At 65.1% G+C, this 47,143-nt stretch carries 44 protein-coding genes, 1 tRNA gene and 5 other RNA genes (1 of these 50 cut by a window edge); 29 read left to right on the top strand and 21 right to left on the bottom strand.

What is annotated here, in order from left to right; genetic code table 11:
* Positions 1-1,124: 1,124 nt before the first annotated feature.
* Complete coding sequence (gene speA / locus XdyCFBP7245_RS06235) at positions 1,125-3,011, bottom strand: arginine decarboxylase (RefSeq protein ID WP_104614853.1); 1,887 nt, start codon at positions 3,009-3,011, stop codon at positions 1,125-1,127.
* A 238-nt stretch (positions 3,012-3,249) separates the two neighbouring features.
* Here speA and speE point away from each other — a divergent pair, with 238 nt between their 5' ends.
* On the top strand, positions 3,250-4,107 hold the full coding sequence (gene speE / locus XdyCFBP7245_RS06230; protein WP_104614852.1) for a polyamine aminopropyltransferase: 858 nt from the start codon (positions 3,250-3,252) through the stop codon (positions 4,105-4,107).
* A 388-nt stretch (positions 4,108-4,495) separates the two neighbouring features.
* On the opposite strand, the gene XdyCFBP7245_RS06225 is transcribed toward speE, so the two are convergent.
* Positions 4,496-5,101, bottom strand: a complete 606-nt coding sequence (locus XdyCFBP7245_RS06225) for a PH domain-containing protein (RefSeq protein WP_104614851.1) — start codon at positions 5,099-5,101, stop codon at positions 4,496-4,498.
* Between the two features lie 190 nt (positions 5,102-5,291).
* Positions 5,292-6,110 carry a porin family protein gene (locus XdyCFBP7245_RS06220; protein ID WP_104614850.1) on the bottom strand — a complete coding sequence of 273 codons (819 nt, stop codon included), beginning with the start codon at positions 6,108-6,110 and terminating at the stop codon, positions 5,292-5,294.
* A 611-nt stretch (positions 6,111-6,721) separates the two neighbouring features.
* Here XdyCFBP7245_RS06220 and XdyCFBP7245_RS06215 point away from each other — a divergent pair.
* On the top strand, positions 6,722-7,378 hold the full coding sequence (locus tag XdyCFBP7245_RS06215) for a kinase (protein ID WP_170068547.1): 657 nt from the start codon (positions 6,722-6,724) through the stop codon (positions 7,376-7,378).
* Between the two features lie 166 nt (positions 7,379-7,544).
* Here the strand turns inward: XdyCFBP7245_RS06215 and XdyCFBP7245_RS06210 are convergent.
* The 3 genes from XdyCFBP7245_RS06210 to XdyCFBP7245_RS06200 form a co-directional block, all read right to left on the bottom strand.
* Positions 7,545-7,618: non-coding RNA, sX9 sRNA (locus XdyCFBP7245_RS06210), on the bottom strand.
* A 115-nt stretch (positions 7,619-7,733) separates the two neighbouring features.
* Positions 7,734-9,671: a glycoside hydrolase family 84 protein gene (locus XdyCFBP7245_RS06205; protein ID WP_104614849.1), complete on the bottom strand. Its 1,938-nt coding sequence runs from the start codon at positions 9,669-9,671 to the stop codon at positions 7,734-7,736.
* A 549-nt stretch (positions 9,672-10,220) separates the two neighbouring features.
* Entirely contained in the window at positions 10,221-10,595 is a 375-nt protein-coding gene (locus XdyCFBP7245_RS06200; RefSeq protein ID WP_280523185.1) for a P-II family nitrogen regulator, read from the bottom strand.
* A 152-nt stretch (positions 10,596-10,747) separates the two neighbouring features.
* Between XdyCFBP7245_RS06200 and ubiK the strand changes: the two genes are divergently transcribed.
* Together ubiK and XdyCFBP7245_RS06190 are read left to right on the top strand one after the other, a co-directional pair.
* Complete coding sequence (ubiK, locus tag XdyCFBP7245_RS06195) at positions 10,748-11,032, top strand: ubiquinone biosynthesis accessory factor UbiK (RefSeq protein ID WP_104614848.1); 285 nt, start codon at positions 10,748-10,750, stop codon at positions 11,030-11,032.
* A gap of 15 nt (positions 11,033-11,047) precedes the next feature.
* Positions 11,048-12,571 (top strand): YifB family Mg chelatase-like AAA ATPase, encoded by a 1,524-nt coding sequence (locus tag XdyCFBP7245_RS06190; RefSeq protein WP_104614847.1) that lies wholly within the window; start codon positions 11,048-11,050, stop codon positions 12,569-12,571.
* Here XdyCFBP7245_RS06190 and XdyCFBP7245_RS06185 read toward each other — a convergent pair.
* Positions 12,572-12,649: non-coding RNA, sX9 sRNA (locus tag XdyCFBP7245_RS06185), on the bottom strand.
* Positions 12,650-13,073: 424 nt separating this feature from the next.
* On the opposite strand from XdyCFBP7245_RS06185, the gene XdyCFBP7245_RS06180 reads away from it, so the two are divergent.
* Both XdyCFBP7245_RS06180 and XdyCFBP7245_RS06175 read left to right on the top strand, forming a co-directional pair.
* A complete protein-coding gene (locus XdyCFBP7245_RS06180) occupies positions 13,074-13,583 on the top strand; it encodes a lipocalin family protein (protein WP_170068546.1) in 510 nt (169 codons plus the stop codon).
* 288 nt (positions 13,584-13,871) lie between these two features.
* A non-coding RNA gene (locus XdyCFBP7245_RS06175) (sX9 sRNA) lies at positions 13,872-13,948 on the top strand.
* Between the two features lie 196 nt (positions 13,949-14,144).
* Here XdyCFBP7245_RS06175 and XdyCFBP7245_RS06170 read toward each other — a convergent pair.
* A complete protein-coding gene (locus tag XdyCFBP7245_RS06170) occupies positions 14,145-14,321 on the bottom strand; it encodes a hypothetical protein (RefSeq protein WP_005989247.1) in 177 nt (58 codons plus the stop codon).
* Between the two features lie 380 nt (positions 14,322-14,701).
* On the opposite strand from XdyCFBP7245_RS06170, the gene XdyCFBP7245_RS06165 reads away from it, so the two are divergent.
* Positions 14,702-16,288 carry an EAL domain-containing protein gene (locus XdyCFBP7245_RS06165; RefSeq protein ID WP_104614846.1) on the top strand — a complete coding sequence of 529 codons (1,587 nt, stop codon included), beginning with the start codon at positions 14,702-14,704 and terminating at the stop codon, positions 16,286-16,288.
* 584 nt (positions 16,289-16,872) lie between these two features.
* Here the strand turns inward: XdyCFBP7245_RS06165 and XdyCFBP7245_RS06160 are convergent.
* Together XdyCFBP7245_RS06160 and XdyCFBP7245_RS06155 are read right to left on the bottom strand one after the other, a co-directional pair.
* Positions 16,873-17,994, bottom strand: a complete 1,122-nt coding sequence (locus XdyCFBP7245_RS06160; RefSeq protein WP_104614845.1) for a fatty acid desaturase family protein — start codon at positions 17,992-17,994, stop codon at positions 16,873-16,875.
* Between the two features lie 9 nt (positions 17,995-18,003).
* Entirely contained in the window at positions 18,004-19,080 is a 1,077-nt protein-coding gene (locus XdyCFBP7245_RS06155) for a ferredoxin reductase (RefSeq protein WP_170068545.1), read from the bottom strand.
* Positions 19,081-19,173: 93 nt separating this feature from the next.
* On the opposite strand from XdyCFBP7245_RS06155, the gene fabR reads away from it, so the two are divergent.
* From fabR to XdyCFBP7245_RS06130, 5 genes are all read left to right on the top strand, one after another.
* On the top strand, positions 19,174-19,821 hold the full coding sequence (fabR, locus tag XdyCFBP7245_RS06150; protein ID WP_055847328.1) for an HTH-type transcriptional repressor FabR: 648 nt from the start codon (positions 19,174-19,176) through the stop codon (positions 19,819-19,821).
* 1,123 nt (positions 19,822-20,944) lie between these two features.
* Positions 20,945-21,011, top strand: a tRNA-Arg gene (locus XdyCFBP7245_RS06145).
* Positions 21,012-21,365: 354 nt separating this feature from the next.
* On the top strand, positions 21,366-22,487 hold the full coding sequence (locus tag XdyCFBP7245_RS06140) for a slipin family protein (RefSeq protein WP_104614843.1): 1,122 nt from the start codon (positions 21,366-21,368) through the stop codon (positions 22,485-22,487).
* Between the two features lie 57 nt (positions 22,488-22,544).
* Entirely contained in the window at positions 22,545-23,768 is a 1,224-nt protein-coding gene (locus XdyCFBP7245_RS06135) for an RtcB family protein (protein ID WP_104614873.1), read from the top strand.
* Positions 23,769-23,985: 217 nt separating this feature from the next.
* Positions 23,986-24,786, top strand: coding sequence for a hypothetical protein (locus XdyCFBP7245_RS06130; RefSeq protein WP_104614842.1), 801 nt, complete (start codon positions 23,986-23,988; stop codon positions 24,784-24,786).
* A 235-nt stretch (positions 24,787-25,021) separates the two neighbouring features.
* On the opposite strand, the gene XdyCFBP7245_RS06125 is transcribed toward XdyCFBP7245_RS06130, so the two are convergent.
* From XdyCFBP7245_RS06125 to XdyCFBP7245_RS24140, 3 genes are all read right to left on the bottom strand, one after another.
* Entirely contained in the window at positions 25,022-25,885 is an 864-nt protein-coding gene (locus XdyCFBP7245_RS06125) for an alpha/beta hydrolase family protein (RefSeq protein ID WP_104614841.1), read from the bottom strand.
* Positions 25,885-26,991: a DUF3182 family protein gene (locus tag XdyCFBP7245_RS06120; protein WP_104614840.1), complete on the bottom strand. Its 1,107-nt coding sequence runs from the start codon at positions 26,989-26,991 to the stop codon at positions 25,885-25,887. The genes XdyCFBP7245_RS06125 and XdyCFBP7245_RS06120 overlap by 1 nt, the downstream gene beginning before the upstream one ends.
* Positions 26,992-27,078: 87 nt before the next feature.
* On the bottom strand, positions 27,079-27,243 hold the full coding sequence (locus tag XdyCFBP7245_RS24140; protein ID WP_170068544.1) for a hypothetical protein: 165 nt from the start codon (positions 27,241-27,243) through the stop codon (positions 27,079-27,081).
* Between the two features lie 412 nt (positions 27,244-27,655).
* Here XdyCFBP7245_RS24140 and XdyCFBP7245_RS06115 point away from each other — a divergent pair, with 412 nt between their 5' ends.
* From XdyCFBP7245_RS06115 to XdyCFBP7245_RS06090, 6 genes are all read left to right on the top strand, one after another.
* On the top strand, positions 27,656-27,937 hold the full coding sequence (locus XdyCFBP7245_RS06115; protein ID WP_104614839.1) for a hypothetical protein: 282 nt from the start codon (positions 27,656-27,658) through the stop codon (positions 27,935-27,937).
* Between the two features lie 44 nt (positions 27,938-27,981).
* On the top strand, positions 27,982-28,248 hold the full coding sequence (locus XdyCFBP7245_RS06110) for a hypothetical protein (RefSeq protein ID WP_170068543.1): 267 nt from the start codon (positions 27,982-27,984) through the stop codon (positions 28,246-28,248).
* 86 nt (positions 28,249-28,334) lie between these two features.
* Positions 28,335-28,928, top strand: coding sequence for a DUF4142 domain-containing protein (locus tag XdyCFBP7245_RS06105; protein WP_104614837.1), 594 nt, complete (start codon positions 28,335-28,337; stop codon positions 28,926-28,928).
* Positions 28,929-29,207: 279 nt separating this feature from the next.
* Positions 29,208-30,095: a TIGR01777 family oxidoreductase gene (locus XdyCFBP7245_RS06100; protein ID WP_104614836.1), complete on the top strand. Its 888-nt coding sequence runs from the start codon at positions 29,208-29,210 to the stop codon at positions 30,093-30,095.
* Positions 30,096-30,242: 147 nt separating this feature from the next.
* Positions 30,243-30,908: a response regulator transcription factor gene (locus tag XdyCFBP7245_RS06095; RefSeq protein WP_104614835.1), complete on the top strand. Its 666-nt coding sequence runs from the start codon at positions 30,243-30,245 to the stop codon at positions 30,906-30,908.
* Positions 30,905-32,095, top strand: a complete 1,191-nt coding sequence (locus tag XdyCFBP7245_RS06090) for an ATP-binding protein (protein ID WP_104614834.1) — start codon at positions 30,905-30,907, stop codon at positions 32,093-32,095. The genes XdyCFBP7245_RS06095 and XdyCFBP7245_RS06090 overlap by 4 nt, the downstream gene beginning before the upstream one ends.
* 49 nt (positions 32,096-32,144) lie before the next feature.
* Here XdyCFBP7245_RS06090 and XdyCFBP7245_RS06085 read toward each other — a convergent pair.
* Positions 32,145-32,220, bottom strand: a non-coding RNA gene (locus XdyCFBP7245_RS06085) — sX9 sRNA.
* A gap of 324 nt (positions 32,221-32,544) precedes the next feature.
* On the opposite strand from XdyCFBP7245_RS06085, the gene XdyCFBP7245_RS06080 reads away from it, so the two are divergent.
* Both XdyCFBP7245_RS06080 and XdyCFBP7245_RS06075 read left to right on the top strand, forming a co-directional pair.
* Positions 32,545-32,835 carry a hypothetical protein gene (locus tag XdyCFBP7245_RS06080; protein ID WP_104614872.1) on the top strand — a complete coding sequence of 97 codons (291 nt, stop codon included), beginning with the start codon at positions 32,545-32,547 and terminating at the stop codon, positions 32,833-32,835.
* Positions 32,836-32,890: 55 nt separating this feature from the next.
* A complete protein-coding gene (locus XdyCFBP7245_RS06075) occupies positions 32,891-33,553 on the top strand; it encodes a DUF3313 domain-containing protein (RefSeq protein WP_104614833.1) in 663 nt (220 codons plus the stop codon).
* A 417-nt stretch (positions 33,554-33,970) separates the two neighbouring features.
* Here XdyCFBP7245_RS06075 and XdyCFBP7245_RS06070 read toward each other — a convergent pair whose 3' ends face one another.
* Positions 33,971-34,810 (bottom strand): histidine biosynthesis protein HisIE, encoded by an 840-nt coding sequence (locus tag XdyCFBP7245_RS06070; RefSeq protein ID WP_104614832.1) that lies wholly within the window; start codon positions 34,808-34,810, stop codon positions 33,971-33,973.
* Positions 34,811-35,052: 242 nt separating this feature from the next.
* Here XdyCFBP7245_RS06070 and XdyCFBP7245_RS06065 point away from each other — a divergent pair, with 242 nt between their 5' ends.
* The 7 genes from XdyCFBP7245_RS06065 to XdyCFBP7245_RS06035 all read left to right on the top strand — a co-directional run bounded on the left by XdyCFBP7245_RS06065 (position 35,053) and on the right by XdyCFBP7245_RS06035 (position 41,346).
* Positions 35,053-36,489 carry a Do family serine endopeptidase gene (locus XdyCFBP7245_RS06065; RefSeq protein ID WP_104614831.1) on the top strand — a complete coding sequence of 479 codons (1,437 nt, stop codon included), beginning with the start codon at positions 35,053-35,055 and terminating at the stop codon, positions 36,487-36,489.
* A 116-nt stretch (positions 36,490-36,605) separates the two neighbouring features.
* The gene (locus XdyCFBP7245_RS06060; protein ID WP_046965216.1) at positions 36,606-36,968 is read left to right on the top strand and encodes a hypothetical protein; all 363 of its coding nucleotides are present in this window, start codon (positions 36,606-36,608) and stop codon (positions 36,966-36,968) included.
* A 3-nt stretch (positions 36,969-36,971) separates the two neighbouring features.
* Complete coding sequence (locus tag XdyCFBP7245_RS06055) at positions 36,972-37,457, top strand: hypothetical protein (RefSeq protein ID WP_104614830.1); 486 nt, start codon at positions 36,972-36,974, stop codon at positions 37,455-37,457.
* The gene (locus tag XdyCFBP7245_RS06050) at positions 37,454-37,837 is read left to right on the top strand and encodes a hypothetical protein (protein ID WP_104614829.1); all 384 of its coding nucleotides are present in this window, start codon (positions 37,454-37,456) and stop codon (positions 37,835-37,837) included. Before XdyCFBP7245_RS06055 ends, XdyCFBP7245_RS06050 begins: the two co-directional genes overlap by 4 nt.
* A gap of 169 nt (positions 37,838-38,006) precedes the next feature.
* A complete protein-coding gene (locus XdyCFBP7245_RS06045; protein WP_104614828.1) occupies positions 38,007-39,113 on the top strand; it encodes an AI-2E family transporter in 1,107 nt (368 codons plus the stop codon).
* Positions 39,114-39,199: 86 nt separating this feature from the next.
* The gene (locus tag XdyCFBP7245_RS06040; RefSeq protein WP_104614827.1) at positions 39,200-39,937 is read left to right on the top strand and encodes an HAD family hydrolase; all 738 of its coding nucleotides are present in this window, start codon (positions 39,200-39,202) and stop codon (positions 39,935-39,937) included.
* Between the two features lie 38 nt (positions 39,938-39,975).
* The gene (locus XdyCFBP7245_RS06035) at positions 39,976-41,346 is read left to right on the top strand and encodes a leucyl aminopeptidase family protein (protein ID WP_104614871.1); all 1,371 of its coding nucleotides are present in this window, start codon (positions 39,976-39,978) and stop codon (positions 41,344-41,346) included.
* 56 nt (positions 41,347-41,402) lie between these two features.
* Here XdyCFBP7245_RS06035 and XdyCFBP7245_RS06030 read toward each other — a convergent pair whose 3' ends face one another.
* The gene (locus XdyCFBP7245_RS06030) at positions 41,403-42,158 is read right to left on the bottom strand and encodes an anti-sigma factor family protein (RefSeq protein ID WP_104614826.1); all 756 of its coding nucleotides are present in this window, start codon (positions 42,156-42,158) and stop codon (positions 41,403-41,405) included.
* The gene (locus XdyCFBP7245_RS06025; protein ID WP_104614825.1) at positions 42,155-42,670 is read right to left on the bottom strand and encodes an RNA polymerase sigma factor; all 516 of its coding nucleotides are present in this window, start codon (positions 42,668-42,670) and stop codon (positions 42,155-42,157) included. The genes XdyCFBP7245_RS06030 and XdyCFBP7245_RS06025 overlap by 4 nt, the downstream gene beginning before the upstream one ends.
* 163 nt (positions 42,671-42,833) lie before the next feature.
* Between XdyCFBP7245_RS06025 and XdyCFBP7245_RS06020 the strand changes: the two genes are divergently transcribed.
* Positions 42,834-43,931, top strand: a complete 1,098-nt coding sequence (locus XdyCFBP7245_RS06020) for a catalase family peroxidase (protein ID WP_104614824.1) — start codon at positions 42,834-42,836, stop codon at positions 43,929-43,931.
* Positions 43,928-44,470: a cytochrome b gene (locus XdyCFBP7245_RS06015; protein ID WP_104614823.1), complete on the top strand. Its 543-nt coding sequence runs from the start codon at positions 43,928-43,930 to the stop codon at positions 44,468-44,470. The genes XdyCFBP7245_RS06020 and XdyCFBP7245_RS06015 overlap by 4 nt, the downstream gene beginning before the upstream one ends.
* Before the next feature lie 234 nt (positions 44,471-44,704).
* Here the strand turns inward: XdyCFBP7245_RS06015 and XdyCFBP7245_RS06010 are convergent, their stop codons facing one another.
* From XdyCFBP7245_RS06010 to XdyCFBP7245_RS05995, 4 genes are all read right to left on the bottom strand, one after another.
* A complete protein-coding gene (locus XdyCFBP7245_RS06010) occupies positions 44,705-45,493 on the bottom strand; it encodes a ThuA domain-containing protein (protein ID WP_104614822.1) in 789 nt (262 codons plus the stop codon).
* A gap of 361 nt (positions 45,494-45,854) precedes the next feature.
* Positions 45,855-45,930, bottom strand: a non-coding RNA gene (locus XdyCFBP7245_RS06005) — sX9 sRNA.
* A gap of 61 nt (positions 45,931-45,991) precedes the next feature.
* On the bottom strand, positions 45,992-46,594 hold the full coding sequence (locus XdyCFBP7245_RS06000; protein WP_104614821.1) for a response regulator transcription factor: 603 nt from the start codon (positions 46,592-46,594) through the stop codon (positions 45,992-45,994).
* A gap of 88 nt (positions 46,595-46,682) precedes the next feature.
* Positions 46,683-47,143, bottom strand: partial view of a sensor histidine kinase gene (locus tag XdyCFBP7245_RS05995; RefSeq protein ID WP_104614820.1) — the final stretch only. Its footprint extends 739 nt past the window's final position; only the last 461 of its 1,200 coding nucleotides appear in the window; its start codon lies beyond the right edge, outside the window; the stop codon is at positions 46,683-46,685.

The following is a 47,143-nucleotide window of genomic DNA, read 5'->3' as shown; positions in this document are numbered from 1 at the left end:
GAAATGGCGAAACTCCGAAGATCCAAACGAGACTCTCCGGAACGATGCGGACATTCCGCACTCTCAGGCATCGTTATTCAGACCTTCCCTAACAATTCGTCTGCGGACAGAACCGTGCAAAAATCACGAAATGGGCGTGACGTTCAAAATTTTTGACCGAAGTGTGATTTCAACTAGTGTTCTATGTGCATAGCCGCAAGCAAATGCGATGCGGCACCGATGCGCGTTGCAAGAAAACGCTGCGAACACAGCACCTAATGCGCAAACGCGCAGCGCCCGGCAACGAACAGATGCTGCGCCTTTCGGGTTTACTCGAAACGAGCACCATGTATAAGACCAGTTCGCGCACTAGCGTTGATACGCCTGCATATCGTGCGAATCACTGCATAAAACAGCGGGTATTTGGAAGTACGCGCGCTCATGCAATGGTAGCGTATGAGATGTAGATTTTTCTGAAGGCGACGATAGACAGAATGCGGCGTTCGCGGCGCTTCAGCGATTGCAATACATAAGACCAGTGCGCCCACCAGCGTTGATAGGGCTGCGTATTGCGCAAATCACTGCATAAAACAGCGGGTATTTGGAAGTGCGCGCGCTCATGCAACGGTAGCGTATGAGATGTAGATTTTTCTGAAAGCGACGATAGACAGAATGCGGCGTTCGCGGTGCTTCAGCGATTGCAATACATAAGACCAGTGCGCGCACCAGCGTTGATAGGGCTGCGTATTGCGCAAATCACTGCATGAAACGCGGCGTTTTCTGCAGCAGCGTTGTCGGTGGTCGCACGATCACGCAAGCGTCGTCTGCGTGTCATCGGCATGACGCGTGACCGCGTTTAGCTGATGTGGCGCGGCGCAAACCGCAGCGTCTGTTGCAGCTGGCCTTGCCTGGCACTGGCTCACCCATCGCGCGCCATCAGGACGCCAATGACGGCTGCCTGGCGGCCAGCTATGCAGCGAGGATCGAGTGCGACGCAGCGAATGCCGGCCGCAGCAGCGCGCCGTTGGGCAATACCGCGAGCGAGTGCACTGCGCGGGCTTTCACGCCTGTAGTGCTTGAAGCCGTTGCTTGATTGACATCAGGATCAGCGCGCTGCGGTGCTGGCCCGCAGCGCGCGCCGTGCATCAGCCCAACGGTTCGTCGGACAGATAGGTATAGCCGGTCAAGCCGGCCTCCAGCGCGTCGTGCAGTTCCTGCGCACGCTCGGGTGGCAGTTGTGCTGCAGCGATGCGCTCGGCATAGGTCGCGCGCAGGGTGTCCAGCTGATACCCCACGTAATCCAGCATCACATCGGTGGTATCGCCGCGACGCTGCTGCACGATGCGATATCCGTCGCCGTCCACGGCCACTTCCACCGCATCGGTATCGCCGAATAGGTTATGGATATCGCCCAGGATTTCCTGGTAGGCACCCACCAGGAAGAAACCGATGCGATAGCTCTCACCCGCGTTCAAGGTGTGCAGCGGCATCGAGCTGTCCAGGCTTTCGTTCTCGACATAGGTCTTGACCATGCCGTCCGAATCGCAGGTCATGTCGGCGATGATGCCGCGCCGCTGCGGCGCTTCGTTCAGGCGTTCGATCGGCACGATCGGGAACACCTGATCGATCGCCCACACATCCGGGATCGACTCGAACACGCTGAAGTTGACGAAGTACTTGTCCACCAGACGCTCGTTGAGTTCATCCAGCACCGGGCGGTGGCTCTTCTCGTCGAAGCTCAGGCGTGCACGCACGCCATGAGCGATGGCATAGAACAGGTCGTCGATGCGGGCGCGGTGGGTCAGGTCGATCTGGCCTAGCGCATAGGCGCTCAAGCCTTCGGCATGAAAGTGCTGGGCTTCCTGGAACAGCTCCACCGCCGGGCGCACGTCGAGCTCGTCATGGATCTCGCGCAGGTGGCGGATCGCCGCCGGCTCGTCGTCGTGCGCATCCGGCACGCGGCCTTCCGGCGCCTGCTCCACTTCGGACACGTTGGCGATCAGCACCGCGTGGTGCGCGGTCATCGCGCGGCCGCATTCGGTGACGATGCGCGGCGGGGTCAGGCCGTGTTCTTCGCAGGCGCTGGCCAACGGCTGCACGATGTTGCTGGCGTACGAATGCAGGCCGTAGTTGATCGAGCAATAGCTGCGCGAGCGGGTGCCTTCATAGTCGATACCCAGACCACCGCCGACATCCACATGGCTGATCTTGGCGCCCAGCCGCGACAGTTCCACGAAATAACGCGTGGCCTCGCGCATGCCATTGGCGATGTCGCGCACGTTGGAGATCTGCGAGCCCATATGGAAGTGCAGCAACTTCAGGCTGTCGGCGTACTCGGTATCGCGCAGCGTCTTCCACAGATCCAGCACCTGGCGCGGCGACAGCCCGAACTTGGCCTTGTCGCCACCGCTGTTCTGCCACTTGCCAGCGCCCAGCGAGGCCAGCCGCATGCGCACGCCCAAGCCCGGCTTGACGTCCAGCGCGCGCGCTTCTTCCAGCACCAGGTTCAGCTCGGAAGGCTTTTCGATGACGATGAAGGTCTGCAGGCCGAGCTTGCGCCCGATCAGCGCCAGGCGGATGTATTCGCGGTCCTTGTAGCCGTTGCAGACGATCAGCCCACCCGGACGCGACAGCGCCAGCACCGCCATCAGCTCCGGCTTGCTGCCCGCTTCCAGGCCGAACCCGTCGCCGTGATGGCTGGCCAGGGTGCCGGCCACGCCACGGTGCTGGTTGACCTTGATGGGGTACACCGCGGTGTAGCCGCCGGCGTAGTCCCACTCCGATTGCGCCTGCGCAAAGGCCGCCTGCAGCTTGCCCAGCCGCTGGCCCAGGATGTCCGGGAAGCGCACCAGCAGCGGCAGCTTGGCGCCGGCCGCGCGGGCGGCGTCCACCACCTCGGGCAGCGACACCGACGGGCCGTCGATGGTGGGGGTGACCACCACGTGGCCGGCGGCGTTCACATCGAAATACCCATCGGCCCAATGCGGGATCGAGTAGGTCTTGCGGGCTTGGTCAAGGGACCAATCGCTCATTTCGTTGTCTCGGCTGGGGCAAAAAGGGCGTGAAGTGTAACGCCTGGCACGCGCAGGGTCCGTTACAATCCGCGCCGACTTCACGCCCCGCTCCTGATCGGATCGGGGCCGAGCAAGGGTCAGCCGCTGCGCAGTTTCCGCTGCACGAGGCGACGCCCGACCCTCATCCGGCGCGACGCGCCACCTTTTCCCGCCGGGAGAAGGAACAGCCCGCTTCTTTTAGAATTAGGACGTCCGCATGAGCGCCAACGACAACTGGTACATCGAACACTTCCAGCCGACCGGCTCGGCGATCGGTTTTCGCATCAGCGGCAAGCTGGACGAGGTGCAGTCCCCGTTCCAGAAGATCGAGATCTACCAGACCACCGATTGGGGCAAGCTGATGCTCATCGATGGCGCGGTGATGCTCACCACCCGCGACAATTTCTTCTATCACGAGATGATCAGCCACCCGGCGTTGTTCACCCACGCCGCGCCCAAGCGCGTGGTGATCATCGGCGGCGGCGACTGCGGCACGCTGCGCGAGGTGCTCAAGCACCCCGGCGTGGAAAGCGCCACCCAGTGCGACATCGATGAGCAGGTCACACGCATGTCGGAAAAGTATTTCCCCGAGTTGTGCGACTCCAACCACGACGCACGCGCCGAGCTGTTGTTCGACGATGGCGTGGCCTATATGGCCAATTGCCCGGCCGGCAGCGTGGATATCGTGATCGTCGATTCCACCGACCCGGTCGGCCCGGCCGAAGGCCTGTTCAACAAGGCGTTCTACGACAGCTGCTTCAAGGCGCTGAAGGACGACGGCATTCTGGTGCAGCAGTCCGAATCGCCGCTGGCGCTGCTGGACCTGATCAACGAAATGCGCACCGAAATGGGCAAGGCCGGCTTCCAGTCGTTCAAGACCCTGCCGTTCCCGCAGCCGTGCTACCCCACCGGCTGGTGGAGCGTGACCATGGCCAGCAAGCAGCCCAAGGCCGACTTCGCTTTCCGCCAGGCCGATGCGCAGGCCAAGGGCTTCGACACGCTGTATTACACCGCCCACCTGCATACCGGCGTGCTGGTTGCGCCGCCGTTCGTGGCCAAGGCGCTGGGCGAGTAAGGCAGTCCGACCACCACGAGCGCGGCACTGCGCTCGCGGTGGTCGTTGATCACACGATCCGCAGCCATCACTTCGATGACGGCGCTGTCACACCTGGCTGTTCTGGTTGGAAGATCGTTGCGATGAGGCAACTGCTGCGACCAAGGTTGCCCGCAATGCTTTGGCCTACCAGGTCAGCGAGGCTCACTAAGAGCAGCTAACAACACTGGAGGGCTCACTACCAGCCAGGCACGTTCGGCGCCCGGATCGGTCTCTGCCACGCGTCCACCCCGGTCCCAAGTGCGCCGCCGATCCGCATGACGACCGCTCGCTAGCTCCTGTCAGCCGCTTCGAGGCCTACGCGGGCGGCCTCGCGTATCCGCTCGAGCGTGCGCGCAGAGCACGCCACTCACAGCCGCGCCAATACCTCGGCCTTCTTGGCATCGAATTCCTGTTGGGTCACCAGCCCGGCGTCCAGCAATTGCTTCAACTTGCCCAGCACCTGCACCGGGTCGTCCATCGCCGGCGGTTGCGCTGCCGGGGACGCTTGCAGGTGCGCGGGCGGCGCATGCACCACCACACCACCGGCCGCCACGCGCAGTTTTTCGATTTCCAGCTGCTGACGTTTTTCGTAGGCAACCTCTTCCACCTGCTGCGCGTAGGCGTAGATGCGTCGCGCCTGCCGCTTGGGCAGGCTGTCGATCGCCGCGATACGGCCTTGCACGGTGCGGCAGGTGATGGTGGCGCCCAGCATCTGCTCGCTCAGGTGCACATCCTGGACATCGCGCCACGGGAAATCCTGGAACGTCATGCCGAACAGGGTTGGCCGCACCACGATGAATCGACGGTTGGTCAGCACCACCGCATCGGGCGACAGATTCATCACCATCTTTTTCTGGATCCCGAGATAGGCGACCTGCTCGTCTGCGGTCAGCAGCTCGGCCACCTTAGGCAGGATCTTGCCGGCGGCCACCGGGTCCTGTTGGTCTGTCAACAACTGCGCCACTGCGTTCATCTGCTCTCACCACCGGCTGATCACCGCGTTGCGCACGACACTACAGCAAGCTGCATGGACGCCTCTGCAACGCAGGCTGGCCAGGTGAGGCACGCATGCTACGCGTGTCCAGACAACGCGACTGGAATGCCGCATCTGAATGCAGAAGGGCGAATGTTGCCATCCGCCCTTCTGCGCGCATCCACTTCACTCAGAAGCGGACTTCGGCGCCGACGCTCAGTACTTCAGCGCGGTTGATCGTGATGTCTTCGTAGTCGTCGTAATACTCATCTGCGTAAAGGTAGTTCGTATAGAGCGCGCTCAAGCTGAAGTGCTTGCCGATGTCTACCCCGAGGCCGGCGCCGGCATACGCACCGTAGACGCGCTCGGTATAGTCCTCGCCCTTAGCTTCGCCTCCCCAATACCCAAGCCGCACGACGGCAAACACCGGGCTATCGCCGAAGTTGAAGCGGGCCGTTCCACCGACGCTGCCGAAGTCCACCGTCGGAATGACGACAAACCCATCCGCATCCTTGGAGCCATCCACCTTTCCGGTTGTCGCCTCAATACCGATCAACGTGACCGGTCCTGCGCGCCAGCGATAACCGACGTTGAAGCCCACCATGTCCTGCTTGGTTCCCTCGAACACTTCAGCTTTGCCGCCTTGTGCGCCCAGGAACATGCCGCTCTTCAGACGTTGATCCTCTTCGCGCGGCATTGGCGGCACATAGGCCGGTGCAGGTGGCGCATCCACCGCAGGCGTCTGCGTCGTGACGGTGGCAAATCCGCCAGTTTCGTCGGCCACATTTGCGCTTCCGCTTCCACCGACGGCCGTCGGCGCGCCGACGTTGCCGGCGTGCGACGGCCGCGATAGCGGCGCGGCCGGTACGGAGTTGCCCTGCGTGCCTGCCTGCGGTTGCGTTTGCTGTTTCCGGTAACTGTCCCAGCCGCGCGACAACGATTGCGCCGAGGCCTGTGCCGTGACACCAAGCGCCGTGCAGACCAACAGCAGTGTTGCAGTCTTTTTCATCGCATTCCCCATGAGTGGTCCTCCCTCGTTCCCGCATCCGTGCGCGCAGGCGAACCCGACGGCGTCTGGAAGTGGCGCAGTTGCCGTCATCTCTCCGGGAGCGTCCCCGCATCACTGCACTGCCCAAGGCACCGTCCGTGGCACATCGGCGTGGATGTGCGCGACGCGCGCGTGATGCAGCCCCCTGACCGCAGCGCGCACAGTGTCTGGAGTCTCATTGACTGTCAAGAAGCGCTGAGACACGCGTCCACAGACGGTCCGCCGGAGTGCGGCGTCGACGTTCCGCACCCATACCGATAACCCCGCCAACCGATCGCCATTTTCCATTCTGGTCTCGCGCAGCTGGCGACGCGCGGCTGTCGTGTCGCGTGTGCCGGCAACTGCGGTGTGGCGCTCCCGCATCGCGCGGCTGCCCAGTGATTTTGGAAGGACTTGAGGGCTTCAACCGACTGAATTGCAAGGGCGTTCCATGTTCGGAACATTTCATTTGTTAAACAAATGTAATTTCAATACTCGCAAGTTCTAAAATTGCGTGGTCCCGATCCCTTGTGATCCCCTTGGACCTGCGTCACGCGTGACACCTCCGCGCCGCCAGGGTCCGGAGAACTGTCATGCATTACCAACTGCTGGATGTGTCCAGCCTGCAGGTCGTCACTCCCGTGTTGCTCAAACAGGGCACACGGCTGCTCGAACCCGACGTCTACCGCACCCATCTGGACGGGCAACTGGCCGTGGTCAAGGACTACGGCCGTTATCGCCGCACGCTGCTGGCACCCATCGCCCGGCTGATGGTCCGTCATGAAGCGTGCATGCTGCGCAGCTTGCAGGGCTGGCGGCATGCCCCCGCCCTGCTCGGCACGTTGGGTGGTCTGGCGCTGGGGATGGAGTTCATCCCCGGCGACACGCTCAGCGCCAGCGCGGTGGTGGGCCAGGAAGTCTTCCAGCAATTGCAGCAGGCGCTGCGTCGCCTGCATGGGTTCGGCATCACCCACAACGACCTGCACGGCACCAACGTGGTGGTCAGTGCCGGAGTGCCGGTGTTGATCGATTTCACCTCGGCGTGGCGGTTCCCGCGCTGGCTGCGGCGCGGCACGGTGGCACGCCAACTGCAACGCAGCGACGTGGCCAATTTCCAGAAGATGCGCCAGCGCCTGTCCGGGATCGCACCCACCGCCGACGAAGCCGCACGCAGTGCCGAGCCGGGCTGGGTGCGTGGCCTGCGCGGCGGCTGGAAGCGGCTCTACCGCCGCCTCAAACGCGACGCGTAAACACTAAGGAACCTCTGAACAACTCGTGGCGTTGCGAGCGAACTCGGGATTTCGCCTGATCGCGGCGGTCGCTCATGCTGGAAATCAATGGCTTGCGAGTGACGGAGACTGCCCTAGGTACTGATCGGAAGCTGGCGAAAGAGTTGTTCAGAGGTTCCCTAAGAGCGGCTCACAAAACCTGGCGAGCAGTCGTCAGGTGGGTGCGGACGGCGCGGAGCAATCGGAATGTCCGAGTGGCATTGCCGGATCGAGCACAGGCCGCGCGCCCCTGGCGGTGAGCACAGCCGTTTTATTGGCTGCTTTTAACCACCAGCAGCGCCGTCAGTGCTCTACCGCTGCCGATACGGCTGGCACCTTAGTAGACGATCAGCGTCGGTGCGTCTGCCACAAAGCGGTCGAGCACCCCATCGGCGATCTTGACCGGCCCGCCGAAGCGCGTGGCGCCGGGAATCGAGGGGACGGCCGCGGCCTTGGCGGCCACTGCAGCAGCATCGGCAAACAACGCTGGCGCGGCAGTATCGCCGCGATTGGCGGCATCCAGGCCGGCGGCGGTCTGCTGCAGCGCGCGGCCCCAGCTTTCCATCGCGTCGAGCCAGGGGCGCGATTGCTCGGCAAAGCCCTTGTCGGTTACACCGTCGCGAATGATCTGCGGCGCGGCGGCGATGTCGTCGGCGGTGCGCGCCAGCGTTGCAATGGCCTGACTGCGCGCCGTGGCATCGCCCAACGCGATCGCCTCGCGCACCTGGTCGAGCACGGCCTTCAGACGCGGGGCCTGCTCCTGCCACGGCTGGCTGCCAAAGGTGGGCGCCAGATGCTGGGTGTCGAAGAAGGTCAGCAATGCTGCCGTCACGCGCGCATCGCCACCGGCCAGATCGCGCGCCGCCGCATGCCAGGTGCGCTGCGCGTCGTAGCCTTTGTCGTTCCACGCGAACGCAGTCAGCCCCATCACTGCGACGCGGCTGGGCACTTCCTGGTTCATCGGGTTGGACACGATGCCGGACAACTCGGCCGACAGCCCGGCCTCGCGGCGCGCATACGGCGCCAGCAGCAAGCGCCCGGCGGAAGTTTCGAAATCGTTGACCGGGTAGTTGTCCCACAGCAGCGTCTTGCGCCCGAATGCCTTGGTCGCCGCACGCGCATCGGGGATGGAAATGGCCGGCGGCACCACATCGGTGCCGGTCCACTGCACCACGATCTTCGGGTCCAGATGCTTGCGCAGCGCCTCCTTGTACGGGCTTTCCTTGGCGTCGTAATACTCGGTGGGCACCATGATCAGTTCCGACGCAGCATCGTGGCGGGCGACCAGATCGGCCTGCACCAGATTGAGCAGATGCGACTGCGCGATGCCCGCCGCCTGCGCACCGGACGCGCCGAAGGTGGTCTTGTCGCGCTCGCAGTTCCACTTGGTGTATTCGATATCGTCCAACGCCACATAGAAGCTACGCACGCCCAGCGCGCGGAACGCATCGAACTTGCGCAATAGCGCCTTGGCATCGGCCGGGTCTGAAAAACACACACTTGGCCCCGGCGAGATCGCATAGACGAAATCGACATGGTTGCGCTTGGCGGTGGCCGCCAACGTGCCCAGCGCCTTCAAGGTCGCTTTGGGGTACGGATCGCGCCAACGGTCGCGCGCGTAGGGGTCGTCCTTGGGGCTGTAGATGTAGGTGTTGGCCTTGGTGCGCGCCAGAAAATCGAGGTGCTTGCTGCGGTCGGCCATCGACCACGGCGCACCGTAAAAGCCTTCGATCGTGCCGCGGATCGGCATGGCCGGGTAATCCTGAATGACCAGCGCCGGAATGGCCGGCCGCTCGAGCAACTGACGCAGCGTCTGCACGGCATGGAACAGGCCATCGCTGTCGTGGCCAGCCAGCGTGATCAGGCTGCCGCCGCCCAGCGCAACGCTGGTCAACGTATAGCCTTCGGTATGGGTGTCCTGCGTGGCCTTGCTGCGCGTCAGTGCATCGCGCACCACCGCCGCCTCGCCGGTGCCAATGACGATATGCGGGCGATCGAGCGTGGCCGGCAGGCGCGAGGCGGTGGTGATCTTGCTGACGCCGGCCGACCCGAGCAGGCTGCGCACCAACGCGACCGAGGCCGGGTCCGCGCCCGGCGCGACGACCAGCACCACCGACCGGCCCAAGCTGATCGTCTCCCCATCCAGCACCATCGATACCGGAGTCGGAAACAGCGCCGGCTGGGTAACCGGCTCGGCCAGCACAGGGGCGGCCAGTCCCACTGCCACCAAAACCGAGAGCAGGCGCAAGCCCGACTTCCTGTTGCGTCGCTTCATGTCCGAACTCCGGTATTGGAATGGTATTACGGCCTAGAGTAGGCAAGTCGTTGCGTGGCGACAAGCGTGGCTTGGTCTTGGAGGGTTGAGTCTGGTTTTGGCCGCGATTGTTATCGGCGAATGCGCCGTCCGGACCGAAAGGAACTAGGCGCGCCGGCCATGAGCTGCGGTATTGAAATGGTATGAAAAGCGGCGCTATTGGCTTCGTCAGGATCACGGTTGCGGTAGCAGCGAGCCCACCTCAAGCGGCGGCGAGACCGGCTGTATCGCCAGATGAANCGCCAGGCTGGCGCCGGAACCGACCTGAGTCGTGGCACATCGGATGTAGCGGTCGCGCAGTCAGACTCGCATGCGGTCCACCATGACAGGCGCGCGGCAATTATCCCCACCGTTCCGTTTTGCCCCTAACGCATCATCGCCGCGTGCATCAATCGATCGGCGCATGCGCTGTCAGCGTTGAAAAACCCCTGGTGCGCGCGTCAATGCCGTCAGCATCTTTCAGCACGCAGCAAAGACGCAGCCACACCGCAGCGCCGCACGCGACAGACCTTACAGCGCGTCGCTATCCAGCTCGCCGGTGCGGATGCGCACCACGGTGCCGAGGTCGTACACAAAGACTTTGCCGTCGCCGATCTTGCCGGTGCCGGCGGCGGCCACGATGGCTTCGACCACACGCTCGGCCTGGTCGTCGGTCACCGCCACTTCGATCTTCACCTTGGGCAGGAAATCGACCACGTACTCGGCGCCGCGATACAGCTCGGTGTGGCCCTTCTGCCGACCGAAGCCCTTGACCTCGGTCACCGTGATGCCCGCCACGCCGCAGCCGGCGAGTGCTTCGCGCACATCGTCGAGCTTGAACGGTTTGACGATGGCCATGATCATTTTCATCGGTACAGATCCCAGGGCATGACGGGCGCGCAGCATACCGTGGACGGCTGCAACACTCACCCATGCTTAGCCGCCGTCACCGCGGCCCACAACCGAATGGGACTATCCTTACCGCCTGCCGACTGCCTTGCCGATGTCCCGCGTATCCCGGCCTGCACTAGGCTTCCTACGGACCTGCGGAGAACACCATGATCGATTTCAATCAGCTCGACGACCTCGCCCGCCGCCTCAGCGACCTGGTGCCGCCGGGCCTGCGCCAATCGCGCGAAGAACTGCAGAGCACCTTCAAGGGCGCACTGCAGGCCGGCCTGGGCAAGCTCGACCTGGTCACCCGCGAAGAATTCGATGTGCAACGTGCGGTACTGCTGCGCACGCGCGAAAAACTCGACGCGCTGGAGCAGACCGTTGCCGCGCTGGAAGCACGCGCACCGGGCGCATCGCCCAGTGCGGCGCCCGGTTCCGACACTCCCTGACCCGAGCCCTCCACCATGAGTCTGGCGCTGGTGCACAGCCGTGCCCGCGTGGGGGTGCACGCGCCTGAAGTTCGGGTGGAAGTGCATCTTTCCGGCGGCCTTCCCTCCACCCAGATCGTGGGCCTGCCCGAGGCGGCGGTGCGCGAATCGCGCGAGCGCGTGCGTGCCGCCTTGCTGTGCGCACAGTTCGAATTCCCGGCCCGACGCATCACCATCAATCTGGCGCCGGCGGATCTGCCCAAGGACGGCGGCCGCTTCGATCTGCCGATCGCGCTCGGCATTCTGGCTGCCAGTGGGCAGATCGACCGGCAGGCGCTGGCCGATTACGAATTCATCGGTGAGCTTGCGCTGACCGGCGAGTTGCGTGGCGTCGATGGCGTACTGCCGGCCGCCCTGGCTGCCGCGCAGGCCGGGCGACGGCTCATCGTGCCGCTGGCCAACGGCGCCGAGGCCGCCATTGCCGGGCACGTCCAGGCCTTCACTGCACGCACGTTGCTGGAAGTCTGCGCCGCCCTCAATGGCACCCAGCAGGCGCCTACTGCCGAACTGGCGGTGGCAGCCGTGGGCGCACGCGCGCTACCCGACATGGCAGACGTGCGTGGCCAGCCGCACGCACGCCGCGCACTGGAGATCGCCGCAGCCGGTGGCCATCACCTGCTGCTGGTCGGCAGCCCCGGCTGCGGCAAGACGCTGCTCGCCTCGCGCCTGCCCGGCCTGCTGCCGGAAGCCAGCGAAGCCGAAGCCCTGGAAACCGCCGCCATTACCTCCATCAGCGGCCGCGGACTGGACCTTGCCCGCTGGCGGCAGCGCCCCTACCGCGCCCCGCATCACACCGCCAGCGCCGTCGCCCTGGTCGGCGGCGGCACGCATCCGCGCCCCGGAGAGATCTCGCTGGCCCATAACGGCGTGCTGTTTCTGGATGAACTCCCTGAGTGGCAACGTCAGACCCTGGAAGTGCTGCGCGAGCCATTGGAATCGGGTCTGGTCACGATCTCACGGGCAGCGCGCAGCGTGGATTTCCCGGCACGGTTTCAGCTGGTGGCGGCCATGAACCCATGTCCCTGCGGGTGGGCCGGCGATGGCAGCGGGCGGTGCCGCTGCAGCAGCGACAGCATCCGCCGCTATCGCAGCCGCATCTCCGGGCCGCTGCTGGACCGCATCGACCTGCATGTCGAAGTACCGCGTCTGCCGCCGCAAGCATTGCGCAGCGGCAACCTCGGCGAGGACAGCGCCAGCGTGCGTGCGCGTGTGGTCGCCGCGCGGCAGCGCCAGCTCGCACGCGGACCGCTGCCCAATGCGCAACTCGACCAACCCGACACCGATCGCCATTGCCGGCTGCACAACGACGACCAACTGCTGCTGGAACGTGCGATCGAACATCTGCAGCTATCCGCGCGCTCGATGCATCGCATCCTGCGCGTGGCGCGCACCATTGCCGATCTGGACGACAGCGCCACGATTGCCACACGGCACCTGACCGAAGCGATCGGCTATCGCAAGCTGGATCGCGCACTGACCGCCGCCAGTTCGGCATCGTGAGGCTCACGCAACCTGGCGATCAATCGGCCAGGTGGATGTCGACGGCGCGCTCGGAACCGGAGTGAACGCATGGCCCATGTCGGACCGAATACCGGCCGCGCCTGCATGGTGGTCGCGCAGTCGTTTTGTGAGCCGCTCTTAGCTGTCTGCGCAGAAAGAGTAAGCCGCACCAGGCGCGGCGCCGCCAATGCCGTCCACTGCAGACAAGCCACTTCGTCGCTCTACCAGCAAGCAATAGCTTGCGTAAGGCGTCGACGACAGACAAGCGCCGACAGTGACAGCGCAAGCGATGACAAGCACCTGATAGCCCGTCGCCACGCTTGCCAACACGACTTGATGGCCCACCAATCAAGAGCTGGCCCGCGGCGTCGGAAATAAACAGGCACCGGCAGTGACGGCGCAAGCGAGTGCATGCAGCTGGCAGTTGCTCACTGCGCTTGCCAACATCCACTTCATGGGCATGCACGTACAACGTCTGCCATCCCTTTGCACAGAGGCCGTCATGAGCCGACTTCCCGAGTTGATCACCGTTGCATCGCTGGATCTGAACCGCTATCTCGGCACCTGGTACGAGATCGCCAGGTTGCCGATCCGCTTTGAGGACGCGGACTGCACCGATGTGTCGGCGCATTATTCGCTGGAGGACGATGGCACCGTGCGCGTGCAGAACCGCTGCCTGACCGCAGCCGGTGAACTGGAGGAAGCGGTCGGTCAGGCGCGCGCCATCGACGCGACAAACGCCCGGCTCGACGTGACCTTCCTGCCCGAAGGCCTGCGCTGGATTCCCTTCACCAAGGGCGATTACTGGGTGATGCGCATCGACGCGGGCTACACCGCCGCCTTGGTCGGCAGCCCCGACCGCAACTACCTGTGGCTGCTGGCACGCCTGCCGCAGCTGGACGAAAACATCGCGCAGGCCTATCTGGCGCATGCGCGCGAACAGGGGTTCGACCTGGCGCCGCTGATCCACACCCCGCACACCGGGCAGCTGACCGAGCAACCACTGCCTTGAGCATGCGTGGCGATCACCGCTAGTGCGCGGCGCACGTCAGGCGCGGGCTGGGCATGCACTCCGCAAGGTGCGGCTGGTCCTCGACTCTCGGCGCGCTGCGCAGCGCATGCACCACATGGCCACTGCTCGCTCACACGCGCTGAGCGCGACGTGTTGTGAACGAAGCCGTCCTGCGGCGAGCTCACACGCCAGGCATCCGTGCGGGCTGCCGACCGCATTGCGATCTGAGGGCCGCTAACAAAACGACTGCGCAACCATCTGGCGGGCGCGGCCGGTGCTCGGTCCGGCATGGACCACGCATTCACTCCGGTTCCGAGCGCGCCGTCCATGTCCACCTGACGACCGCTCGCCACGTTTTGTTAGCCGATCCAAGACGCCACTGCGATCGAGCACTCCGCTGTAGACAGACCCGACTACTCAAGCCCATACAAACAACGGCCGGAGCATTGAAACCGCGCCGCATCAGCTGCACCGCCCTCTGCTCCAGCCGCCTTGACTCCGGCGATTGCCGGGGCGACCAAGTCGCCCGTTGGCGCCAATCGTCGCAATCAACTGTCCTACTCAGCCGTTGAGCGTGCCCAGATCCTTGGCGGCAGCCTGCGCGCCTTCCAGGCTGTCGAAGGCCACGCCGGTGTCGCCCACCACGTACTTGACCAGTTCGCCATCGCGCGTGGTTTCGTGCATCTTGAAAATCGGTACCGCATCGGTGCCGCCGACGCGTTCTTTCTGCGTTGTCATGGGTGATTCCTCCAGTGAGAGCGCCTTGCAGGGGACCGGATGGCCCCGCAGCCCGAGGTGGCGAGCGCAGACCGACCGACCCTAGCGCGCAAGTGTGTGCAAGCGCGTGAATCCATCGGCCGCGTCAATTGCTGCAGTGCAGAGACAGCGGCCGGCAGAAAATCACATCCACTTCGCTCGACAGACGCGCGCAATGCACGCGTGTGTCGTACATTCGCGACGTGCAGCCTCATCAGTCCATATCTGTGGTCAACATCACGCCGCGACGGCGCACTGCTGCGTGTGGCGGCGCAGCCGTTGCGGACGCGCAGGCCGTAGTGCGCAGCCCACGCAGCAGGCTGCGCGCATGAGCTGGCCCCCACGCCGATGCGGGTGGTGACGTGAAGCGTCAACGCATCATCAGTCTGACCGTGCTGCTGGTGCTGCTGTGCGCAACGCTCCCCATCGGGCTGTCCTACTACCTGGCATGGCGGCTGGCGCTAGCGCGCGAGGAAAGCAGGCTCAGCCAACTGGCGGCGCTGTCGATCCGGCGTACCGAAACCGCCTTCGACGAGGCGCATGGCGCCTTGCTAAGCATGGCCACCTCACGGATGCCGCCCTGCTCGCCCATGCACCTGGCGCAGATGCGCGCGCTGGTGCTGACCAGTCACTACATCGTCGAGCTGGGGCATTTCGAGCAACGCCGCTTGCGCTGTACCTCGTGGGGGCTGCTACCCGACAGCATCCCGCAGACCAGCCCGGACTTCGTGGTCAAGCGCGGTATCGCGGTGACCACACGGCTGCTGCCGCTGGCCAATCCGCAGCATCCCTTGATGGCGCTGCAGCTAGGCGACTACAACGTGCTGATCAACCCCGATACGCTGGCCGACATCAATATTCCGCCGGGTCTGCAGCTGGCGATCGGCACGCCCGACGGGCAGGTTCTCAGCAGCACCGGCACCGCGGCCGAACAGTTGCTGGTGGCCCCGCTCGACGACGCTGATACCGGTCCGCGCACCGCCGCCGACGCGCATCCGCAGGTGCTGTCCGGCCGCGACCGGCGCGGCGACTGGGTCGCGGTGGTCACCGAGCCGATGGCGTATCTCCGCGGGCCGCTGGCGGCCGCACGGCTGCAAGTGGTGCCCGGCGGCATCGTCCTGGCAGTGCTGCTGGTCGGCGTGGTGCTGTGGGTGTCACGGCGGCGCCTGTCGCCGCTGGCACGGCTGGAGATTGCGGTGCAGCGCGGCGAGTTCATCGTGCACTACCAGCCCATCATTGCGCTCGACAACGGCCGCTGTGTCGGCGCCGAGGCATTGGTGCGCTGGCAACAGCCGGACGGTGTGCTGGTGCCGCCGGATGCCTTCATTCCGCTGGCGGAAGAAAGCGGGCTGATCCTGCCGATCACCGATCTGGTGGTGGCCGAAGTCATCCGCGACCTTGGCCCTACGCTGGCTGCCGATCCGGCCTTGCATGTGGCCATCAACGTTTCGGCCGGCGATATCAAGAGCGGCCGCGTGCAGTCGGTGCTGGCCCGGGCCCTGCATGGCACCGGGGTGGACAGCGGGCAGCTGTGGGTGGAGGCGACCGAGCGCAGCCTGATGGACATCGACGCGGCGCGCACCACCATCACCCACCTGCGCGGCGCCGGCCACACGGTGTCGATCGACGACTTCGGCACCGGCTATTCGAGCCTGCAGTATCTGCAAGGCCTGCCGCTGGATGCGCTGAAGATCGACAAGTCGTTCGTGGACACCATCGGCACCCACTCGGCCACCAGCTCGGTGACCGCGCACATCATCGAAATGGCCAAGACCTTGCAGCTGCGCACCATCGCCGAAGGCGTGGAGCGCCAGGAGCAACTGGATTACCTGCGCGCCCACGGCGTGGATCTTGCGCAGGGCTGGCTGTTCTCGCGCGCACTGCCGGCGACCGGCTTCATCGCATATCACGCGCAGGCGCGCACCGTTGCCGCGCACGGTTTCAAATAGGCAACCGCTGCCTTCGAGGCATCCGGCCGGCACGCCGCTCCGATGCCTTGAAGATCCCATACAAGGCTTCGGCTGGCACGATTGGGACACTCCGGCGGACCGCCGTCATCGGCTGAAATGCCACAACCCAGCCAATCACTCACACCATGGCGTGGTGTCGACGTCGCGCTCGCAACCACTGGCTGTTGCTGGGCCCAGCGCGTCAGGACAGCGAACAACTGGCGTCGCTCCTCGCCGACGCTACCCGAGTCCCACGGCTTTCGACATCGAGCCGACGATCGGTGCCCATCACTTAGCGACGCCCATGACGCACATGTGTTGCATGCAGATGCATGGCGGCATTACCCACGCACGTCGCCTGTTGTCGAAGCGACAATCGCAATCACTGCGCTGCCGCTCAGACAAGCTCACCCGCGCACCGGTGAGGTTGCCTATCGCTCGCCGATACGATCACGCCCGTGCGCTTGCATGCGCACACGTAGCCGCATCGCTACGCTCACCGTGTCGGGATGCATCAACTTCCATCAAGCTGATTGAACCCGAACCCATAAAAAAGGCCGCCAATGGCGGCCTCTTCCTATCCCTCAAGCGCTCTGCAGCGCAGCGCCGCGTTGGCGCACCGGCTTGGGCCGGCTCGGGAAGGCATGCCGCACGATCCGCCACATCACCTGCCCGAACTGACGCGGCAGCGAGCCGGTGTTGTAGTGCTGGCCGTAGCGCGCGCAGACCTGCTTCACCTCGACCGCAATCTGCGCATAACGATTGGCCGGCAGATCCGGATAGAAGTGGTGTTCGATCTGGTGGCTCAGATTGCCCGACAGCACGTTCATCAGCTTGCCGCCGGTCAGATTCGACGAGCCGCGCAACTGACGCAGATACCAATGGCCGCGCGACTCGTTGCGGATCGATTCCTTCGGGAACACTTCCGCATCGGCGGTGAAGTGGCCGCAGAAAATGATCACGAACGTCCAGATGCTGCGCAGCATGTTGGCGGCCAGATTGCCCAGCAGCACGGTCAGGAAGAACGGGCCGGCCAGCAGCGGGAACACGATGTAGTCCTTGAGCATCTGGCGGCCGATCTTGCGGCCCACCGGCAGGAACGACGCGCGCAGCTCGGCAGCCTTCATCTTGCCCGCGAACCAGCGGCCCAGGCGCAGGTCCTGGATGGCCACGCCCCATTCGAACAGCAGCGCAAACACCACCGCGATGAACGGCTGCAACAGATAGAACGGGCGCCAGCGTTGCTCGGGGAAGATCCGCAGCAGGCCGTAGCCGATGTCGTCATCCATGCCGCGCACGTTGGTATAGGTGTGGTGCTTGAAGTTGTGCGTCTTGCGCCAGTTGTCGCCGGTGGCAACGATGTCCCACTCGTAGGTGTTGCCGTTGAGCTGCGGGTCGCCCATCCAGTCGTACTGGCCATGCATGACGTTGTGGCCCAGCTCCATGTTCTCCAGGATCTTGGACAGCGTCAGCAGCACCACGCCGGCAATCCAGGCCGGAATCAGCACGCTGTGCACGAACGCACCCAAAAACAGCAGCGCGCGGCCGGCCACGCCGGTCCAGCGCACGGCAGCCACGATGCGGCGGATGTAGCGCGCATCGGCGGCGCCCACCTGCCGCTGCACGCGGGCGCGGATGGCATCGAGTTCGTCGCCAAACGACTGCAGTTCGGCGGCGGACAGGGCACGGTTATGAACTCGGCTCATGAAGATTCCTTACAGATCCAGGATCAGGTCAGTGCTCGGGGCACTGATGCACAGGCGCACCTGTGCGGTGGGTTCGTTGCTGCGCTCGCCGGTCAGCAGGTGGCGCGTGGTGCCGGACTGGCGCGCGCAGGCGCAGCTGTTGCAGATGCCCATGCGGCAGCCGTGCTTCGGGCGCAGCCCTTGCGCTTCCAGCCCTTCCAGCAGCGACTGGCCGCGCAGCAGGGTGAGCGTACGGCCGCTGCGTGACAGCTGGACCTGGACGTCGCCGGTTTCGCCGTCGTCCAGCGTCGGCACGCTGAAGGCTTCGGCCTGAAACGCCGCTACCTGGCCTTCCAACCGTGCACGCGCCGCCTGCACAAATCCGCCCGGGCCGCAGGCCATGACGTGGCGTGCGGACAGACCGGCGATCTGCTCCAACGGATAGCTGTCCACGCGCGCCGCCGGCGTCGCACCCTCGCGGGTGGTCAGCACCTGCACGCGCAGACGCGGATGCGCGGCGGCCAGCGCCTCGAATTCTTCCAGAAAACAGGCTTCATCGCGCTGACGCACCCAATACAGCAGGTCCACATCCCCCGGCATGCCGGCGTGCGCGGCCGCACGCAGCAGCGCGCGCATCGGGGTGATGCCCGAGCCTGCGGCCAGCAGCAACAGCGGGGTGGGCGCGGCCGGCAGCAGCATGTCGCCAAAGGCCGGGTCCAGCGACACCACCGTGCCCAGCGCCGCATCGTGCGCCAGATAACGGCTCACCTGCCCGCCTGCGATCGCCTTGACGGTGATCGCCAGGCGGCCATCCGCCAGCACGGTCGGGCTGTAGCTGCGCAGCAGACGGCGGCCGTCGATCTCCACGCCCACGCTGACGTGCTGGCCAGCCTGCAGGCCCTGCCAGTGGCCATTGGCCTGGAAGACCAAGGTTACCGCGTCGCGGCTGGCGGTATTGCGTTCGATCAGACGGGCCATGGGCCGATCCAGCGTCCACAGCGGATTGATCCGGGTTGCCCAGAAATCGAACAGCTGCGGCGACACCAGGCGGCGCGCCAGCCGTGCGGGCAGCGGGGACTTGCTCTTGGGAGTGGGTGCCAGGCTCATAGGTTGCACTATACGCATGCATGCACACGCGTGTATACAGTTGTATATCGACCAGAGGGGCTATGATTCATTCCCACGTCCGGCTGCCGCCTCATGACCTCCATCGCCCTGCCTTCCCACGACGCGCCGCCGTCACGCAAGCCGGCGATCTCACGCGAGGACCTGATTGCCGCGGCGCTGTCGCTGATCGGCCCGCACCGCAGCCTGTCCACGCTGAGCCTGCGCGAAGTAGCACGCGAAGCCGGCATTGCGCCAAACAGCTTCTACCGCCAGTTCCGCGATATGGATGAGCTCGCGGTGTCCTTGATCGATCTGGCCGGGCGCTCGCTGCGCACCATCATCGGGCAGGCCCGCCAGCGCGCCACCTCCACCGACCGCAGCGTCATCCGGGTGTCCGTGGAAGCGTTCATGGAGCAATTGCGCGCCGACGACAAGCTGCTGCACGTACTGCTGCGCGAAGGCGCGGTGGGCTCGGACGCCTTCAAGCAGGCGGTGGAGCGCGAGCTGACCTACTTCGAAGACGAATTGCGCGTGGACCTGATCCGCCTGGCCGCCGCCGACAACGCCAAGTTGCACGCGCCGGCGCTGGTGTCCAAGGCGATCACCCGCCTGGTCTTTGCGATGGGCGCGGTGGCGATGGACTCGCCACCGGAAAAGGACCCGGAACTGATCGAACAGATCTCGCAGATGCTGCGCATGATCCTGACCGGCGCGCGCACGCTGGGCACGCACGGCGGCTGAGCGCGGCGCACAGCGTATCGCGCGCGGTGGTCGGATTTGGTGTCGACGGCGCGCTCATCACCGCAGCGGATGCGTGGCGCGCGCCGCATGAGGCACCAATCGTGTTCGCCTGGCGCTGAGCTCCGTCGTTGTATTCGTCGCGCGCATTCTTGGTACAGCAGCCTGCTGCCGGCGCTCGGGTTGCGCCTTTCGTAGTGAATGACCCCACGCGCTGTTGCACGCAGCAGGGCCGTGACTGGCACGAGGTCGGCAGCGGCAACCACCGCACACCAGCGGTGCGACCACGCATTCTCAGACGTCCTACCCGCGCAAGATCGGCAACGAACGCAACTGGACGCCCGCCCGCATCCATGTAACGGAATGCTCTTTGCCTGCAAAGCCACGCATCGACAGTTCCTGCGCAACGCGTATCGATCATTATCCAATCGACCCGGCATTATCCATCGCGGATCTGCCCTTTCAATCGCCACACCCCCAACGCCCGAAGAAAAACATAATCGATTATTTTCATAAAGTGCTTGCATAACCAAAAACCTGTAGGTAATGTTCGCGCCCTACGCAGCACTGCCTGCACCCGGACCTAACCTACGCTCATGCACACCAGCCATTTCATTCAACGCAATCGACTGCCCGGCGCGCTACGCGCGGCATCGCTTGCGTGCACGGCCAAACAGGACGTGCGCACCATCACCGGCTGATGTCCTGATTCAAGGAGATCGGTCACCCGATCTCCGAGGCACGCGAACGCCCTCGGATGCAGCATCCGGGGGCGTTTTTCGTTGTGCGTTCGTAGTGAACCTGTGGATGACCGCAGTTGAAACCCGGGCACGGACTGCCCGACAACAGGGATGTTGGATTGCCACGAGGCGCGACAGCGCTGTGCCCAGGTTTCGGGCACGGGTGGTATGTGGTCATGCACCGACTGAATGACCGTTTGAATAAAACGGCCATCGGAAACAGTACGAAAGATCGTCAGCGCACTGGAGTTTATTCCAGCTGGTGCGCGCGGCTATGCCGTGGCGTATACCGATCATCTTTCTCGTGTTTCTCGTTTTGGGTATCGGCTCGTGGTCGAGCAGCGGCACTCTCCGCAGGCGCGGTTCAATTCCGCATTACCCACCACTGGATAGCTCAGAGGGTAGAGCAACAGATTTCTCATCTGTCTGTCGCGGGTTCGACTCCCGCTCCAAGCAATGACCTTTCCGGTCATCTCGGGGACGCAAGTCCCTTTACGGAAACGCCCATGCTGCGTGCATTCAAGCAATGCATCGCGTGAATGCACGCAGCAGCGGCGACGTCGCCGGGCGGTTGCCCTGGACGCGTCACCCTGCGCTCAGCCCTGCCTTCGCACACCATCGCGCAGCTGCGGCAACGCATCGGCAGGCGCCAACAGCGCAGCGTGCCCCGCACGGCCGCCGTCACCGGCGTTTCCACCTTCCAACGCCGCGTTGCATCGGCACACGTTTGGCCATCAGTCCGATCCGGGCGGCAAAACGGCAGTACCTGCGGATCGGACCACCAGAGCCAACCCAAGGAGAAGTGTCATGTTCTGGACCAAGAGGGTCGTGATCGGCGACGGCGAGCGCGGCCTGGTGTATCGGAATCGTCGGTTCGAGCGCGTGCTCGTGCCCGGTGTCTACCGCCTGTTCGACCCGCTGAGCCGGACCGAGGTCAGCGTGCACAACATCCACAGCGGCGACGAGGTCGGCCGCGATGCCGACATGCTGATCGACACGCTGGGCGCCGCATTGCCGCAGCACTTCGTGCTGGCGGACATCGGCACCGCGCAAGTGGGCCTGCTGATCCGCAACGGCAAGCTCGACCAGGTCCTGCCACCGGGTACCCGCGCGCTGTATTGGCGCGGCGCCGCCACCGTCGAGGTGCAGAGCTTGCCGTTGGGCGACGGCCTGCAGGTGCCAGGCGATGTGCAGCGGCGCCTGCGTCAGCTCGGCACCGTGTCGCGCGTGGCCGTGTGCATGGACGTGCCCGCCGAGTCGCAAGGGCTGGTGTTCGTCGACGGCAGGTTGATGGCACCTTTCGGCCCCGGCGCGTACGCGTTCTGGAATTTCCAGAAGAACGTGACCACCGAGGTGATCGACCTGCGCGTGCAATCGGTGGAGGTCTCCGGCCAGGAATTGCTGACGCGCGACAAGGTGTCGTTGCGGGTCAATCTGGCAGCGAGCATGCGCGTCACCGATGCGGTGGCAATGCGGACGCGTGTGGCCAAGGCGGGCGACTACCTGTACCGGGAATTGCAGTACGGGTTGCGCCGCGCGGTTGCGGCCAAGACGCTGGACGAATTGCTGGGCGACAAGGCATCGCTGGACGCGGATATCTTCGGCTACGTGCGTGGCAGCGTGGGCGGTTTCGGCATCGACGTGCTTGGCGTTGGAGTCAAGGACGTGATCCTGCCCGGTGAGATGCGCCAGATCCTCAATGCGGTCGTGCAGGCGGAGAAGCAGGCGCAAGCCAATGTGATCCGCAGGCGCGAAGAGGCCAATGCCACCCGCTCGCTGCTCAACACCGCCAAGCTGATCGAAGACAGCCCGGTATTGATGCGATTGAAGGAGCTGGAGGCGCTGGAGAAGGTCACCGAAAAGATCGACAAGCTCACCGTGTTCGGCGGCCTGGATGGTGTGCTGAAGCAGTTGGTGACGCTCAGATAAGCATGCGGGTGTGCGGCGAAAGGATTGGCCACACACCCGCGCAAAGGAATGAACAACATGAGTACTTCACAACACTTCGAATGGCTGCATGCCGAAGGCAGCACCACCCCGATCAAGGGCTGGGTGCGCGGCGTGCCGCTGGAAGAACAGGCGCATGCGCAGTTGCGCACTATCGCCGCCGTCCCGTTCGTCGGGCCGTGGGTGGCGGTGATGCCCGACGTGCACCTGGGCAAGGGCGCAACCGTGGGCTCGGTGATCCCGACCCGCGGCGCCATCATCCCGGCGGCGGTTGGCGTGGATATCGGCTGCGGCATGGCGGCGGTGCGCACCACCCTGCGTGCTAGCGACCTACCGGACAACCTGGCGCAACTGCGCTCCAGCATCGAGCGTAGCGTGCCGGTCGGCAACGGCCATGGCGGCGAGCATCGCAACCTGCCCGACAGCATCGACACGCGAATCGCGCAGTCGGGGCTGGTGCAGCGCCTGGAGGCGATCAAGCAGCAGCACAGGCGCATCCGCACCGACAAGCTGGCGTGCCAGATCGGTACGCTGGGCGGCGGCAACCACTTCATCGAACTCTGTCTGGACGAGACCGACGCGGTGTGGGTGATGTTGCACAGCGGCTCGCGTGGCACCGGCAACCTGATCGGCAGCTACTTCATCGAGCGGGCGCGTGAGCAACTGGCACACCGCGTGCTGGGCTTTCATCTGCCCGACAAGGACCTGGCCTTCTTCATGCAGGGCGAGCCGTTGTTCGATGAGTATGTGGAAGCGGTGTCGTGGGCACAGGATTACGCGCGCGAAAATCGTGAAGCCATGATGGCGCGGGTGTTGGCGGAGATGCGTCACCGCCCGCCGAAGTTCCAGCTGGAGAAGCTGGCGGTCAACTGCCACCACAACTATGTGCAGAGGGAGACGCACCATGGCGAGGAACTGCTGATCACCCGTAAGGGCGCGGTGAGCGCACGTACCGGCGAACTGGGCATCATCCCCGGCAGCATGGGCACGCGCAGCTTCATCGTGCGCGGGTTGGGCAACGCAGAGAGCTTCCATAGCTGCAGCCACGGCGCGGGACGGGTGATGAGCCGCACCGCAGCGCGTGCGCAGATCACCCTGGCCCAGCACCGCGAGGCCACCGCACATGTGGAATGCCGCAAGGATGCGGCGGTGATCGACGAATCGCCGGCGGCATACAAGTCCATCGACGCGGTGATGGCGGCGCAGCAGGATCTTGTCGAAGTGCTGCACACGCTGCGCCAGGTGGTGTGCATCAAGGGATAACCGAGGGTCGCAATCGCGGCCCTCGTTCGCCGTGTTTTTAGCGATGTCGCGGTTGCACGCGGTCGGCGACCTCATCCGCACATGCGAATGCACAGTTCAGTCATGTCGCGACAGCACTCACATCAAAGCACAAGCGTTTCACTCTTGCGCCGCCATGGTTGCGCCACGTTCGCGGCCTGTTTTTGCAGGTTGCATCCATCAGGTAAGCGGAGGCGGCATGCGCAATCTCGACAAGCAGGAACGCAAAGCAGACGCACAAGATTTGAACCGCGACCCGATCTCCGGTGCCCCGGGCTCGCATCCGGTGGGCGTGGGTGTGGGCGGTATCGCTGGCGGTGCGGCGGCAGGCGCACTGGCAGGCACCGTATTTGGTCCGCTTGGCACCTTGATCGGTGCGGCTGCCGGCGTGATGGCAGGCGCAGCTGCCGGTAAGGGCGTGGCCGAGCGCCTCGACCCAACCGTAGAAACCGAATACTGGCGTCAGGAGCATCAACACCGCCCGTACTACAAGGAAGGCACCGACTACGACCGCGACTACGCCACCGTCTATGGCTTCGGCCTGCAGGCACGCGAGACGCGCCCTACCAGCACCTGGGAAGAAACCGAAGCCACCCTGGCCGGCGAGTGGCCGCGTAACCGTGGTCAATCGCGCCTGGAATGGGATGAAGCACGCCTGGCGGCGCGCGACGCGTGGGATCGCGCCGATCGCACCCACACCGTGTATCGCGATGGCGACACGCACTATGCCGGCCGTTTCGACAGCGCCAGCTACCGCGACAACGAGTACTCGTATGATGACTATCGTCCCGCTTACCGCTATGGCATGCAGGCGCGTCAACAGCATGCCGGCCGCCAGTGGGACGACCATCTGGAACGCGACCTGGGCGATGGCTGGGACCGCTTCAAGGCCGACTCGCGCTTGACCTGGGAAAAGGCCAAGCATGCCGTGCGTGAGGCGTTCGATTCGGACCATCATGGCGATGCGGCACGTCGCAACCCGACCGATCCACGCGTGTAACCCGTAGCTCGTTTAGACCGTGGCGCATTGGCCGCGCTAAACGCCAGTGATCCGCAGTAGACCAGACGGGCCCGCGAGGGCCCGTTTGTTTGTGTGGGTTGCGGTGGGCCACAACCTGCAGCGCCTTCGTAGCCTCTTGCGGCACCACGACGCCTTGCGCGTTTCGCATGACCGGGATGGCCGCGCAACATGCTGCACCACGTGTTCCTGCACGGCGACGCAAACGCGCGACAAATCAAACGGACGTGTTTTCCACCGCCCGGATATCGCCGCGAAACGCCAGCGCGTCCTGCCCCGTTGACGCTGCGTCGCCCTGCTGCTTGAGCAGTTGCTTGCGCGCCGCCACCACTTCCTTGGCCAATGCAATCCGGCGGCCCACCACCATTTCGGTCAACCAGTCGATCAGCGCGCGGGTGTATTCCTGCTGATGCTCCTTGACGCTCAACGCATGGTCGGCGCCTGCAATCACGCGCGTGGTCAGCGAACGCGCGTTGACGAAGGCATCGGCATAGTTGCGCAGCACCGGATGCGGCACGATGACGTCGTTCTCGGCTTCGACCAGCAATACATCGCCGGTATATGCAGCACAGGCCGCCAGCGCGATGTTGTCGTCGGGTGTCAGGGCACGTTGGCGGTACGCGGTCAGATCCGGATCGGCGTTGAGGCTGACCTTGGGCTGGTCCCAATGCGCGTCCTTGTACAGCGCGGGCGAGCGCAACGCCAACCACTCCACCGGGCGCTCGCGCGTCAGCAGCGCCGACAGGTAGCCGCCATAACTCAAGCCGACCACGGCGATCGACTGTTGATCCACATACGGAAGGCCCGCCAGCTGATCGTAGGCGGCGATGATGTCCTGCAGGTTCTGCGCGCGGGTGACGGTCTGCCACATCGAGGCATGGCCCTCGTGACCGCGCAGATCGAAGGTCATGCAGATGCAGCCCAGGCCCACCGCCTCGCGTGCGCGCAGCAGGTTGTGATGCTGGCTGCCGCCCCAGCCATGGACGAACAGCACCGCCGGAATGCCGGTGGGCGTGAGCAAGGTACCGCTGAGCGCGTCGTGATCGACCGCAATGTCGATGCTGGAAAGTTTGGCTTCCATCAGTCGGTTGAGACCCTTCGGTATTTGTAGCGCGGACCGGCGCCGGGCTGGGTTGCACGGTAATACACCTGCGCATCGGCCGGTGGTTCGCCCTCGTAGAGTTCGTGCGTGGATGCGTGCACCCAGTGCAGGCCGGCCTGCTGCTGGAAACAGGCGATCGCCGCCAGCTCGGCCGGCGGCGCACCGCCAATCCGCCAGGATTGCTCCAGCACACCGCAGACAGACCCGGCATGCGCATCTTCGCCGCTGACCACATCGTAGTTGCGCCGCGAAATGTACAGGCCGGCAATGGCATTCGTGATGCAGCGATCGTAGCGGCATGCCTGTTCCAGAACGCGCCGCTGCAACGGCGGCAATGCAGTGGCCAGCAGTGCTTCCAGCGAGCCGCGATGCACGTGCAGCGACGATCCACCGTAGACCGCATCGCCTTGTGCATTGCGCACGCTGCATTGCGTGCCGTAGTAGGCGATCTGGATACCGGCCACGCACAGCTCGCCCACGCTATGCGTCACCGGCTGCAAGATGTCGCGCTCGAGCACAGCGCCGTGGGTGTGCAGGTAATCCTCCGGCAACGTGTCCAACGCCCGCACCAGCCCGGCGGTGTCGGCAATACGCCATTGCCCATTGCCACCCACGCCGGTGGGCAGCTTCAGACGCACCCCACCGGCGGTCAGCAACAGGTCCAGCGAATGCAGCGCATCATCCCGGGAAAACACCGTGTAGCCAGGCAAGGTGGCCGGCACCAGCGCGATCGCCAGTGCCTGATTCCAGCCGTCGATACGCGCCGCCGTCTCGCCAATCAACGGGTGGCCGATGACCTTGGTGGCGACGAATGCAAGCGGCACGATGCCACCCAGCAAGCCGCTCGCATCTTCAATGCCCAATGCCCGCGCCTGTTCGATGGTCAAGGTGTCGTCGGGAACATGCAAGGTGCGGCACCCGATGCCCTCATCGATCAGCGCGACATCGCCCAGCCCGCCATTGCGCGCGCCCAGCAGGCGTGCAATTTCGCTGCACACCCAGGCATGCGTGGCACGCTCGTGTCCATCGGAAGACACCGCGCGCGTGATGTGCCCACGCACCAACCCGTATGGCGGATCCGCCATTACATCCCCTTGCGGCAAGGCCGCATCCCGGCGCCGGCTCGTTACCGCCGAGCGGCGCAGTGCGATGTTGCAGGTGCGCGTCTGCGCTTATTTCAGGGCCAGATAGAGACCCACCACGATCAGCACCACCACGATCAAGCTGATGACCATGCGCCCACCACGCAGCTCCAACAAGGCATGCCACCACACCCGTGCCTCTGGTGTGCCGCTGGCATGGTGCGGTTTACGACGACTGCTTTCGCTCTCCTGCATCCTGTCTGCTCTCTCCATTACGTCGTGACATACATTAAGGATCAGACGTTACACAGGTGTGGAGCGGTTCAGAATCTTCCGTAAAATGCGGCATTGCACGCAGAATTTTTTCACAAGCAACGCAGGCGCATCGAGGGAGTGGCCACGGTAGCGACTGACACAGGACACCTTGCTGCGCGGCGACCGGTCGATCGCAGGCGATCGCTCAGTGCAGCACGTTTGCGTGTCAGCAGAAGCTCAAGGTCGCGCCGCAGCGTGTGCATGCAACGCGTGTAGAGACGCAAAAACAAGCTGACTAATTAAGCGTTGTGTCGCGCAACTGCAGGCAATGGTCGCGTTCGATGATCATTCGTTGACATACCTGCAGTTACTCTGCACGTCAAGTTTGTTTAACCCCGGAACGCCCAAAGTCATGAGCAGAGACCCATCCGTCATCGATGTACAAGCCGAAATCGCGCATTGGCAGGCGCGGCATGCCCAAGGAAATCTGGGCGCAGGCAAGTTCAGCGAATTGTCCCCGGTGGTGAAAATGGCCTGCGATATCTATCTGCAGGCACCGCGTTCGAGCGACCAAGAACGTCTGCGTCTGTTTCGCGACCGCCTTGAGCATCACTTCATTTCGTCCAACACGCAGTCCAACTACGAACAGCTGGCAACCGACTGCTGGCAGCGCCTGGGTGCACACAACAGCTGAGCACGCCCGTCGTACGCAAGACCTGTTACTCATTGGAGATCGTCATGAAAACCCCGTATCAAGTGCAGCAGGAGCTGGAACGATTGGAGCGGTTGGTACCGCACATCATCAGCGACCAGGGCGACCGCGCGGAGGAAATCCTTGGCTTCCATGTGGCCAGCCTGCTGGGCAGCGCGCCGATCAGCGAGCACGCCATGATTCGCGAGCGTACAACGCGCATGGCACGCAAGTGCCGCACCGCGCAGGACGCGATCCGCACACCGATCAGACCGCTGGGCATCGCGCCGGTTGCCCAGCCGCAGTGGGCTTGATCAAGGTAGTAACCGCAGTACCGGAGCCGCGCAGCGGCTCCTTTGCATTTCATCGCCGGCAGTGCCGACCCACCCCCGAGACCTTCATGAAATCCACTTTTGTTGCTGCATCGTTGCTGGCCATGCTGAGCCTTACCGCCTGCGATCGCCCCGGTGGCGATGCATCGCGCACTGCACCGGCAGTGTCGCCGGAACCGACTGCCGCGCCGGTGAGCGGCAGCGGAGCCACCGAGCTGGCCAAGGGCGATGGCGGCGCGCTGGGCGTGCTGGCCGCGATCGATGAGAACGAGATTGCGCTGGCCAAGCAAGCCATCGAACAAGACCTGGGCGGCGCCACCAGCGAGTTCGCACAGCAGATGTTGCAGGACCACGAAGCCAACCTCGAGAAGACCAAGGCGCTGGGCGCGAAAGACAGCCCGCGTGCGGATGCGATGCGCGCCAAGGGCAAGGCCGCCGTGGAAGCATTGTCCAAGACGCTCACCCTGCCCGACGGCAAGGATGCGTACCGCAATGCCTTCATGCGCAACATGGTCATGGACCACGGCGACACCATCAAGATCATCGACGCCGAACTGCTGCCCGCTGCAGAGAGCGCGCCGGTCAAGCAGCACCTGGAAGAGACCCGTCGCGTGGTGTCGGCGCACTTCGAACGGGCCCACGCGGTATCGTCGTCGAAGTAAGCGCCCCACCGCTGCATCACGCAAACGCGCCGGCCTGTCTGGCGCGTTTGCGTTTGGCGGTAGCGGTGCATCGAGCGCGCTGCATCGCTGCTGCATCGCCGTGCTCGCCACGCCAGGCGCGACTGCATGCACCCGCATGGACCCCGCCGTCGCGATCCATCTGCACCAAGACATCGGCCACAGCATCGGCAAGGTCGCCGGCGCTGCGCGCGCCGGCTTCACTCCGCTTCGGTCCGCCGTGGCCTATGGTGCCGCATCGACTCGGCCCAGGAGCCTCCCATGCGTTTGCTCATCACCGGCGGCACCGGCTTCATCGGCCAGGCCTTGTGCCCCGCGCTGCTGCACGCCGGCCATCAGGTCAGCGTGCTCACGCGCGACACCCGCCGCGCCAGCCGTACCCTGCCCGGCGTGACCGCCGTCGACACGCTGGACGGGATGCAGGCCGATGCGGTCATCAACCTGGCCGGCGAACCGCTGGCCGCCGGCCGCTGGACCGAGGCCCGCAAACAACGTTTTCGCGATTCGCGGCTGGGCATCACCCGCCAACTGCACGACTGGATTGCGCAACAGCCCGCCGAGCAACGGCCGTCGGTACTGATCTCCGGCTCGGCGGTGGGCTATTACGGCGAGCGCGGCGACACCGCCTTGACCGAAGCAGATCCTGCGGGCGATGACTTTTCGGCCGTGCTGTGCCGCGACTGGGAAGCGGAAGCCGCCCGCATCGGCACGCTTGGCCCTCGCGTGAGCTGGGTGCGCACCGGCATCGTGCTGGACCGCGATGGCGGCGCGCTGGCACGCATGCTGCCGGCATTTCAGCTGGGCGGTGGCGGGCCCTTCGGCAACGGCCGGCACTGGATGAGCTGGATCCACCGCGCCGACATGGTGGCGCTGCTGGTCTGGCTGCTGCAGCACGGCCAGCCCGGCGCCTACAACGCCACCGCGCCCAACCCGGTCAGCAATACCGAGTTCGCGCGCACCCTGGCCAAGGTGCTGCACCGCCCGGCGCTGCTGGCGCTGCCGGCCGGGCTGCTGCGGCTGGGCTTCGGCGAAATGGCCGACCTGCTGCTGATCAGCCAGCGCGTGCTGCCGCAGCGCGCGCTCGATGCCGGATTCCGCTTCCAGTACACGCAACTGGAGCCGGCGCTGCGCGCGATCCTGCAGCGCTGAGGTGCCCGGCGGGCCAGGCGCCCCGGGCGTCCGGGCCGCCCATCGGGTATGCAACCGCGCCGGACGGGGCATGCACTAATATTTCCCTAACGCGCATCTTCGACAGTGCTGCGGATCTCGGATTGCCCGATGCCCAGCGGACCCCATATGCACCTGCTCCTTGTCGAAGACGACACCATGCTGGCCAATGCCATCTGCGACGGCGTACGCCAGCAGAGCTGGACCATCGACCATGTCTGCAGCGCCAACGCGGCCAAGACTGCGCTGGTGGATCACCGCTACACCGCGGTACTGCTGGACATCGGCCTGCCCGGCGAATCCGGGCTGACGGTGATCCGCTTCCTGCGCAGCCACTACGACGCCACCCCGGTGATTGCGCTGACCGCGCGCGGCCAGCTCACCGACCGCATTCGCGGGCTGGATGCCGGCGCCGACGATTACTTGGTCAAACCTTTCCAGTTCGATGAGCTGATGGCACGGCTGCGCGCGATCACCCGCCGCAGCCAGGGGCGCGTGGTGCCGGTCCTCAGCCAGGGCGATGTCTGCGTGGATCCGAGCAGCCGCAAGGTCACCCGCGCCGGCACCTGGGTGGCGTTGAGCGCACATGAATATCGCTTGTTGCTGGCATTGATGGAGCGTGCCGGGCGCGTGGTCACCAAGGACCAGCTGGAAGAAGGCGTGTATGGCGGCCCGTCGGAAGGTGGCAGCAACATGATTGCGGTGTATGTGCATCAGTTGCGGCGCAAGCTGGGCGACGAGCTGATTTCCACCGTCTACGGCCAGGGCTATATGGTCGGCAAGGCACCCGAATGAAGTCCTTGCAGGCGCGCATGCTGGCGGCGTTGGCGGCCATCGTTCTGCTGAGCTGGTCGACGTCGCTATGGATTCTGATTGCACTGGTCACCCAGGGCCATCACAGCGTGGTCGAGCAGGAACTCAACCTGCTCGGCGACCGCCTGGTCAGCGCGCTGCCCGATACGCTGGAACGGCGCTTCGACACGGCCAACGATGCCATCGCCGCCCCGGGGGTTGCCGCCGCTACGGGCACCCTCTCCTCGCGCATGAGCCTCAACCAGACGCTGACCGCCGTAGTGCTGAACACATTGCAGCTGGCAATCCTGGGCGTGCTGGTGTGGTGGGCGGTACGCACCTCGCTCGGGCCGCTGCGCGCGGTGTCGCTCGCCATCGCGCAGCGCACCGGCCTGGACACCGAACCGGTGCCGTTGGAGCGGGTGCCGGATGAAATCCGCCCGTTGATCGCCTCGTTCAACACCTTGCTGGCGCGCGTGGAAAAAGCCGTACAGGCCGAGCGCGACTTCGTTGCCGATGCCGCACACGAACTGCGCACGCCACTGTCGGCGCTGCATGCGTATGCAGAGGTCGCCCTGCGTGCGCCCACGCTGGAGGCAAAGGACGCGGCGCTGCATCAGTTGCTGGAGACCGCACGCCGCAGCAACCGCCTGGCCGAGCAATTGCTGGATCTGGCGCGACTCGACGCCGGGATCAGTTCGGCCGCCTATCACCAGGTCGACATGGGCGAACTGATTTCGCATGTGCTCGACGAGTTCAGCGTGCAGGCTGACGCGCGTCAGATCAATCTGCAAGTGGAAGCATCGCCATGTCTGTTGCGTTGCGATGTGGATGCAGTGGGCATCCTGATCCGCAATCTGATCGACAACGCCATCCGCTACGGGCGTAGCCGCGGTACGGTGGAGGTGAGTTGCGGCTACTGCCTGCGTGCCGACGTGCTGCACCCCTTCGTCCAGGTGAGCGACGACGGCCCGGGTGTACCAGAGGCTGCGCATACGTCTATTTTCGAGCGCTTTTATCGTGTGCCCGGTAGCGAAGTGCAGGGCAGCGGGATCGGGCTGTCCTTGGTCGCCGGCATTGCGCGCCTGCATGGCGCAACGATCGAGACCTGCGAAGGCAGCGAAGGGCGCGGCCTGTGCGTGCGCGTGGTGTTTGCCGGCAATAGCGCGCCGACGGCCAAGAGCAGCTGACAATATCTGGCGAGCGGCCACCACGCGCCTACGGCCGGCGCATGAGGGCAGCTAACAAACGTAGCAAGCAGTCGTCAGGTGGGTGTAGACGGCGCGCTCAGAATCGGAGCGGACGCGTGGTACATATCGCGCCGAGCACCGGCCGCACCCGCACGGCGGTGAGCGCAGTCGTTTCGTTCGCTGCGCTAAAACCGGGATGGACGCGCTTGGCACCTGCCGATTCCGTGCGCAAGATGATCGGAATCGAACCAGCCAAACAGCAAGCTTGGACGCAGCAAACAACGTCATCGCCGGTTGTAGGCGATGGCGCCTATCCGATGCGCACGAGGTGGTTTGTGGGTCGCGCTAGAGGTCAAGCGCGATGTTGACGACGTGCTATTCGCTTCCAATAACTTTCTAAAGCTGCCTGCCTAGAGTGCACTCACCGCACGCATCCAGGATGCATGGTGATGATTCGCTCCACCCGCCCCACCCCACGCGCTCCAACCGTGCTATCGCACTTGGCTATGCAAAACGCCGCCAACGACAGCGTGATCGCGTCTACCACTGTGTTGGTACCGGCAGCAGAATTTCGCTGCGGCCGCACCGGCACGCGTAACCGCGACATCTGGTGCGCATTGCCTGACATCCGCAGCGCACGCCAGACACATCGCCTGCAACGCTGGGCCACGCGCGGCGTGTTGCTCACGGCCGCGGCTGCGCTGTTGGCGCTGGCGCTGATGCGTCTTCTGCTGCGTTGAAGATTTGCGCGCTTGCTCTTTCCCACAACCGTTTCGTTTCTTACAGGACCCTGTCATGCCCGTCCGTTTCGTCGCCCGTTGCTGCACGCTTGCCGTTATCGGCATCACCCTGATCGGCTGCGCCAGCACCGGCCCCATGCCGTATCGCCAGTTGCCGTCGTCCAGTTACTTGCGCCCGCATGATGGCAGCCGCGGCGACCGCATGCCGTACGCGTATCACAGCGATGTGGATTGGACGCACTACCGCGCAGCCATCATCGATCCGGTCGCCATTTACCGCGGACCGGATGCGCAGTTCGAGAACGTGCCAGAGCAGGACAAACGCATGCTGGCCGACGTCATGCAGCAGGAGTTCGGCAACGCCATTGCGCGGCGCTGGCGCCCGACGACGTCGGCTGATCGCGAGACCTTGCGCGTCCGCATCACCCTGACCGGCGCCAAGCCCAGCAAGCGCGTGTTGGGCACCATCATGAAGGTGGACATAGGCGGCGGTTCGTACAACGCGGTACAGGCCGCACGCGGCAAGCAGGGCGCATTTTCCGGCTCGGTCAGCTATGCGGTGGAGATCTTCGATGCGCAAAGCGATCGCCTGCTCGCCGCGTATGTCGAGAAGCAATATCCCAGCGCAATGAACATCAAGGCCAGCCTGGGCGCGTATGACGCGGCGAAGGCGGGAATTCGCAAGGGCGCCGAGCAGCTGATTGACGGGATCGAGTAGGTGCTAGACGAAGCCTAGGCACGTCCTTTCTCCCATCGGGAGAAAGTGCCCAACAGGGGCGGATGAGGGTGCGTGCATGGCCTCGTGCAGTTGGAGCAACACGCAGCTGGAACAACACGAGCTGCAGTCGAAACACCTGGAGCGCTTCGCTGCGTACCCTCACCCCAACCCCTCTCCCGCAGGAGAGGGGCTCAAGCGAACTTCCCTTCTCCCACCGAGAGAAGGTGCCCCCACATCAGCGGATGAGGGTACGTGCGCAGCCTCGTGCAGTTGGAGCAGCGCAAACGCATGAAAAGGCCGACGCTGTACGGCAGCGTCGGCCTCTCTCGATACGTTTCAACGTCTACGTACTTCTCAACGTGCGGCGCACATCTGCGCCTCCAGCACGAGGGGCGCCACGCAATGCGCCCTCAACCGTCAGCGTGTGACGCGCTTGACGGCCTTTTTGCCCACCGCCTTGCGGGCAGCAGTGGTCTTGGCCACGGCGCGCGTTGCAGGCGTCTTGGTGACCTTGGCCGCCTTCTTCAACGCAGTCTTGGTCACGGCCTTTTTCAGCGGGGCCTTCTTCACTGCGGCTTGTTTGGTCGCGGCCTGCTTGGCGGCCGGCGCTTTCTTGGCGATGCCTTTGGCGACCGACTTCTTGAGCGACGCCGATTTGGCCGCGGCTTTCTTCGCGGCCGTGCGCGCGCTCACCGTTGCCACGGCGGTCTTGCGCGCCGCGCTCTTGGCGGCGGTCTTGGCGCTCAGTGCGGCGGCTTCGGCCTTGGCGTTGGCCTTGGCGGTCTCCAGCTTCTGCTTGGTGTTGGCCTTGGTATCGGAGATCTTTTTCTTGGCCGCGGCGCTGGTGCTGCTCAACTTCTGCTTGGCTGCGTCCTTGGTCGCCGTCAGTTTGTGCTTGGCCGCATCCTTGGTGGAGAGCAGCTTCTGCTTGGCAGCATCCTTGGTGGCGGTCAGCTTGTCTTTTGCAGCGTCCTTGGTCGCGGTCAATGAGCGCTTGGTCTTGGCCACGCTGCGCTTGACCGCAGTCGCCGCCTCGCCCGCCTTGGCAACCACGTTCTTCTCCGCCTTGACCACCGCCTTGCGGGCCTTGGCAACGCGCGTCTTGACCTCTGCCACGGCCACGCCTGCGGCTTCCTGCACATTGGTCACCGCCTCGCTGGTGGTGCTGGCGATGGTGTCGGTCAGTTCAGTTGCGGTGCTCTTGACGCTATCGACGGCGTCAGACAGGGTTGCGGTTACACCATTGCCGTTGCTCATAGACCCTCCTTAAGGGCATCAGTGCGGTAAACGCGGGCGATGCGCGACGGCATGCATCTGCTGAACAGGCATCGGAACAAGCGGACGCTACGCCCGGCTCGGCGGGCTGTCAACGCAATGGTGGCAAGGGATGCGCGACTCTTTCACCGGCAGTTAAATTGCTGGCTGGCACTCTCGTTCAGCTTGATTTACGCAGCCAGACACCCTATTCCTCTTCCACCGCGTAACCCGGAATCCGTTCCATGCGACCGCTTCCCACCTTGCTGACGCTCTCCCTGGCCGCCGCCTTCGGCGGTTTTGCTGCCACCGGCATCAACGCGTGGCTGGACAACCGCGCCGAAGCCACGCCAGCCGGCACCACCAACTTCACCCTGCCGGCTGCTGCCGCGTTACCGGCTGCGGTTGCCGGGCAACCGGTGCCCTCGCTGGCGCCGATGCTGCAGCAGGCGATGCCGGCGGTGGTGAGCGTCAACACCAAGCAGGTGGTGCGCGTGCGCAACCCGTTCTTCAACGACCCGATCCTGCGCCGGTTGTTCCCGGAGATTCCGCAGGACCGCATCAACGAATCGCTGGGCTCGGGCGTCATCATCGATGCGCAAAAAGGCTATGTGCTGACCAACCATCACGTCATCGAAAATGCCGACGACGTGCAGGTGACGCTCGGCGACGGGCGCACGGTCAAGGCCGACTTCATCGGGTCCGATGCCGACACCGACATCGCGCTGATCCGCATCAAGGCCGACAAGCTCACCGACATCAAGCTGGCCGACAGCAACGCCTTGCGCGTTGGCGACTTTGTGGTGGCGATCGGCAACCCGTTCGGCTTCACCCAGACCGTCACCTCCGGCATCGTGTCGGCGGTGGGGCGTAGCGGTATTCGCGGCTTGGGCTACCAGAACTTCATCCAGACCGATGCTTCGATCAACCCCGGCAATTCCGGCGGTGCGCTGGTCAACCTGCAAGGCCAGCTGGTGGGCATCAACACCGCCAGCTTCAATCCGCAGGGCAGCATGGCCGGCAATATCGGCCTGGGTCTGGCGATTCCCTCCAACCTCGCGCGCAACGTGGTCGAGCAACTGGTAACCAAGGGCGTGGTGGTGCGCGGCACGCTCGGCCTGGAAACCCAGAACCTCACCCAGCAGATGCTGCAGGGCCTGGGTGTGGACTCGCTGCGCGGTGCGCTGGTGACGCGCGTGTTGCCAGGCTCGGCGGCGGCGGCGGCCGGCGTGCAACCGGGCGACGTGGTGGTGGCCGCCAACGATCAACGCGTGGACAGCGCCGAGGCGCTGCACAACTACGAAGGCCTGCAGGCGGTTGGCAGTGCGGTGACGCTGGACATCCGTCGCGACGGCAAGCCGCTCAAGCTCAAGGCCACCTTGAAGGAACAGGACCGCGCAGTCACCGGCGACATGCTGGACCCACGGCTGGGCGGCGCCACCTTTGCGGACCTGCCCGAGTCGCTGCGTCAGTCCGGCATTACCGGCGTCATGGTCAGCGAGGTCAAACGCGGCGGACGCGCGGCGGCCAATGGCCTGGTGTCCGGCGATGTGATCGTGGCCAGCAGCGTGGGCGAGTTCGCGGATCTGGCCAGCTGGCGCGCCAATTTCCAACGCAAACCGCAACAGCTGGTGGTGCGCATCCTGCGCGGCAACGCGCAGTACGATGCGCTGATGCGTTGACGCGCCGTGCACTGCACGCTGTTCCCACTAACGCCTCCTACACCCCCCCGATGCTATTGCTATTGCACGACCGCACGTGAGTGGCGGCTGCCCTCAATCACCGAAGGAGATATCGCATGAGCCCCACCAACACCGATCAGCTGAAGGAAAACCTGAGCGAAGCCGGCACCCACCTGAAGTCGGCCGCCAGCGCCGCCGGTGAAGCCGTCAAGGGCGCCACCAGCGCTGCGGGCGACGAGCTCAAGCTCGGTCGTGCCAACGTCAAGGCCGAACTGTCAGACACCGCACTGGCCGGCATGGCGGCTGCGGAATTTGGCGGCGCCGCTGCCAAGGAACAGATGGACGTGCTGGTTGCCAAGGGCAACGACCTGCTCGACAGCGCCACCGACCTGATCCGCGAGCGTCCGCTCGCCGCATTCGGCGTTGCGTTTGCCGCCGGCTGGGTCATCGCCAAGCTTGCGCGTAGCAACGATAACTAAGTCGTGAGCGATCAGGCTTCTACAGCTGCCGGTTCCGGCGCGCCTGAGGCGCATCCGGAGACACCGGGACTGGACGAAAGCGTACGTGCGGTCGGCGCTGCCGGCCGTGCAACGCTGGGCTCGGCTCACGAGACCAGTCGCGCATTGCGCCGGCTGGTCTCGGCCGACCTGAGGCTGGCACGCAGTGCATTCGGGCGTGGCCTGGCGTGGGCATGCGTGGCCGTCGTGTTCGGCGCGTCGTCATGGTTGCTGCTGGCCGGCGCCATCATCGCCTTGCTGCAGCGCGCCGGGTTGTCGTGGTTTCAAGCGATGTTTTTTACAGCGTTGGCCAGTCTGCTGATCACCGGTATCGCGGCATGGCGGGTGTTCTTCTACTTCGATCACACCGGCATGAATGCAACGCGGCGTCAGTTGGTCAAGTTGGGCATCTTCGACGATTCCAGCGATGACGACACCGCCGCAGCGCCTGCCAGTGGAGGCAACTCATGAAGTTCGGCAGCTTGCGTCAGCGCGTGGAACGCGCCGAAGTGTTGGTGGAAGGGCGCGCGCAGGAGACGCGCACGCACTGGGGCGAACTGCGCCAGACCTGGCGTGCGGGCTGGTCGCCGGCACGCATCATGATGATCGGCTTCGGGCTGGGCTTTGTGACCGGCCGCAACGAACCGCAAGCCGCGCTGGGCAGTATCGCCGGCAAGCTGGGCGGCATTCCCAAGATGTTGCAGATGATCAGCACGATCTCTGCGTTGTTTACGGCGCACCGCGCGCAGGAAGCCTCCGAGCAGGCCGAGCGTGCAGCTGACAATGCCGAAGAAGTGGCGGCCGAACCGACTGTCACCGTGGTGCAGGTGCCCACCGAGCGTGCCGCCTGATAGTTGCAGCTGTATGCGGCGCTAATGCGCCGCTGTTTGTCATGGTCGAGACCGCCAGCCACCTGTCCTTGCACTGACACCGCACGCACAGGCTCTGTGCGCGCCGTTGACGTATTGTGCCGATAATGGCCCACCGCTGGCAGCACGCCAGTTTGCTGTCAGGGCGCGCATGTCTATCTCCGTTGAGTCTTTGGATGCTGCCATTCCGGCAGATCCGCTTCCGCCGCCTCCGGCACCGCGTCCGCGCGCACCAGCTTCGTTGGTGGTGCTGGCAACACTTGCTGTCGGTTACACCTTATGGGCGGCGCAGACGATCATCCTGCCGGTCATGCTGGCGGCATTCTTCGCACTGATCGGCAACCCCATCCTGCGCGGACTGCGCAAGCTGTGCATCCCGCGCTTTCTCGGCGCTTTGCTGGTGCTCTGCCTGGGCCTGGCCGGCACCGTCACGTTGGCGGCGCAATTGGCCGGCCCTGCCGCCGAATGGGTGCAGCAGGCGCCGCGCCAGATGCGCCAGATCGCGCGCGATGTGCGCGATTTCACCAAGCCGGTGATGCAGGCCAACCAGGCTGCGGAGAACTTTGCGCGTGCCGCCGGTGGCGAAGGCCAACGCGGTGTGCAGATCGTGCGCACGCAAATGGACGACCCGTACAAGGCGCTGGTGCGCACACCCAAGCTGGCCGCCTCGGTACTGGCCGTGGTGCTGCTGACGTTCTTTTTCATGGTCTATGGCGAAAGCCTGCAACGGCACGCGATTGCGTTGTTGCCCAATCGACAGCAACAACGCTTCACCACCGAGATCATGCTGGACATCGAGCGCGAGGTCTCGCGGTATGTGCTCACCATCAGCGTGATCAATACGCTGGTCGGGCTGGTTTTTGCAGGCATTTTGTACGTGCTGCAGATTCCGCTGCCCGAGGCCCTGCTCTGGGGCACAGTGGTGGCGCTGCTGAATTTTGCGCCTTATGTGGGCCCGCTAATCGGTGTGATGCTGATGCTGTTGATGGGCTTTGTGGAATTCCACACCCCATTGTCAGCGATGCTGCCGGCGATCCTGTATCTGGCGCTGCATACCATCGAAGGCCAGGTGGTCACTCCGATCGTGCTGGGCCGGCGCATGGCGATCTCGCCATTGATGCTGATCCTGGCGCTGATGCTGTTCGGCTGGCTGTGGGGCATGGTGGGCCTGCTGCTCGCGGTGCCGCTGCTGGTGTGCATCAAGATGGTGCTGAGCCGGGTCGAAGGCATGCAGCGCTGGGCCAGGCTGCTTGAGTAGCCGGGAATCGGGAATCGCGAGAGCCGAGGCGCCGCTGTATCCATTGTCGATTCCCGACTCCCCATTGCCGGCATTACAATCTCGCGATGAGCTTCCACATCAGCGCCATCACTCTCGACCTCGACGACACGTTGTGGCCCTTCGCACCGATCGGTGCGCGCATCGACCAAGTGCTGTACGACTGGATGCGCGAGCACAGCCCGGTCACCGCCGAGCGGTTTCCGGTGGAGGCGATGCGCGAGCTGCGTGAGCGCAGCTTTGCCGACAATCCGCAGCTGCATCACGACCTCAGTGCGCTACGCCGGTTGACGCTGGAAATGGCCTTGCGCGAGAGCGGCGGCGATCTGGCGCTGGTGGAACCTGCCTACGAAGTGTTCTATGCCGCGCGCAACCAGGTGGAATGCTATCCGGATGCGCTGGACGCGCTGGCACGCATCGCCGCGCATGTGCCGGTGGCCGCGCTCAGCAATGGCAATGCCGATCTGCAGCGCATCGGGCTGATGCACCACTTCGCGTTTCAGCTGGGCGCGCGCGAACACGGCAGCGCCAAGCCGGAGGCGAGCATCTTTCTGGCTGCATGCGCGCGTCTGGACGTGCCGCCCGCACAGGTGCTGCATGTAGGCGACCACGTGCGAATGGACGTGCTGGGCGCGCTGGATGCCGGCCTGCGTGCATGCTGGATCAATCGCGACGGCGCGGAGTGGTCGCATCCGACCCAGCAGCCAGACCTGGAGTTCGACAGCATGACCGGGCTGGCCGACTGGCTGGACGCGCAGCAACCGCACCCGGGCGCCGCGCGCGACGGCATCTGCATTCCCGCCTGAGTTCAACCGACGGCGCACACCGCCATTGAAGGATGTCCATGTCGCACCTCACCGGTTTTACCGATCCCGCCGCCGCCGCGTTGCCGCTGTATGTGCTCGACCGCGAGGGCTTTGCGCGCTGGTGCGCCGAGCAGCCCACGCGAGTGTTGTCCTGGGCACAGGCGCAGCGTTTCGATGCCGCCCCCGGTAGCGTGTTGTTGCTGCCCGGCGAGCAAGGGCTGGCCGGCGCGATCGTGGGTGTCGGCGACCGCGCCGACGCGTATGCCTACGCGCACGCACCGATGGCGCTGCCGCCGGCCAGCCGCTGGACGCTGGCCAACAGCCTGAGCGATGCCGAACTGGCACTGCTGCACCTGGGGTGGGGGCTGGGCGCCTATCGCTTTACGCGGTATCGCAAGGTGCCGCGTGCGCCGGCCGAGTTGGCGGCCGCGCCCTCGGCGGCCACGCGCGCCCTGATCGCGGCGTGCCTGCAGGTACGCGACTGGGTCAATACGCCGACCGAAGACATGGGCCCGCAGCAGCTGGAAGATGCCACCCGCGCAGTGGCGCAGGCGCATGGCGCGCAGGTCGAGGCGATCGTGGGCGATGCGTTGCTGGCGCAGAACTTCCCCACCATCCATGCGGTCGGCCGCGCCTCGCATCGCGCGCCGCGGCTGATCCAGCTGCAATGGGGCGATGCCGCGCATCCGCATCTGGTGCTGGTCGGCAAAGGCGTGTGCTTCGACACCGGCGGGCTGGATCTCAAGCCGGCCGATGGCATGCGCAACATGAAAAAGGACATGGGCGGCGCGGCGCATGCGCTGGCGCTGGCCGGGCTGGTCATGGCGCAGCAGTTGCCGGTGCGGCTGACGCTGTTGATCGCTGCGGTGGAAAACGCGGTCGGCCCGGATGCGTTCCGCCCGGGCGAGGTCATCACCACGCGCGCCGGGGTCACGGTGGAAGTGGACAACACCGATGCCGAAGGCCGCCTGGTGCTGTGCGATGCGCTCAGTTACGCCACCGAACAACGCCCGGACCTGATCCTGGATTTCGCTACCCTCACCGGTGCCGCACGCATCGCGCTGGGCCCGGATCTGCCGGCCTTGTTCGCCAACGACGATGCGCTGGCGCAGGCCTGGATCAGCGCCGGCGAGCAGACCCGCGACCCGGTCTGGCGCATGCCGCTGTGGCGCCCCTACCTGCGCTATCTCAACAGCCACGTGGCCGATATGGCCAACGCCGGCTCGCGCATGGCCGGTGCGGTCACCGCCGCGCTGTATCTGGAGCGCTTCGTGGCGCCGGGGCAGCAGTGGGCGCACCTGGACGTCTACGCCTGGAACGACAGCGACCGCCCCGGCCGCCCCGCTGGCGGCGAAGCCCTGGCGCTGCGCTCGGCGTTTGCGATGCTGCAGGGGCGTTACGGCGGCTGAGTTAGCCGACCAGGCAACACGCGCCTGCGATCACCGCGCGCCTCACCTCGCGCCGGTCATCCCTTATTGCGCAACAACGGCGCGATCGTGCGCATACGTGTCTGCGTGGCCGGGCCGACCAGCGCAAACGCGGTCTCGCCTTCGGCCCAGTACTGCGCCAGTAGACGGCCATCGCGACGCTCGCCGGTGGGCATCGGCCCGCTGCGCGGACGCAGATACAGGCCGATCCGCGCGCCGTCGGCATCGCTGTAGAGCAGTATCGCTGCCGCGCCTTCCGGTGTGGAAAGCAGCTGCCCGCCGCGCAGCGTATAGCCCTGCGCGCGCAGATCCGGCACCACACCGGCGCTGCCGAAATGCGTGCGTAACCACGGCTCCAACTCCGCACGGCGCTGCACATCCAACGCAACGCCTTGATGCGCGTCGGCATCGGCAAACAGGCGATACGCGGCCACGGCATCGGCCATCGGCACGCGCTGGCTGGCGAGCCGGCTCTCGCGCAACTGCCAGCCCAGTCCAGTACCCAGGCCAAGTGCCAGCACGCAACTGGCGGCAATGGCGGACATGGCCCGGCGGCGTTGCTGCAGGCCACGGCGAATCGCTGCAGGCGTCAGCGTCACCGTGGCCATCTCCGGTTCCAGGCCGGCGTATGCGGCGCGCAGCGCTTCGGCATCGCGTTTCCAGCCGGCCACGCGCGCGGCCTGCGCGGGATGCGTCTGCAACCAGGCTGCCACCGCTGCACGCTGCTCCGGCGCCAGACGGCCATCGACATAGGCGTGCAATGCGTGTTCGTCAGGCGGCGGTGTGCTGGTCATTTCAGGATCCTCAAGGCAGGTGCGTGGTTCACGTGACCTTCGTTCAAGGCGCGCAGGCGTTCGCGCGCACGCGACAGCCGCGACATCACCGTGCCGATCGGGATACCGAGGGTGTCGGCCACCTCTCGGTAGCTGAAACCCTCCACGCTGACCAGCAGCAGCAAGGCGCGCTGTTGCGGCGGCAACAACGCCAGGCTGGCCAGCATGGCGCGGCCATCGTGCACCTGCTCGGCCGATGCGGACTGGCTGGGCTGCTGCGGTGCGAACAGGCCCACCACGCGCTGCCAGCGCGCGGCACGACGCTGCCCGTCCAGAAACTGCCGGTACAGGATGGCGAACAGCCACGGCTGCAGCGCCTCGGCGCTGTGGCGGGTGCGCCAACGCCGCAGCGCACGTTCCAGCGTGGCCTGCACCAGGTCGTCGGCGCTGGCGGGCTCGCCGCTCAGCGCGTGCGCAAAGCGACGCAGCGCCGGCAGTACGGCACGCAGTTGGTCATCGTCCAGAGCATCCATTGGCAGGTTCGGCGGTGGCATCACACGTTAGACGCGCTGGAGCGTGGACTATTCCCACGATTGATGCGCGTGCCGCACCGCCCTGGGCGACGACGGGAATAAGTCGGCCTGCCCGTCGTCTCACTGCATCGACCACTCACCGCACCGACCACTGGAGCCAGCCATGACCTTGCCACCTCCTTCCCCACCGCCACAGCAGGGACACGTTCGCGTGGCGCCGTTGCTGGGCATCGCCGCGATTGCCGGTGGCATCGCCATCGCGTTTGCCTGGGCAGCCGGCTGGATTGGCAGCGACCGGCTCACCGCCGCGCGCATGACCGACACCATCGAATCCAGCGGGCCGCCGCATCCGGGCTTTCGCCGCGCGCATAGCAAGGGCGTGTGCGTGAGCGGGCAGTTCCAATCCAGCGGCAAGGCGACCTGGGTGTCGTCGGCGCGCATCTTCAGCCAGGCCAGCACGCCGGTGCTGGGGCGCATGTCGATCGGCGGTGGCGATCCGCACGGTGCCGATGGTGCGGCGCGCGTGCGCAGCATGGCGCTGCTGTTGCGCAGCGACGACGGCCAGGAATGGCGCACCGCAATGAACAGCTTTCCGTTCTTCGTGGTGGCCACGCCTGCCGGCTTCCAGGCCTTGAATGTGGCCTCCAAGCCGGACCCGGCCACCGGCAAACCGGACCCGGAGAAACTGGCCGCCTTCGGCAAGCAATATCCGGAGGCCGCAAAGTTTCAGCAGTGGGCCAAGACCGCGCCGTGGTCGGACAGTTGGGCCAATACGCAGTACAACGGCGTCAACACGTTCCGCGCGATCGCCGCCGATGGACGCGAACGCTATATCCGTTGGTCGATGCGCCCGCATACGCCGTTCAAGGAATTGAGCGCCGAACAGCGCAAACAGGCCGATGGCGATTTTTTGGCCACCGACCTGGACACGCGCCTGGCGCAGGGGCCGCTGCGTTGGGACATGGTGCTGACCGTGGCCGAGCCGGGCGACCCGGTGGATGACCCCTCGCAGCCCTGGCCAGCCAGTCGTAAACAGATCGTGGCCGGCACGCTGTCGCTGGACCGCGCGCAACCGCAAGCCACCGGCCCATGCCGCGATCTGAATTACGACCCGCTGATCCTGCCCAAGGGCATCGCGGCTTCCAACGATCCGATTCTGGCGGCACGCTCCTCGGTGTATTCGCAATCGTTCAACCGCCGCGAGCACGAGATCGCCAACGGCACGGGCAACGCCGCTACCGGCCAGGGAGCACATCAATGAGCCGCCACACCCACTTCAACCTGCCCGCGCGCTTGCTGCACTGGCTGATGGCCGCGATGATCCTGACCATGCTGTTTGTCGGCGTGGGTATGGTGGCCTCGGTGACGCAGCGGCCGTGGTTGATCGATCTGCATCGCCCACTGGGTATCGCGATCCTGATCCTGGCGGTGCTGCGCTTGATCAACCGCCTGCGCCATCGGCCGCCGGCCTTGCCTGCGGATTTGCCTGCCTGGCAGAAGGCCGCCGCGATCGCCTCGCATTGGCTGTTGTATGCCTTGATGCTTGGCATGCCGCTGATCGGCTGGGCGATGCTGTCGGCCGGCGGCTACCCGATCGTGCTGTGGCCCGGCGCGAACTTGCCGGCGATCGTCCCGCACGACCCAGCGCTGTACGCGTGGCTACGCAGTGCGCATGGCTGGTTGGCGTATCTGTTGTTCGCCACGGTTCTTGTTCATCTGAGCGCAGCTCTGTTCCATGCATGGGTGCGCCGCGACGGCGTGTTTTCCAGCATGGCGCGCGGGGAGCGCTCTGCGCGTTGATGGGTTTGGTTGGGTGTTGGCAGACGTCTTGCACGGTGTGATTTGCCTGCGCGGACGTACCCTCACCCCAATCCCTCTCCCGCCGGGAGAGGGGCTTGATCTCCCTTCTCCCGCCGAGAGGGGCTGCACCGCAGGGGCGCATGAAGGTACGGAAGAAGCCTCTGATTCCCCGCCATTTGCAGTGATTTTGACCCCATACCCTCACTCCTCTCCCGCAGGAAGAGAAGTGAGTGCTTAACGCTGGCGTTTTGTTTTGGCCGCTGGCTCTGAGGCTTGGATGCCCTTGCCCGTCGCTGCCCAATAAATGCCGCCGTACAGATGCTCCAGATAGCGCGGATCGTTGTAGGCCTCGGCCAGATGGCCCAAGGCGGTGGCGAAGACGCGGCCACCTTCGAAGTGGTGGTACCACGCCACCGGGTGCTGTTTGCCCATGCCCTTGGCGACCTGGCCCGGCCAGATCAGCGTGGGGTCGTAGCTGGTTTCATCCACCGTGAGTAGCGTGACCAGATCGTCGCTGTAGGGCGGGTCGTATTCGTACCATTCGTCGCTCCACACCCAGCGCTTGGGCAGGCCGGCGGTAGCGGGGAAGTTTGCGTCCACCACATCGACCATCGCCGTTTGCATATACGGGTGGGTGCGGAACGAGCGGCCGATCAGATGGTCGTACCACTCCCACTCGCCGCGCTTGATCGCAAACGCCTTGTGCACCGCGACCACGCCACCGCCGTTGCGCACGTACTTTTGGAAGTTGGCGCGCTGGGCCGGATCAAGATCCGTGGCCGGAGTATTGAGCAGCACGATGGCGGCGTATTGCGAGAGGTCCCCATCGAAGGCCTTGGCATTCCACGCCCACACCAGCTCGACATACTGCTTGCGTGCCATCGCTTCGAACTGCGGCTTGGCCACCGGGATGTAATCGTGGTGATACTGGTTGGGAATGGCCGCCACCAGAATCTTGAATTGCTCGGCCGATGCGTTGAATGCGCAGATCAGCAACAAGCCCAACAGCCACACAGATTTCATGCAGTTACTCGCGATGATGACGATCGCCCGGCAGTGTACCTGCGCGGCGACCGCATGCCTTCGCAGGCATTTGGAATAGCTGTTGATCGCTTCCGCAGCACATGGCCGATGCACGCCGTTGCGTATCGAAGCGATTGCAAAGCATGCACGCACGACGTGCAACGTCGCAGTGTGCTTGCTTACAAGATGCCGCACGCGTGCGCACGCCATGCATGGCTGCAGTAAAACCACCAACCGTTCGCATGAGCTCTGACGATTGAACGCCCTGGCCGCGCCCGCTTTGCGATCAGCAGCGTTCGATTGGCGCAAGCTGAAACGCATCAGTAGCGATCACACCGCACCGCCTGCAGGCACTTAGAGCGGCTAACAAAACGTAGCGAGCAGTCGTCAGGTGGGTGTGGACGGCGCGGAGGAACCGGAGTGTACGGGTGGCACATGAGGATTCCGAGCACCGGCCGCGCCCGCCTGGCGGCTGCACAGTAGTTTTGTTAGCTGCTCTTACAACCAGCCTTTCTGCCGCGCTAGTCGATACGCTTCGATGCGATTGGCCACGCCCAACTTGCCGATGCATTCGGACAGGTAATTGCGCACGGTGCCATGCGAGAGCTGCAACTGTTGCGCGATCTCGCTGGCCGAGCGGCCTTCGCCGGCCAGCCGCAGCACGGTGCGTTCGCGCTCGCTCAACGGGTCCGCTTCCACCCAGGCATCCATCGCCAGTTGCGGGTCGATTACCCGGCCGCCGCGATGCACCTGACGCAGCGCGCTGACCAATTGTTCGGCCGGCGCATCCTTGAGCAGATACCCCGCCACGCCGGCATCCAGCGCGCGCCGCAAAAAGCCCGGGCGCGCAAACGTGGTGACGATCATCACCCGCACCGGCAACGCCAGGCGCTGGATGCGCTGCGCCAGTTCCAGGCCGCTCAACCCGGGCATCTCGATATCGGTGACCAGCACATCCGGCTGCAGCCGCTGCAGCTCGCGCCAGGCGGCTTCGCCATCGCCTGCGCTGCCGACCACCTCGATGTCGTCTTCCAGTCCCAGCAGGGCCACCAAGGCGCCGCGCAGCAGTGCCTGGTCTTCGGCCAACAACACCCGGATCATCGCGCGCGCTCGTCTGTGTGCAACGGCTGAGCACGATAACAGCGCTGACCCATCACGTGCATGGCAGCGCTGCGCCAGCCAGGAGCGCTCAGCGCGGTTGCGGCATCAGCGGCGCCGACAACGGCGGGCTTGCCGGCTCCGGCTCCGGCTCCGGCCCCGATTGCGGCAATGGCACGCTGGCGCGCAGACGCATGCCGCGCGGCAACGCCTCCACCTCCAACGCACCACCCAGGCTCTGCACGCGTGCGCGCATGCCGTCCAGGCCGTTGCCCGGCACGATCACCCCACCACGGCCGTCGTCGGTGATTTCCAGCAGCGCCTGTTGCCCGTGTGCCCGCAGGCTCACCCGCACCCGCCGTGCCTGCGCGTGGCGCTGCACGTTGGTGGCCGCCTCGCGCACCACCAGCGCCAACGCGGTTTCGTGTTCGGGCGGCAGCGGCAGCGCCTCCAACGTGTGCTCCAGCGCGATGCCGTCCATGTCCAGCAACACCTTGGCCGATGCCAGCTCGGCCACCAGGCCGGCGGCGCGGATGCCGGTGACCGCGCGCC

The organism is Xanthomonas dyei, from assembly GCF_002939865.1.
Classification (GTDB): domain Bacteria; phylum Pseudomonadota; class Gammaproteobacteria; order Xanthomonadales; family Xanthomonadaceae; genus Xanthomonas; species Xanthomonas dyei.
This window is presented reverse-complemented; position numbering and strand designations above follow the sequence as displayed.

Coding starts and splice junctions, on each gene's coding strand:
- speA (WP_104614853.1), bottom strand. CDS start 3,011: ATGAGCGATTGGTCCCTTGACCAAGCCCGCAAGACCTACTCGATCCCG.
- speE (WP_104614852.1), top strand. CDS start 3,250: ATGAGCGCCAACGACAACTGGTACATCGAACACTTCCAGCCGACCGGC.
- XdyCFBP7245_RS06225 (WP_104614851.1), bottom strand. CDS start 5,101: ATGAACGCAGTGGCGCAGTTGTTGACAGACCAACAGGACCCGGTGGCC.
- XdyCFBP7245_RS06220 (WP_104614850.1), bottom strand. CDS start 6,110: ATGAAAAAGACTGCAACACTGCTGTTGGTCTGCACGGCGCTTGGTGTC.
- XdyCFBP7245_RS06215 (WP_170068547.1), top strand. CDS start 6,722: ATGCATTACCAACTGCTGGATGTGTCCAGCCTGCAGGTCGTCACTCCC.
- XdyCFBP7245_RS06205 (WP_104614849.1), bottom strand. CDS start 9,671: ATGAAGCGACGCAACAGGAAGTCGGGCTTGCGCCTGCTCTCGGTTTTG.
- XdyCFBP7245_RS06200 (WP_280523185.1), bottom strand. CDS start 10,595: ATGCTGCGCGCCCGTCATGCCCTGGGATCTGTACCGATGAAAATGATC.
- ubiK (WP_104614848.1), top strand. CDS start 10,748: ATGATCGATTTCAATCAGCTCGACGACCTCGCCCGCCGCCTCAGCGAC.
- XdyCFBP7245_RS06190 (WP_104614847.1), top strand. CDS start 11,048: ATGAGTCTGGCGCTGGTGCACAGCCGTGCCCGCGTGGGGGTGCACGCG.
- XdyCFBP7245_RS06180 (WP_170068546.1), top strand. CDS start 13,074: ATGAGCCGACTTCCCGAGTTGATCACCGTTGCATCGCTGGATCTGAAC.
- XdyCFBP7245_RS06170 (WP_005989247.1), bottom strand. CDS start 14,321: ATGACAACGCAGAAAGAACGCGTCGGCGGCACCGATGCGGTACCGATT.
- XdyCFBP7245_RS06160 (WP_104614845.1), bottom strand. CDS start 17,994: ATGAGCCGAGTTCATAACCGTGCCCTGTCCGCCGCCGAACTGCAGTCG.
- XdyCFBP7245_RS06155 (WP_170068545.1), bottom strand. CDS start 19,080: ATGAGCCTGGCACCCACTCCCAAGAGCAAGTCCCCGCTGCCCGCACGG.
- fabR (WP_055847328.1), top strand. CDS start 19,174: ATGACCTCCATCGCCCTGCCTTCCCACGACGCGCCGCCGTCACGCAAG.
- XdyCFBP7245_RS06140 (WP_104614843.1), top strand. CDS start 21,366: ATGTTCTGGACCAAGAGGGTCGTGATCGGCGACGGCGAGCGCGGCCTG.
- XdyCFBP7245_RS06135 (WP_104614873.1), top strand. CDS start 22,545: ATGAGTACTTCACAACACTTCGAATGGCTGCATGCCGAAGGCAGCACC.
- XdyCFBP7245_RS06130 (WP_104614842.1), top strand. CDS start 23,986: ATGCGCAATCTCGACAAGCAGGAACGCAAAGCAGACGCACAAGATTTG.
- XdyCFBP7245_RS06125 (WP_104614841.1), bottom strand. CDS start 25,885: ATGGAAGCCAAACTTTCCAGCATCGACATTGCGGTCGATCACGACGCG.
- XdyCFBP7245_RS06120 (WP_104614840.1), bottom strand. CDS start 26,991: ATGGCGGATCCGCCATACGGGTTGGTGCGTGGGCACATCACGCGCGCG.
- XdyCFBP7245_RS24140 (WP_170068544.1), bottom strand. CDS start 27,243: ATGCAGGAGAGCGAAAGCAGTCGTCGTAAACCGCACCATGCCAGCGGC.
- XdyCFBP7245_RS06115 (WP_104614839.1), top strand. CDS start 27,656: ATGAGCAGAGACCCATCCGTCATCGATGTACAAGCCGAAATCGCGCAT.
- XdyCFBP7245_RS06110 (WP_170068543.1), top strand. CDS start 27,982: ATGAAAACCCCGTATCAAGTGCAGCAGGAGCTGGAACGATTGGAGCGG.
- XdyCFBP7245_RS06105 (WP_104614837.1), top strand. CDS start 28,335: ATGAAATCCACTTTTGTTGCTGCATCGTTGCTGGCCATGCTGAGCCTT.
- XdyCFBP7245_RS06100 (WP_104614836.1), top strand. CDS start 29,208: ATGCGTTTGCTCATCACCGGCGGCACCGGCTTCATCGGCCAGGCCTTG.
- XdyCFBP7245_RS06095 (WP_104614835.1), top strand. CDS start 30,243: ATGCACCTGCTCCTTGTCGAAGACGACACCATGCTGGCCAATGCCATC.
- XdyCFBP7245_RS06090 (WP_104614834.1), top strand. CDS start 30,905: ATGAAGTCCTTGCAGGCGCGCATGCTGGCGGCGTTGGCGGCCATCGTT.
- XdyCFBP7245_RS06080 (WP_104614872.1), top strand. CDS start 32,545: ATGATTCGCTCCACCCGCCCCACCCCACGCGCTCCAACCGTGCTATCG.
- XdyCFBP7245_RS06075 (WP_104614833.1), top strand. CDS start 32,891: ATGCCCGTCCGTTTCGTCGCCCGTTGCTGCACGCTTGCCGTTATCGGC.
- XdyCFBP7245_RS06070 (WP_104614832.1), bottom strand. CDS start 34,810: ATGAGCAACGGCAATGGTGTAACCGCAACCCTGTCTGACGCCGTCGAT.
- XdyCFBP7245_RS06065 (WP_104614831.1), top strand. CDS start 35,053: ATGCGACCGCTTCCCACCTTGCTGACGCTCTCCCTGGCCGCCGCCTTC.
- XdyCFBP7245_RS06060 (WP_046965216.1), top strand. CDS start 36,606: ATGAGCCCCACCAACACCGATCAGCTGAAGGAAAACCTGAGCGAAGCC.
- XdyCFBP7245_RS06050 (WP_104614829.1), top strand. CDS start 37,454: ATGAAGTTCGGCAGCTTGCGTCAGCGCGTGGAACGCGCCGAAGTGTTG.
- XdyCFBP7245_RS06045 (WP_104614828.1), top strand. CDS start 38,007: ATGTCTATCTCCGTTGAGTCTTTGGATGCTGCCATTCCGGCAGATCCG.
- XdyCFBP7245_RS06040 (WP_104614827.1), top strand. CDS start 39,200: ATGAGCTTCCACATCAGCGCCATCACTCTCGACCTCGACGACACGTTG.
- XdyCFBP7245_RS06035 (WP_104614871.1), top strand. CDS start 39,976: ATGTCGCACCTCACCGGTTTTACCGATCCCGCCGCCGCCGCGTTGCCG.
- XdyCFBP7245_RS06030 (WP_104614826.1), bottom strand. CDS start 42,158: ATGACCAGCACACCGCCGCCTGACGAACACGCATTGCACGCCTATGTC.
- XdyCFBP7245_RS06025 (WP_104614825.1), bottom strand. CDS start 42,670: ATGGATGCTCTGGACGATGACCAACTGCGTGCCGTACTGCCGGCGCTG.
- XdyCFBP7245_RS06020 (WP_104614824.1), top strand. CDS start 42,834: ATGACCTTGCCACCTCCTTCCCCACCGCCACAGCAGGGACACGTTCGC.
- XdyCFBP7245_RS06015 (WP_104614823.1), top strand. CDS start 43,928: ATGAGCCGCCACACCCACTTCAACCTGCCCGCGCGCTTGCTGCACTGG.
- XdyCFBP7245_RS06010 (WP_104614822.1), bottom strand. CDS start 45,493: ATGAAATCTGTGTGGCTGTTGGGCTTGTTGCTGATCTGCGCATTCAAC.
- XdyCFBP7245_RS06000 (WP_104614821.1), bottom strand. CDS start 46,594: ATGATCCGGGTGTTGTTGGCCGAAGACCAGGCACTGCTGCGCGGCGCC.